43 protein-coding genes are annotated in these 41,759 nt (G+C 38.4%); 17 read left to right on the top strand and 26 right to left on the bottom strand.

The window, feature by feature from the left end; all coding sequences use genetic code 11:
• On the top strand, positions 1–488 hold a 488-nt coding region (locus ACLFMM_RS01495), incomplete at its 5' end, for a transposase (protein ID WP_410806943.1).
• 282 nt (positions 489–770) lie between these two features.
• Here ACLFMM_RS01495 and ACLFMM_RS01490 read toward each other — a convergent pair.
• The 18 genes from ACLFMM_RS01490 to ACLFMM_RS01405 all read right to left on the bottom strand — a co-directional run bounded on the left by ACLFMM_RS01490 (position 771) and on the right by ACLFMM_RS01405 (position 18,506).
• Positions 771–4,265, bottom strand: a complete 3,495-nt coding sequence (locus tag ACLFMM_RS01490; RefSeq protein ID WP_410806942.1) for a nitric oxide reductase activation protein NorD — start codon at positions 4,263–4,265, stop codon at positions 771–773.
• Between the two features lie 9 nt (positions 4,266–4,274).
• Positions 4,275–5,108 (bottom strand): CbbQ/NirQ/NorQ/GpvN family protein, encoded by an 834-nt coding sequence (locus ACLFMM_RS01485; RefSeq protein ID WP_410806941.1) that lies wholly within the window; start codon positions 5,106–5,108, stop codon positions 4,275–4,277.
• A gap of 43 nt (positions 5,109–5,151) precedes the next feature.
• The gene (locus ACLFMM_RS01480; RefSeq protein WP_410806940.1) at positions 5,152–6,447 is read right to left on the bottom strand and encodes a DEAD/DEAH box helicase; all 1,296 of its coding nucleotides are present in this window, start codon (positions 6,445–6,447) and stop codon (positions 5,152–5,154) included.
• 137 nt (positions 6,448–6,584) lie between these two features.
• Positions 6,585–6,803, bottom strand: coding sequence for a TRAM domain-containing protein (locus ACLFMM_RS01475; RefSeq protein WP_410806939.1), 219 nt, complete (start codon positions 6,801–6,803; stop codon positions 6,585–6,587).
• Between the two features lie 223 nt (positions 6,804–7,026).
• Entirely contained in the window at positions 7,027–7,194 is a 168-nt protein-coding gene (locus tag ACLFMM_RS01470; protein ID WP_410806938.1) for a hypothetical protein, read from the bottom strand.
• 10 nt (positions 7,195–7,204) lie between these two features.
• Positions 7,205–7,825: a V-type ATP synthase subunit D gene (locus ACLFMM_RS01465; protein ID WP_410806937.1), complete on the bottom strand. Its 621-nt coding sequence runs from the start codon at positions 7,823–7,825 to the stop codon at positions 7,205–7,207.
• A gap of 20 nt (positions 7,826–7,845) precedes the next feature.
• Positions 7,846–9,273 carry an ATP synthase subunit B gene (locus ACLFMM_RS01460; RefSeq protein ID WP_410806936.1) on the bottom strand — a complete coding sequence of 476 codons (1,428 nt, stop codon included), beginning with the start codon at positions 9,271–9,273 and terminating at the stop codon, positions 7,846–7,848.
• A 6-nt stretch (positions 9,274–9,279) separates the two neighbouring features.
• Positions 9,280–11,016: an ATP synthase subunit A gene (locus ACLFMM_RS01455; RefSeq protein WP_410806935.1), complete on the bottom strand. Its 1,737-nt coding sequence runs from the start codon at positions 11,014–11,016 to the stop codon at positions 9,280–9,282.
• Entirely contained in the window at positions 11,007–11,306 is a 300-nt protein-coding gene (locus ACLFMM_RS01450; RefSeq protein ID WP_410806934.1) for a V-type ATP synthase subunit F, read from the bottom strand. Before ACLFMM_RS01450 ends, ACLFMM_RS01455 begins: the two co-directional genes overlap by 10 nt.
• Positions 11,306–12,376, bottom strand: coding sequence for a V-type ATP synthase subunit C (locus ACLFMM_RS01445; protein WP_410806933.1), 1,071 nt, complete (start codon positions 12,374–12,376; stop codon positions 11,306–11,308). The genes ACLFMM_RS01450 and ACLFMM_RS01445 overlap by 1 nt, the downstream gene beginning before the upstream one ends.
• Before the next feature lie 5 nt (positions 12,377–12,381).
• A complete protein-coding gene (locus ACLFMM_RS01440) occupies positions 12,382–12,933 on the bottom strand; it encodes a V-type ATP synthase subunit E (protein WP_410806932.1) in 552 nt (183 codons plus the stop codon).
• An 84-nt stretch (positions 12,934–13,017) separates the two neighbouring features.
• A complete protein-coding gene (locus ACLFMM_RS01435; protein WP_410806931.1) occupies positions 13,018–13,254 on the bottom strand; it encodes a V-type ATP synthase subunit K in 237 nt (78 codons plus the stop codon).
• 25 nt (positions 13,255–13,279) lie between these two features.
• On the bottom strand, positions 13,280–15,310 hold the full coding sequence (locus tag ACLFMM_RS01430) for a V-type ATP synthase subunit I (RefSeq protein ID WP_410806930.1): 2,031 nt from the start codon (positions 15,308–15,310) through the stop codon (positions 13,280–13,282).
• Entirely contained in the window at positions 15,303–15,632 is a 330-nt protein-coding gene (gene ahaH, locus ACLFMM_RS01425) for an ATP synthase archaeal subunit H (protein ID WP_410806929.1), read from the bottom strand. Before ahaH ends, ACLFMM_RS01430 begins: the two co-directional genes overlap by 8 nt.
• A gap of 233 nt (positions 15,633–15,865) precedes the next feature.
• On the bottom strand, positions 15,866–17,053 hold the full coding sequence (locus ACLFMM_RS01420; protein WP_410806928.1) for a radical SAM protein: 1,188 nt from the start codon (positions 17,051–17,053) through the stop codon (positions 15,866–15,868).
• A 25-nt stretch (positions 17,054–17,078) separates the two neighbouring features.
• The gene (locus tag ACLFMM_RS01415; protein WP_410806927.1) at positions 17,079–17,945 is read right to left on the bottom strand and encodes a polyprenyl synthetase family protein; all 867 of its coding nucleotides are present in this window, start codon (positions 17,943–17,945) and stop codon (positions 17,079–17,081) included.
• A 32-nt stretch (positions 17,946–17,977) separates the two neighbouring features.
• Positions 17,978–18,370: a cytochrome c maturation protein CcmE gene (locus ACLFMM_RS01410; RefSeq protein ID WP_410806926.1), complete on the bottom strand. Its 393-nt coding sequence runs from the start codon at positions 18,368–18,370 to the stop codon at positions 17,978–17,980.
• A gap of 13 nt (positions 18,371–18,383) precedes the next feature.
• On the bottom strand, positions 18,384–18,506 hold the full coding sequence (locus tag ACLFMM_RS01405) for a CcmD family protein (protein WP_410806925.1): 123 nt from the start codon (positions 18,504–18,506) through the stop codon (positions 18,384–18,386).
• 231 nt (positions 18,507–18,737) lie between these two features.
• On the opposite strand from ACLFMM_RS01405, the gene ahbD reads away from it, so the two are divergent.
• From ahbD to ACLFMM_RS01355, 10 genes are all read left to right on the top strand, one after another.
• Positions 18,738–19,799 (top strand): heme b synthase, encoded by a 1,062-nt coding sequence (ahbD, locus tag ACLFMM_RS01400; RefSeq protein WP_410806924.1) that lies wholly within the window; start codon positions 18,738–18,740, stop codon positions 19,797–19,799.
• Complete coding sequence (gene ahbA, locus ACLFMM_RS01395; protein WP_410806923.1) at positions 19,796–20,251, top strand: siroheme decarboxylase subunit alpha; 456 nt, start codon at positions 19,796–19,798, stop codon at positions 20,249–20,251. The genes ahbD and ahbA overlap by 4 nt, the downstream gene beginning before the upstream one ends.
• Positions 20,241–20,744 (top strand): siroheme decarboxylase subunit beta, encoded by a 504-nt coding sequence (ahbB, locus tag ACLFMM_RS01390; protein ID WP_410806922.1) that lies wholly within the window; start codon positions 20,241–20,243, stop codon positions 20,742–20,744. The genes ahbA and ahbB overlap by 11 nt, the downstream gene beginning before the upstream one ends.
• 14 nt (positions 20,745–20,758) lie before the next feature.
• Positions 20,759–21,436, top strand: coding sequence for a bifunctional precorrin-2 dehydrogenase/sirohydrochlorin ferrochelatase (locus tag ACLFMM_RS01385; RefSeq protein WP_410806921.1), 678 nt, complete (start codon positions 20,759–20,761; stop codon positions 21,434–21,436).
• Positions 21,437–21,513: 77 nt separating this feature from the next.
• The gene (gene hemA / locus ACLFMM_RS01380; RefSeq protein ID WP_410806946.1) at positions 21,514–22,743 is read left to right on the top strand and encodes a glutamyl-tRNA reductase; all 1,230 of its coding nucleotides are present in this window, start codon (positions 21,514–21,516) and stop codon (positions 22,741–22,743) included.
• A gap of 33 nt (positions 22,744–22,776) precedes the next feature.
• Entirely contained in the window at positions 22,777–23,754 is a 978-nt protein-coding gene (gene hemB / locus ACLFMM_RS01375) for a porphobilinogen synthase (RefSeq protein WP_410806920.1), read from the top strand.
• A 71-nt stretch (positions 23,755–23,825) separates the two neighbouring features.
• On the top strand, positions 23,826–25,103 hold the full coding sequence (gene hemL / locus ACLFMM_RS01370; RefSeq protein WP_410806919.1) for a glutamate-1-semialdehyde 2,1-aminomutase: 1,278 nt from the start codon (positions 23,826–23,828) through the stop codon (positions 25,101–25,103).
• A gap of 28 nt (positions 25,104–25,131) precedes the next feature.
• A complete protein-coding gene (hemC, locus tag ACLFMM_RS01365) occupies positions 25,132–26,052 on the top strand; it encodes a hydroxymethylbilane synthase (protein WP_410806945.1) in 921 nt (306 codons plus the stop codon).
• Positions 26,053–26,061: 9 nt separating this feature from the next.
• Positions 26,062–26,970, top strand: coding sequence for a dihydroorotate dehydrogenase (locus tag ACLFMM_RS01360; protein WP_410806918.1), 909 nt, complete (start codon positions 26,062–26,064; stop codon positions 26,968–26,970).
• Between the two features lie 6 nt (positions 26,971–26,976).
• Positions 26,977–27,756, top strand: coding sequence for a dihydroorotate dehydrogenase electron transfer subunit (locus ACLFMM_RS01355; RefSeq protein WP_410806917.1), 780 nt, complete (start codon positions 26,977–26,979; stop codon positions 27,754–27,756).
• Between the two features lie 5 nt (positions 27,757–27,761).
• Here ACLFMM_RS01355 and ACLFMM_RS01350 read toward each other — a convergent pair whose 3' ends face one another.
• Positions 27,762–28,100 (bottom strand): ester cyclase, encoded by a 339-nt coding sequence (locus tag ACLFMM_RS01350; RefSeq protein WP_410806944.1) that lies wholly within the window; start codon positions 28,098–28,100, stop codon positions 27,762–27,764.
• A 222-nt stretch (positions 28,101–28,322) separates the two neighbouring features.
• Between ACLFMM_RS01350 and ACLFMM_RS01345 the strand changes: the two genes are divergently transcribed.
• The gene (locus tag ACLFMM_RS01345) at positions 28,323–30,302 is read left to right on the top strand and encodes a glycoside hydrolase family 15 protein (protein WP_410806916.1); all 1,980 of its coding nucleotides are present in this window, start codon (positions 28,323–28,325) and stop codon (positions 30,300–30,302) included.
• Between the two features lie 148 nt (positions 30,303–30,450).
• On the opposite strand, the gene ACLFMM_RS01340 is transcribed toward ACLFMM_RS01345, so the two are convergent.
• Complete coding sequence (locus ACLFMM_RS01340) at positions 30,451–31,092, bottom strand: NAD(P)H-dependent oxidoreductase (RefSeq protein WP_410806915.1); 642 nt, start codon at positions 31,090–31,092, stop codon at positions 30,451–30,453.
• A 117-nt stretch (positions 31,093–31,209) separates the two neighbouring features.
• Between ACLFMM_RS01340 and ACLFMM_RS01335 the strand changes: the two genes are divergently transcribed.
• The 5 genes from ACLFMM_RS01335 (at position 31,210) to ACLFMM_RS01315 (ending at position 35,295) form a co-directional block, all read left to right on the top strand.
• The gene (locus tag ACLFMM_RS01335) at positions 31,210–31,944 is read left to right on the top strand and encodes a fumarylacetoacetate hydrolase family protein (RefSeq protein ID WP_410806914.1); all 735 of its coding nucleotides are present in this window, start codon (positions 31,210–31,212) and stop codon (positions 31,942–31,944) included.
• Entirely contained in the window at positions 31,944–32,249 is a 306-nt protein-coding gene (locus tag ACLFMM_RS01330; protein WP_410806913.1) for a hypothetical protein, read from the top strand. Before ACLFMM_RS01335 ends, ACLFMM_RS01330 begins: the two co-directional genes overlap by 1 nt.
• 89 nt (positions 32,250–32,338) lie before the next feature.
• Entirely contained in the window at positions 32,339–34,048 is a 1,710-nt protein-coding gene (locus ACLFMM_RS01325; RefSeq protein WP_410806912.1) for a glutamate--tRNA ligase, read from the top strand.
• Between the two features lie 56 nt (positions 34,049–34,104).
• Positions 34,105–35,055, top strand: a complete 951-nt coding sequence (locus ACLFMM_RS01320) for a YbgA family protein (RefSeq protein ID WP_410806911.1) — start codon at positions 34,105–34,107, stop codon at positions 35,053–35,055.
• 33 nt (positions 35,056–35,088) lie between these two features.
• Entirely contained in the window at positions 35,089–35,295 is a 207-nt protein-coding gene (locus ACLFMM_RS01315) for a hypothetical protein (protein WP_410806910.1), read from the top strand.
• 3 nt (positions 35,296–35,298) lie between these two features.
• Here ACLFMM_RS01315 and ACLFMM_RS01310 read toward each other — a convergent pair whose 3' ends face one another.
• The 6 genes from ACLFMM_RS01310 to hisS all read right to left on the bottom strand — a co-directional run bounded on the left by ACLFMM_RS01310 (position 35,299) and on the right by hisS (position 41,304).
• Entirely contained in the window at positions 35,299–35,889 is a 591-nt protein-coding gene (locus ACLFMM_RS01310) for a 30S ribosomal protein S3ae (protein WP_410806909.1), read from the bottom strand.
• Between the two features lie 258 nt (positions 35,890–36,147).
• Positions 36,148–37,659: a serine--tRNA ligase gene (locus tag ACLFMM_RS01305; protein WP_410806908.1), complete on the bottom strand. Its 1,512-nt coding sequence runs from the start codon at positions 37,657–37,659 to the stop codon at positions 36,148–36,150.
• A gap of 82 nt (positions 37,660–37,741) precedes the next feature.
• Positions 37,742–37,975, bottom strand: coding sequence for a KEOPS complex subunit Pcc1 (locus ACLFMM_RS01300; RefSeq protein ID WP_410806907.1), 234 nt, complete (start codon positions 37,973–37,975; stop codon positions 37,742–37,744).
• Positions 37,965–39,317, bottom strand: coding sequence for a DHH family phosphoesterase (locus tag ACLFMM_RS01295; protein WP_410806906.1), 1,353 nt, complete (start codon positions 39,315–39,317; stop codon positions 37,965–37,967). Before ACLFMM_RS01295 ends, ACLFMM_RS01300 begins: the two co-directional genes overlap by 11 nt.
• An 87-nt stretch (positions 39,318–39,404) precedes the next feature.
• Positions 39,405–39,863 carry a 30S ribosomal protein S15 gene (locus ACLFMM_RS01290; RefSeq protein ID WP_410806905.1) on the bottom strand — a complete coding sequence of 153 codons (459 nt, stop codon included), beginning with the start codon at positions 39,861–39,863 and terminating at the stop codon, positions 39,405–39,407.
• A gap of 214 nt (positions 39,864–40,077) precedes the next feature.
• Positions 40,078–41,304 (bottom strand): histidine--tRNA ligase, encoded by a 1,227-nt coding sequence (gene hisS, locus ACLFMM_RS01285; RefSeq protein WP_410806904.1) that lies wholly within the window; start codon positions 41,302–41,304, stop codon positions 40,078–40,080.
• Positions 41,305–41,759 lie beyond the last annotated feature (455 nt).

Genomic DNA, 41,759 nt, shown 5'->3' with positions numbered 1-41,759 from the left:
AACTGATGGATAAAAACTGGAAATCTTTCTTCCAATCAATTAAAGACTGGAAAAAGAACCCGGAAAATTACTATTCAAAACCCAACACACCAAAATATAAAAAGAAAAATGGCGAAAATATTCTCACTTTCACGAACCAACAGTGTAAGATAAAAAACGGAGTTATCAAGTTCCCGAAGAAAGTGAACCTGCAAGTAGAAACTCGTCTTCAAGATGACACTAAACTAAATCAAGTTCGAATTCTTCCTATGGGAGTTGGTTATAAGTGTGAAATTGTTTACGAAAAAGGTTTAGAAACACCAAATCTAAACGAAGAAAACATCGCCAGTATCGACCTGGGAATTAATAATATCGTCACTATGGTCAATAACATCGGTGAAAAACCGATTGTTATTAAGGGCGGTGTCGCAAAATCAATAAACCAGTTCTACAACAAAAAAACTGGAAAACTAAAATCCATTTATGATAAATTAGGCATCAAATGGTGAACCAGTTGAAAGAAGGACTTCTTATCTTGGTAAAAGAATTAAAAGAGGGCTTTTCCAATCATCTAACGGTACAATAATCAATGCTGATGTAAATGGTGCCTATAATATTATGAAAAAAGCAATCCCTGATTTAGATGGGATAGAGGGTGTAGCGTTACACCCGGTGAGTATATCTCATGAATGTAATTGATAATAAAAATTGATAGAAAATGAATTTGATTTTAGCAATTACAATAACGTACATGTTAATATGTTATTATAAACATTGATGGCATTACATCTTCATGTAGTTATCTTCTTATAAATAAGAGGGAGACGTTCCGGGATTTTTTGGGCATCATCAATTATAATGTATCCCGGATCAGAAAAAATATTATCAAGATAGTCTTCAGCCTCTTTATCTACAGTTATACAGAAAAAATTAATCCCCTTGGAATTCCCTTCCTGGATAGCCATCCTGGTATCTTCTTCTGCAAGATGTCCTTTGTAAATTTCTTCACTCAAACCGAAATCATAGGGCTCTCCATCAGATAACAGGACTACAACCTTTGTATTTGCTTCAACCTGTTCCAGTTTGCTTATAGTGTGTCGGATTGCAGGACCCAACCGGGTGTTGGACATGGGTTTTAGTGCACTGATTCTACACTCTGCATCATTGGACAGATGACCACCAAATCCTTTTACAGAATAATACTCCACATCTTTCCTGGTATTGCCGGAAAAAGCGTATACTGCGTATTTATCACCTATACTCTCAAGCGCCTGGGTCATGATTATAAGTGCATCTTTTTCAACATCCAGTATACTTTTACCATCATACAGCAGTTTCTGGGTAGATGCACTCACATCCACCAGAAAAAGTGTGGCAACATCCCTCTCCCGTTTATCTCTTTTTATGTACAGATAATCATCAGGATTGATCCCGCATTTTCTTTCAATTAATGCATCTGTAAAGGCACCGAGGTCAATTTCATCCCCATCAGATTGCCGTTTTAATTTACGAAACGTCTCAGGTTTCATTTTCCTGAAAATGCGTTTTACATATGATATTTCATTCTTGTAATAATTCACAGAATTTTTATAAAATTCGTTTGACTCTACAGGTGGATCTATTTCTTTCACAATACACCAGTCAGATTTATAATCATCGATCCGAGTATCCCATTCATCATATATGTAACTTCCAAGTACAGTCCAGTTATTTTCTACCAATGGCTTCTCTAGTTTTTCCTTTTCTGTAAATTTTTCTTCAGTATCTTTTCCAGTTTTATTTTCATAAGTTTCAGAAATCGGTGTATCTGGTACACCTTCAATATTTTCTGGATAATCTATACTCTTTGATTTTTTACTGATTGGTTTTCTTACCAATGTTCCCCTGTATTCAAGGTTGTAAAATGCATTCCATTCAGGTTCTATTAAATCCTCTTTATTCATATAGTGGTAGAGCTCAAGGGTTGTCACAAAGGAATCCAGAGTGGACGAACCTGGTTGGAAAATATTTTTCTCCAGCAAAACCCATGATTTATCTATAAAATCTCTAAGACCTTTATCGACGCTAAATACTGGCTCATGTCCAGTAGACAGCCAGAGAAGGGTTTCCAGATACTGCTCGATTTTGTTTTCCGGTGGAGACCTTTTTTGAAGCAATAGTTGCCTTAATCTCTTAAAATCATGGTGCAAACCCCTGTAGATTTCCGTTATCCTATATTCAACTCTTGCATCTTCTACAATTTCCATGATATTTTCTATAAGAAATGAGTCAGGAATCAGGACAATTACATCAGAAAGTTCTACCCCTTCATTTTGTTCTTTAAACTCATTAGATTCAAAACCCAGATTTTTAAGACCATAAACAAAGGCTTCATTTTTAAAAGAATTAGGCATGTATTTTTCAATTAAAGGTAATATTTCCTCAAATTGATATTTTGAAATAAACTGTTGATGAGCTACTTCATGCACAATACATAACTTGTAAAATTTGAAATTGTCCTCGAAATTGCTGGACAACTTAACACTTGGTGCAAGGTATATAGTATTGCCAGAAATTAAAGGATTTATGGACTTTAAAGTGCTGTTTGTTTGTAAAATATCCTTTGAACGGATCCTGAAATTGGAACCAGAAATCCCGATTGCATAGTAATTCAAAACCTTTGACACGCTTTTCAGAGTTACTCCCTGTGAAAGTTGATTTATATATTCTGTAGATTTCCTGGATTTTAAATTGAAGTAAAGCTTTCCATACTGTGGGTTTTCTGCAAAAATATCAATACCTTTTAGTGCCCATTCCTTCAATTCAGATACATCAAGATCCTTCAGAAGAACAGGTGAGTTTTCAAAATAATCAACTGCCACTTTATTGCATTTGTCATATACCTCTATACCTGTATTTGCCCATAAACCTAACTCTTCAGGTGACATGGTTTTAATTGCTTCCGAAAGTACTTCAAAAAACATTCCTACAAGTAAGCAGTTTTTCTCAAGCAATACATTTGCTATTCTAAAGATTTCATCATAATGAACAGGATTTATATTTTCAAGTGCTTTTACCGAATCCCTGTAATATCCTGAACCAATTATTGTATTCTGTTTTGATATTTGTCCACCGATATCAGCCCATTCTTTGAATCTGTCTCCTGTAACCAATTTAATCATAGATGGTGCATTTTCAAAGTAATCATCGAGGTTTTTCCAGTTTAAGATTGCAATTCGGACTCCGGTATCAAGTAAATACTCCCTTTTCTTCTTATCAGGAATAACTATCAATTTTTCTGAGTTTGAAAAACTGGTTTCAAAAAAAACTTTTGCTGCTTCAGGGTTTTCTGGAATCAAATCGATACCTTTATTCGACCAACCATAAAACTCGTCCATTTCAATAGAACCGAGCAGTTTTGAACTCGCAATTAAAAATGGTACTGCAACCGTGCGGTTTTCCTTTGCAATGTTAATTGCTATAGAAACCCATGATCTAAATTCTGAATCTGTTAAGTTTGCCATTGCAAGCGGTGCATTATTAAAAAGTGCAAGTGCAGAAAAAACATCAAATTCTGCAATTTTCTTTAATGAAAGAAGGATTAATTGTCTTCTCTTTGAAGGAATAGCTGAAAGCACTGCCTTTGTATTGGTTATTAATTCCATTGAAGATTCAGTATCAATCTTAAGTATAAGTTTAACTATCGTGTCAAAACAATCAAAATTTTTTGATGTGAGTAAAGGTTCAAAATCCGGAAGATGCTCAAAATAGGATTCTGCAACTTTTACATCAAAAGCTGCAAATCCGTTTCCAATTCCTATTGTTTTTTTGAACTTTTCAAAGTCAGCTGACAGAACCACTTTTGCTGTACATGTAAAATATGATATTGCAACCCGACCACTTTTTACAACAAAAGTAAGCCCTAAATTAGTCCATTTTTCAAGAAGGGAAATATCACCCTGTTCAATTAATATGGTGGATGATTTAAAAAATCCCTCTAAACAGAATGAGTTTATGGTTGAAACTTTACAAACAAGGGAAAACCATCTGTTAAATCCTTCTTCCCCTGTGAGCTCATAAACTTTTGCTGCTGTTTCAAGGTAGGTGGAATGAAGCCGTTTTCCTTTGTAAGGAATTCTGCTGCCCTCATGAAGTATAACTTTTAATCCCTTTTCAGGTATTCGGTCAAGTTGTGCTAACAACCTGGATATATCCAGATTATTAAATTTTGGATAATAAAATTTTATTAACTCCCAGATTTCATCATCCGGATGATATTGTGCAGATTTATCCATACCTGATGACAATGCTGTCTGTCACTCCATAATTGTAGATATTATTTCATCAATACTTCTTTGCAAATCCAAATCGTCAGTGATCGGGTTTATCATTCCCATTGTACACGCATCTTTAAAACTAATACCTGAATTAATCAATTTACCTGTATATATAAGGAGACGGGTGCTTACTCCTTCCTCAAGACCATGGTGTTTGAAATTTCTTACACGCCGGCCGATATCTACCAGCAGACCTGCTGTATCTTCGTCTACACCACTCTCATGAGCCACTATCTGCGTTTCGGCATCTACAGATGGGTAATCAAAATCAATAGATACAAACCTCTGCCGTGTACTTTGCTTAAGGTCTTTTACAACGCTTTGGTAACCCGGGTTATATGATATGGTAAGCATAAATTCTGGTGATGCTTTCAATATAACACCAAGTTTATCTATAGGAAGGATTCGTCTGTCATCTGTAAGGGGATGAATAACAACAATTGTATCCTTCCTTGCTTCCACGATTTCATCAAGATAACAGATTGCACCGTTTTTCACAGCTTTTGTTAGGGGACCGTCATTCCATTCGATGTCATCCCCTTTTATAAGGAATCTTCCTATGAGGTCGGTTGCAGTAAGGTCTTCATGACAGGCAATAGTTATCAAAGGACGGTTCAATCGATAAGCCATGTACTCCATAAAACGTGTTTTTCCACAACCTGTAGGTCCTTTTAAATTGACTGGAATGTTGTTTTTATAAGCTGCTGTAAATATTTCAACTTCATCATCTACAGGTACATAATAGGGTTCTTTTTGGAAAAAATATTCCTCAACCGCCAGCTCCTCATATAAAGAACATTTATCACCTGACATTTAATTCTACCCTAATTAAATTCTGTTGAGCTACCAAATAAACTTATTTGATATCATCTGACAGCATCACTTTTACGAGACCTGCTGCCACATCAATAGATGCATAATCTTCTTCAAGCAAATTTTCCACCCAGTGGACGTATTTACCAAGATGTCCTGAATCAATGGTTTCTTTCACTTTCTGGGACAGCATATTTGCTCTAATATCTTCCACATCACTTTGTGAGGGGATCCTTCCACAATGTATCTTAGTTTGTGTGAATTTTTGAATATCTTTTATCTTGTAAATTTCCTTACCAAACACAAAGGTAAAAGCACGTCCCTGTTTCCCAGCTCTTCCTGTCCTACCTATCCGGTGCACATAAGATTCTTCATCCTGTGGTACATCATAATTAAAAACAACTTCAATATCATCAACATCTATTCCCCTTGCTGCCACATCAGTTGCTACAAGGGTTTCAATATCACCGTTTTTGAAGCTGGTCATCACCTTCTCCCTCTGTTTTTGCTTCATGTCTCCATGGAGACCATCCGCCAGATATCCCCTTGTTTTAAGGGTTTCTACAAGATTATCAACACCCTTTTTTGTATTACAGAAAACAAGAGACGATTTTATATCATAGACATCTGTTAAGCGGCACAACGCTTCAGGTTTAGACTGTTCCTTAACTTCAAAATATGTCTGTTCAACCTGGGGAACTGTTAATTTTTTATGAACTGTCTTTATCAATTCCGGATTTTCCTGGTATTTTCGAGTGAGTTTCATAATAGGTTTTGGCATAGTAGCTGAAAACAAAGTGGTCTGTCTTTTCTCAGGCAGTTTACTAAGGATTAATTCTATATCCTCCCTGAATCCCATATCAAGCATTTCATCTGCCTCATCAAGTACTACCATTTTTACATTATCAAGTTTTAAAGTACGGCGTTCTATATGATCCAGTACACGACCAGGTGTGCCAATAACAATGTGAACTCCCCTGTTTAATGCCTTAATCTGTCGATCAATGGGTTGTCCACCGTATATTGGAAGTACCTTTATATTTTTGTATCTTGAGAGTTTGTTCAGCTCATCTGCAACCTGGTTTGCGAGTTCCCTTGTGGGACAAAGTACTATAGATTGAACTTTTTTGTTGTTCGGATTCACCATTTCCAGTGCAGGTATACCAAATGCAGCAGTTTTTCCGGTACCTGTCTGTGCCTGTCCAATTACATCTCTTCCTTCCATTATATAGGGAATTGATTGTGCCTGTATTGGTGTTGGTTCTTCATAACCAAGGTCTTCGATTGCTTTTTTAATATCTTCTGATAAATTTAAATTTTCAAATGTAGAAGTCTTCATGATAAATTTCCTTACTAAAGTTAATAAAAATAAATTGCTTAATTTTTAAAATTCCAAGTCATCAACGTTAAATTGTATTAAAACAAGAATGGAATGACCAAATAAATTGACATCCCATGTTAACATCAAAATTGTGTTTATGCAGCTACTTCACCAAATGCAAATTTTTGCATTACTTTGGTAACTGTTATTGTGACTTCATCACCTACTGAGGTCTCTGGTACAAAAATAACAAAGCCGTTAATTCTAGCAATTCCGTCACCTTTACTTGCAATATTTTCTATTTTTACATCATACCTTTCTCCAGATCGAACTGGAGCAGTTTCATTTCTGTCAAACAAATTTTTCACATCCATGTATTAAGCTTAAAGATTCAAATATGCTGGAAAACATAACGGAAAAATAGTATGTACAATTAACGTGACACCATTTAATACCAATACGTTTAATCAAACTGTTATTATCTTGAAGCTAATTCATGTATACCCTTAATCTATATAAGGGTTTTGTAAAGCCAAATTTTGAAACTGCTAGCCATTGCAGTTAAGGAATGGCTCTTTAAAAATTAGGGTTTGTAATTTAACTCAGGATAAGATACACAATAATCATAAACCCAAGTACCATCATTGCCATTGATGTCAACCATGCCCATTTAAAAATCCTTGCACGGTTTGCGGGTTCGAGCAAATAAGAAATGAATCTGTCGGCCAGTGTTGGCCGAGTTGAAGATTCGATATTGGATTTCATAGATTCTAACTCAGGATTTTTTAATTTTCTTGAGCCTGAATGTGCCTTCTCTTTCCATTTCATCAAGACGTAGTTTGATGAAATCTCTGGCTTCTTTGAGTTCAGGTATAACCTTGAATTCGAGGGCATTGACACGGCGCTTGGTTTTCTCGATTTCTGCAAGAAGCCTTTTCATGGTGGTTTCCATCTCAGCTGCCTGGATAATCTTTTCCACCAGGATTTCATAGGCATCAGTTGCCTCATCAATATAGGAACTGGTCCCAAGTATTCCATATCCGCGCTGGTTAATGGGTTTGCGTACACTGGATGATTCAATCTTTGGTACAACAACTCCCATTATATTATGGCTCTGGAGCTGGATTTTTGGATGCTCTTTTAAAGAGAAAGCAGTAGAGTTTACAGTAACTGTTCCTTCCACAGATTTGGCTATACCTATTTTATTTCTGGCATCTTTATAGGCGTCATCCAGCTCGGAACGCACATCTTTAGCCTGATTCAGAATCTCAAAAAATTCCAGAATCAAACCATCTCTTTTCTTTTTTAAAAGTTTATGACCTCCTTCAGAAAGTTTGATTTTCTTTTTAATCTCAAGGAGTTCCGACCGAGTTGGTTTTACATCTTCTACTGCCATAATTAACCACCCGTTATATATTATTGCTCACCGGATACTTCCTGTTCCTGCGCCTGGGATTGTGACCCAGATTTTGCCTGTTTTGCAGGATGGTATTTCTCAATGATTTTATCATCGATTCTTGTAAGCTGCCCTATTGGAAGTTCAGCCAAGATATCCCATGAGATATTAAGAGTATCCTCGATAGTCCTGTTTTCATCTCTACCCTGCCGGACGAAACGGTCTTCGAAATGGTCAGCAAACTCAAGGAATTTTTTATCCCTTTCAGATAGCGCTTCTTTACCTACGATAGATACAAGACCTCTAAGGTCACGACCTTCTGCATATCCTGCATAGAGCTGGTCAGATACTTTCTTATGATCTTCTCTTGTATTACCTTCTCCAATACCACTATTCATAAGACGGGAGAGGGATGGCAAAACATTAACAGGTGGATAGATACCTTTTCTGTGAAGTTCCCTTGAAACCACAATCTGACCTTCGGTAATATATCCAGAAAGGTCAGGAATCGGATGAGTAATATCGTCACCAGGCATGGTAAGAATCGGAATCTGGGTTACAGACCCCTTTCTCCCTTTTATAACACCTGCTCTTTCATAAAGTGATGCAAGGTCTGTATACATATAACCCGGATATCCCTGTCTACCAGGTACTTCTTCACGGGCAGCACCCATCTGACGGAGTGCTTCTGCATAGTTTGTCATATCTGTAAGGATAACAAGTACATGCATATCATGTTCGTATGCAAGATACTCGGCTGCAGTAAGAGCCATTCTTGGTGTGATCATACGCTCAACCGCCGGGTCATCCGCATGGTTAAGGAATACCACTGCTCTTTCAAGAGCACCGGTTTTCTCGAAATCTTCCATGAAAGTCTGGGATTCTTCATGGGTAATACCCATTGCTGCAAAAACAACAGCAAACTCTTCTTCCGATCCCAGTACTGTGGACTGCCTTGCAATCTGGAGTGCAATTTCATTATGAGGAAGTCCTGAACCAGAGAAAATTGGAAGTTTTTGCCCTCTAACAAGGGTGTTGGTTCCGTCTATTGTAGAAATCCCTGTCTGAATGAATTCTTCAGGTGGACGTCTTGAATATGGATTCATTGCAGCTCCGTTAATATCTAACCGTTTATCAGGCACAATATGCGGTCCTTCATCCAGTGGCTGACCTGAACCAGTAAGGATTCTACCAAGCATGTCCTTTGACACTGGAAGTTTGATGGTTTCACCGGTAAACACTACACCTGCAGCATCATTAATACCGCCTGTACCTTCAAAAACCTGTACAACTACAGTATCTTCAGAGGTATCAAGAACCTGACCTCTTTTTGTGGAACCATCTTCCATATTGATTTGAACCAGTTCATCATATCCGACTGGTTCGGTTTTTTCAAGGAAAATCAAAGGACCTGATATTTGAGTGATTGTTTTGTATTCTTTAGTCATTGTTTATTATCCTCCAATCTGTGAAAATTCTTCATCCATCTTGGATAATACTTTGTTGAGCTCTCCATCGAAATCTTCTTCATACTTCACCTTTGCAAGTTCATCCTTTGATTCCATGGACATGACATCATTTATAGAGTATCCGACTTCAATTTTTGAATTTGCCGTTTCGGAGAACTTTTGAATTGCCTGCAACAATTTATACTGCTTATAGAAAGGACAATACATATCGATTTCATGGAATGCATTCTGCTGAAGGAAATACTCCCTAATCATACGTGCAACTTCAAGTTTCAACTGCTGGCTTTCAGGAAGTGCATCAGATCCCACGAGCTGCACAATTTCCTGCAGCTCGGATTCCTCTTCCAGTATATCCATTGCATAATTCCTGAGGTCTACCCAGTCAGAGGCCACATTTTCTGCCAACCAATCGGACAATCCTTCAGTATAAAGACTGTAACTGGTAAGCCAGTTGATAGCTGGGAAATGACGTTTTTGGGATAATTTGGCATCCAGCGCCCAGAATACCTTCACAATACGTAGTGTGTTCTGGGTCACAGGTTCTGAGAAATCTCCTCCCGGTGGTGATACTGCACCTATTACAGTAATCGAACCATCATATCCCGAATTGGCTCTTACAAATCCTGCTCTTTCATAGAATTCGGATAACCTTGCCGCCAAGTAGGCAGGATAACCTTCCTCACCAGGCATTTCTTCAAGACGGGACGAAATTTCTCTCATAGCTTCCGCCCATCTTGAAGTAGAATCAGCCATCAATGCTACATCATATCCCATGTCTCTATAATATTCAGATATGGTAATTCCGGTATAAACAGATGCTTCACGTGCAGCGACTGGCATATTGGAAGTGTTTGCTATAAGGACAGTACGTTCCATTAAAGGACGTCCGGCTTTTGGATCCTCGAGTTCTGGGAACTCATTAAGCACATCTGCCATTTCGTTTCCACGTTCTCCACAACCGATATATACCACAATATCGGTGTCACTCCATTTTGCAAGTTGCTGCTGGGTTACGGTTTTTCCGGAACCGAATGGTCCTGGGATTGCAGCGGTCCCTCCTTTTGCGACAGGGAACATACCATCAAGAATCCTCTGTCCAGTCAACAATGGCCTGCCCGGTCTGAGTTTCTTTTTTGTAGGACGGGGTGTCCTTACTGGCCATTTCTGCAACATTGAAAGTTCTTTTCCATTTGAAAGTACACAGACTGTTTCTTCTACCGTGAACTTTCCACTTTTTATATCATTGACAGTACCACCCTGAACATTTGGCGGCACCATAACCTGATGCTCAATGTTAGGTGTTTCCTGTACGACACCTATAATATCCCCGGGTTCTACCTTGTCACCCTTATCTACTATGGGCTTGAAATCCCACTGTTTTTCACGATCAACACCGTTAGCTGTGGCACCTCTTGCAATGAAATCTCCCATTTTGTCCTGGAGTACTTGAAGAGGTCTCTGAATACCATCGTAGATGCTTTCCAGCAACCCTGGTCCGAGTTCAACTGATAAAGGTAATCCGGTATTTTCAACAGGCTCTCCTGGTTTGATACCTGATGTATTTTCATATACCTGAATAGTTGATTTGTCACCTTCGATTTTGATAACTTCGCCCATTAATCCTTCGTGGCCGACTTTTACCACGTCATACATTTTTGGTCTAATACCTGTGGCTATTACTACAGGTCCAGAGACACGATAAATTTTACCTTTTACTTCCACAAGTCGACACCTACCGATTGTTTTATTTTTTCACGTAAATTGGAACTTTGACCTGTACCACCAAGAGTTACAACTGTTGGTTCTACAGATTCATTGAGTTTATCTCTCAAATTATGCGGTAATTTATTAAAATCATCATCATGCATTACTAAAATACCAACTTCAGGGTCTTGAATTACTTGTTTTACTGTAGACTCAAGGTTTTCATCCCTGACTTCATGTACCTTTCTTACTCCAGCCAGTCTAAAACCTGTAACAAACTCACCATTACCTACAACAGATAATTCCATCAAATCACCAACTGTTTTCTAATTACTTCTTTTTCAAGACCTGCTGCTTTACCCCGGATGATTATCCTCAGATTATCAACTTCAACCTTTTTGTTTAAAATGTAATCCATGATTGGAACTATTGAAAGCGGATAAACATGCGATATACTAGATGCAAATTTAACATTTTGTTTTAGAAGTTGGGTTTCAAGGTCTATCAAAGATTCCATATCAGAACTTACTACATCCGAAAAATTGTACCAATACGAATACTTATCAATTGCACTTAAGAAATCTTCGAATGAAAGGGGCAATAAACCTTCAATATCTTTCATTTTAAGTCTGTGTCCACCTTCAATCATCAATTCCCGGATTTCATCCGGATTAACACCTGACATTTTCAATCTGAACAATGTCCTCAGATTTTTAATATCGATTTCAGTTCCCACGAAATCGGCAAATATTTTGCTGCTTTTAGATTTTAATTCATGTACTGATATGAAAAGGTCTTTATAATACTCCTTTTCCAGTTTATTTTCAATATCTGTCAAATTAGTACCGTCATATTGTTTCAATATTGGATAATAATCTGTATTTTCCAGTGCTGATATAACATCAGTATATGAATCTTTACGAGCAAGTTCTGATAAAAATTCATAACTAAATTTACCGGCTGAAATTAAATTTTCCTTAATTTCTTCAGGTGATGCGTTGTAGTATTTCCCACGCAAAATTGTTTTAATACCCCATATATCATACTTTTTGAGGTACTTGCCTAAAAGATAGTTAGGTTCACCTTCGGATATATCCAAAATTTTAGTGAAAGTCACTGCAAGGTTGCGGTTTAGTGCATGTTCTATCAAATCTACTCCACTGTATTCCCTTGCTAAGATATCAATATCCTGTTTGTATTCAGATTCTTCGATGGTTTTGGTTATTTGGTCTATACCCATGTTTAGAATTTTGGAATAGGTATCCTTTGGTAACAATTTGCTTTTCATTGCACGAACGCGTGCACAAGCATACGAATAATTTGAATTTCGAAGGTTTTCCCCTCTACCTTTACGCCTTAATTTAGGAAAAAGTTGCATGGAGATCACCCGAATAGGATATCAGATATTTGTTTTAAAGATTGGTCATAAACGCCTTTTAATATCGTATCGTACGTATAATCCAGGCTGACTGTTCCGTCACTGTTCTCAATAACTATACCACCGATACAAGCAATGTTTCCAGCGTATTCCAGAGACGATAATTTTTTTACAATCTCTTCAGATTCTTTATTTGAATAAATTTTAGCACCATATTCTTCGTATTTATCTAAAAGTGTTTTAAGCAGCTCTTCATTTTTTTGTGGAGATAAATTTGATACTGATTCAAACGCCTTGTTGTATACTTCCTCAAGTATTTCCTTGCGTGCATTAAGTTTGATTCGTTTAACTTCCAGGTTCGCGCTGGAAATTTCCTGTTTATTTAACCTTTCAATTTTAACTTCAGTTTCTGCCAGACGGTCACCCTTAATTTTTTTTGCCCTTTCTTTGGCATCTTCGATGATTTGAGATGCTTCAGTATCAGCTTCTTCTTTTTTTTGGGCCGCTTCGGCTTGTGCAACATCCATGATATCATTTACTACTGTTTCCAGACCCATACTCTCACACCCTAATAAATTAAAGAGCAGAAAAGTTGAATGCTCTTTAATTTTTTAATTTAATTTACGGTTTATATCAGTCGATTAAGCACCAACAATTAAAGCAACTACTAAACCGAAAATGACAATGGTTTCTGGAATAACAGTCAGAATCAGACCTTTACCAAAAAGTGCTTCGTTTTCAGCCATTGCTCCCACTGCTGCACTACCTATATCTTTTTCTGCAATCCCAGTGGCAATACCTGCCAGTCCGACTGCTATTCCTGCTCCTATTGCTTTATATCCTGCTGGGTCCATCATTACGAATTCTTCTGCTGCCATTATATTATTCCTCCTTTTTGTATACTTATTCTGTATATTTTCTTATATGTCCAAACGGACTGTATTTTTTGCCCCCGCCTTCATAGAATTTTGTAAAAAATTCGACATACTGCAACCTGAGTGCCTGTAAACCGGGGGCAATGACACCCAGTAATGTATTAAGAGCATGTCCGAATATAAACACGATTATTGAGAAGATTGCCAACAATATAGATGTATCAGGTTTTAACATCACAAATGCTATTTCGTTGACAATATAAGCTATATAGATTGAAGATAGTCCTACTGCGGCAATACGTGCGTATGATAGTACATTGCTAAGGAGCGATGGAAGCTCTACTGCTCCTTTTACACCCTCTCCTTTGAAAAGCATTGCAAATCCAATTACAAATACTGCAAGCCCTAATATTGTTGTAGGTGTGTATTCCAGAAATCCAAGTGCCGCCAGTACAACACCCAATTCTATTATTATCCAGCTTCCTTTTTCGAGTATTGCGTCCACTATTCCATGGTTGCGGTATACATTAACCATTCCCAGTACATATCCAAGGTTGATTTGAATGACTCCCAGTATAGCAGTCAAAACGATTAATGTCAGTACTGCATCGGGCCTGTGGAATGGGAATGATACCATTTCGTTGGTAAATGGGAATTCAAACAGATAGATGGTTTCAAAACCGGGTATTAATCCTGATAATGTCCCGTGTCCGTCACCTGCAAAAGTCACACCAAACATCTCATAAAGAGGTTCTGGTGACCAAGGGGGCACACCTGCATGTGTAGTTCCCAGTGAAATACCGAAGACTTCTCCGTAGAGAATACCGAATATAAAACTGAATATTTGACAATATATCAATACATTCATCACAGGATTTAGAGACTCCATGTTGACAAATTTCTTGATTCCAAAGGCAACACCAAGAAGCACAAGGGCATAACCTACGTCTCCAAGCATCATCCCATAAAACAGAGGTAATGCGACAAATATCAGACTAGTTGGGTCCAGCTCCTTGTATCGTGGACGCGAATACAGATCCATAACTGTTTCAAAAGGCTTTGATAGTTTAGAATTATTGTATTCTGTAGGAGGTGTTACTTCTTCGGAATGTTCTTCATGTTCATTGGAATCTACTGTTTCCAGTTTGGAAACGTAAGCATGGCCATTGGTAGATTTATCAAGGCTCTGCACCATTGTCTCATACTCATCATCTGGAATCCATCCGTCAACCACGAATGTATTATCAGATGTGGCCATTCGTAATGGTGCTTCTGCCTTTTCAGCTTCTATCGAGAGTAATTCATCACTTGCAAGTATAAAGCTGGAATACTGTTTTTTGATAGATTCGATTTCCTGGTCTATGGATTCAATCTGATTCTCGAATGATTGTATATCCTCTTCAGCCTTTGAAAGTATATCCTTTGGAACACCACTCATTTCAGGTATTCTGAACTCTTTGAACGAATAACCAGATAACGTTTCTGATACCTGACCTGCGTAATCGTTGGAAACAAATAACGCTATAGAATTCCATTCCGGATCCTTCCAGATTTCATAAATATTGGTTATGCTAGAAACATCGGTTTCAAGGTTTTCTAAACTTCCCTTTATAGTTCCTGCAAAAACCGATATGTTCTCATAACCTCTGTAAAGGTCAAGGTCAAGAGGTATATTGGAAAGTGGAAGTAAATCCTTTTTAAGGTTTTCAATATCCTTTAATTTACCATCCAGTTCACTTTTTTCTTTTGTTTTTTCAGAAACTTTGTTATCGAGCTCATTTAACCTGTCATCGAGGTTGTTCCAGACCTTGTCTGAATCTTCTCTTACGTTACCATTACCTTTGACACCAAGGTAATTGGAAAGCGATCTAATTTTTACAAGTTTTTTGGATACATCTTCTGCACTCTCGAAAGGATTACCAATTTCCAGGCCAGGCTCTTCTTCATTATAATCTTCAATGTGGTACACATTGAGACTATGTAGTGCTTCTATAGTGTCCTGCATTATATTTTTATGGCCTGCAACAATTACCCGGCTCATTGGTTTGGGTTCAAGCATTTGTGATTGCCCTCTCGAACTCTTTAATTAAGTAATTAACAGCTTCATCTTCATTCTCTCGAGCCTTCTGTTTGATTGATTCGGCCTCTTTTTTTCCGTCTTCGACTATCTTTGAACTCTCAGCCCGTATTTTATCTTCTGCAGATCTGTACGAATTCTCAGCAGATTCTTCAGCATCTTTTTTGGCCTGCTTGATTATTTCATCAGCTTCGGCCTTTGCATTGGATATGCGTTCATTTTTTTCTTTAACGCTCTCCTCCACAGTTTTCTTCGCACTTTGTTCTGCCTCTTTGATCTTCAATAAGACGTCATCTTTGGCCATGCAAATCCTCTTTTGCTATTTTGTATTCTAAATAGTTATCTATCCTAAATAGTAAACCTGAATATAAGTTATTCGGTTTAAATTCTCCTGTTATTGATATTTTTAATGATTTATCATTTATTACCGATGTTGTATAAAAATGGCTCAATACACCTGTATCATTGAAGAGCGGTTTTTGGATTAGTACCATGTGTTTATTTATAAAATATAAATTTTATGTCATTTGAAAATCCTCACCAATTTTTATCGGCTCTATAGGGCATCTGTATATTTTCCGGTATTGTATGAATGTATTTTTTCCTGAATTCTGGATTCCTCATCATACAATAATCAGCCTGACCTTTATAAGCAGAATGTTTGCCCATTCGTTTCCATATTTCTTTAAGCCTATCTTCACGTATATTTCCAAATGAAAGAGGTGTATAGGCACAAGGCAGCACATCACCTGCTGACGTTACATGAACCCACCGACGCCCTGCAAAGCAGCCAAACTGCTTCGGACCCATAAAATAAGGAAACGCAGTAACTCTTGGACCATCTGATTTTTCGTTCATATTCTTCTGGAAGGTTTCAAGGCGTGATACATCTCTATCATTTAAAACCTGGTCTTCCTGATGGAGCCATCTTCCAACAGCCACTATTTCATAGAACGATATTTCATCCACACCCAATTCCACAGCAAGATTATAAAAATCACAGAGGTTTTCAATGTTATCCGGTGAAACCACCACAAACATATCAGTAAGTATATCCGCTGATTTTGCGTTTTTTACAGCATTTATAGCGTCCTGATATGCTCCAGTTCTGCCGCGCACTTTATCATGCACTTCTTCAAACGGGCTGTCAAAACTCACCCTTACTGCATATAATCCGGCACTTTTAAGGCTCAATGCTCGTTGTTCGGTCAAGCCGTATCCTGATGTGAAAACAGTTGCTATCGCACGGTTTTTATCAACATTTTCCACCATGTCTTCAAGATCATTTCGAAGCATGGTTTCTCCTCCGTCAAACGAAATGAGATACGATCCAAGGTCAATGGACTGGGATACTACATCATTTATTTCATCCAATGAAAGTTCAGGATTTGCCACTACGTCAGCCGCTCCACAGTGTATACAATTATTAGGACAACGCATTGTTATTCCAATTGAAAACTGATCAGGTATGCGCCTTTTGAAAACGGAACCTATCTGAGAATTGACAACCCTGCCAAAAATATCACTGGGTATTGGAGGGAGCCACGTTGAAAATATTATCCTGTCCTCATCAAAGGATACGGGTTTTTCTTCCCGGAAAACGTCATTAATATGTGTCAGAATCGGCCTGACAATCGGTGAGAAAGTACCTTCTGAATCAAGTGCAACTCTGTTATTTTTAACAGTTGCATTTACTTTAATTGTTGGTTTATCGTATACTCGCATATTACACCTGATATTAACAACTGGTTTAAAAATGATTTTCAGGAAGCATATCTATTGTTATATGGTTGGTTATCTGTATCAATTTATTATTACCGTTTTCTGACTCAAAAGCCTCGATGATACCTTTCGCCTGACCCACGTATTCTTCAACTTTATCTATTGTTTTTTTTACCGCTTCATCATGAGACATTTGTTTTGTATATATCTGCGGAAGTGTTATTGATTTGCGGGTTGAACTTTTGTCATCCAGTTCATGTAAATATTCCAGCAGGTCATCGACAATCTGATATGCTGTTCCCATGTATTCTCCATACAACCTGCATTTATGAGCTGTTTCATCATCTGCCCCTCCAATATATGCCCCAATGGATGCACTCGCAGCAAAGAGCGAAGCAGTTTTTTTGTAAATACAATCAAAATAATTAACTTCTTCAAACCCTGAATCTTCACTACCTATATCAATGGTTTCTCCTTGTGCCATTGACATTCCAGCCTGACCGAATTCAGTAATCGGCTTCTGACCATAAGCAGACATAAGTTCGATGGATTTGGATATTAAAAAGTCACCGCAGAGCATGGCTGCTGAATGGCCAAATTTTTTATGTGCTGATGACACGCCTCTGCGGATGATACCACCATCTATCAAATCATCATGAATAAGCGATGCGGAATGCATCAGTTCAACCGAAAGTGCCGCATTGATACTGTCCTTCGAATCGCCTCCGCATATTTCAGATGAAAGCATCAATATGATAGGTCTAATCCTTTTGCCGCCGTAATTACAAACATGGCTTACGACATTTTTCATTTGGGATGAATCATCAAGATTCTCGATTAGTTCATTCATGGCGTCTGTAATGCATACATATTCATCCCATTGTTCAATATTCATCAAGCGCCCTCATTTATTTTGAAAGTCAATATTCAATTACTGGTTTTTTCTTTATATTTAGACGGACATCCCATGACAATTTCATTTGCTTTGATTTTCTTATCATTTATCATTGTTCCGCTTAAACTGACATTTTTCCCTTCCGCCAGATTTGCAGGTAAATCCCCGGTATACTCGATATAGATTTGATATGAATTGTTTTCTGCATCTTTTAGAACAAAATTTGTGGATTCAGGTGTATTATTAAGCGTTCCGTTTTTAATGGTACCCATTGTATCAACCTTATCACCTATATAATTTTCAGAATTTGATTTGAGTTCCGACACCATAAGGTACCCATTTGAAAAATCCACATTCCATAGTCCAACAATCGCCACAATTGTGATAAAGATGATTGCTGTCAGTATCTTTTTGCTTTTGTACATATATATATACCATTTATTGATGTTTTTTTAATCGTTTAAGTTCGCGTCTTAGATTCACACGTGTTCGTATCAGGTATAGTACATATATTAAAATTGTTACCCATGTAATTGTGAACGCTACATACAATGCATTCATTATAATAATACCATTTGCATTTGTGTTATATAAATTGGATTTAATAATTTGCAGTACTAATATTATAGACAGTAAATTTCAATTTTCAAAGTTGCAACATAACTATTAATATAGGTTATATTTTATCTAACACATCTTATTTAAACAAATTGAATGTGAATTAAGGACTAATATAAGAATCCTGCGGGATTAATTTTAAATTATTACGAAAAATACTCAATAAATGGTAATATGGCACAACCACCAAAGCTTATTGCATGGGAATTTACGAAAAGTTGCAATCTATCATGCGCCCATTGTAGAGGCGCATCAACCTCAGAAGTTGACAGTGATGAATTGACAACAAATGAATCAAAACATTTTATCGATGAAATCGCAGATATTGGTAGTCCCATTCTTATATTAAGTGGTGGAGAACCACTTATCCGTGATGATATCTTCGAAATTGCCAGTTATGGAACAGAAAAAGGACTAAGGGTCGTCATGGCCACCAACGGAACACTGGTTACTTCTGATATTGCTGAAAAATTGAAACAATCCGGTGTACAGAGGGTGAGCATTAGTATCGATGGTGCAACCTCTGACACACATGACGGTTTTCGGGGATTGCCTGGTGCTTTTAAAGGCGCATTAAACGGAATTGAAATTTTCAAAAAAATAGGCATAGGTGTACAGATTAACACTACCATTACAAAACGCAATATCCAGGAGATTCCAGATATTTTTGAGTTCACAAAAAATATAGGGGCTGAAGCCCTACACATCTTCATGCTGGTACCCACCGGCAGAGGTAAAGAGATTGAAGAGGATGAAATACCTCCTGAGGAATATGAAAAGGTCCTTAACTGGTTTTATGAACAACAGAAATACTCACCTATACAATTAAAAGCTACATGTGCCCCCCAATATTTCAGAGTCGTAATTCAACGCGAACAGAAAAATGGCAGAAAACTTTCCTTTGAAAATGACGGATATAATGCTATGACAAAAGGTTGTCTTGGTGGTACTGGATTTTGTTTCGTATCCAGCAGAGGTGAAGTATATCCATGTGGATATTTACCGGCACTTGCTGGTGACCTGAGACAACAGAGTTTTAAAGATATATGGAACAATTCAAAGGTGTTCAACGACCTTCGTGATTCCAGTAAATTGAAAGGTAAATGTGGTGTGTGTGAATACAAAAAAATTTGTGGTGGCTGCAGGGCACGTGCATATGCTGAAACCGGGGATTATCTGGATGAAGAACCGTATTGTATTTACAACCCAAAACAAAAATCAAAGGTATCCAAATGATTCAACTGGATGAAACCGATAAAAAAATCCTGAATGAAATACAGCTGGATTTTCCTCTTGATATACATCCCTATAAAAAACTGGCAGAAAAACTAAACATAAGTGAAGATGAGGTCTTAAAGAGACTGGATAACCTCCGCAATAAAGGAGCAGTCAGACGTATCGGTCCGATAATCAACACCAGAAAAACAGGCGGAATAAGTACACTTGTTGCAGTAAAAGCACCTGAATCCCGTATTTCAGAGATAGCTGAATTCATCAACCAGTACCCTGAAGTATCACACAACTATCTTCGCCCTGCAAAATACAACCTCTGGTTCACAGTTTCAGCATCAAATCAGAATCGACTGGATGATATCCTTGATGAAATCAGACATGAGACCGGTTGCCCACTTATAAATTTACCCACAAAACGCCTTTTCAAGATTGGGGTGAAATTTGATGTCAGATGAAGATTCTGAAATAATACCTTCTAACACTGGTTACAAATGTGACATTTATACAAAAATAATCAGACTTACACAGGACGGCATACCTTTTACCCATTCACCGTTTGCCTATATAGCCAGTTATCTTGATATAACCGAGGAAGAAGTTGTCAACATTATAAAGGAAATGGAAAATAAAGGTATAATAAGAAGATTCGGCGCATCTATAGGTCATAGAGCAATAGGTATTACCGCCAATGCCATGTGTATCTGGAATGTGCCTGATGAAAGGGTCGAAGAAGTGGGTGCCGTGATGGCGGGTTTTTCAGAAGTGACCCATTGTTATGAGCGTCCGCGGTATCCGGACTGGCCCTATAATTTGTTCGCAATGGTACACTCTTACACCAGAAAAGACTGTGAAAATGTAGCTGAAGAAATTTCCAGAGCCACAGGGATAACTGATTACAAACTCCTGTTCAGTGAGCACGAATTCAAAAAAACCGGTGTACGGTTATAATAAACAACGATAAAATGACCACTGACAAAAACTTCATCCCACTGATGATTGACCTGAGTAACAGGAAAATAGTGATTTTTGGAGCCGGTTCTGTGGGTGAACGTAAAGCCCTACTTTTTTCAACATATACCGATACAGCTGTTGTAAGCACCTCATTTACACCCAGAATGAGAGAACTTGAAGATAAAGGATACATCAAATTAATATCATCAAATATCAATTCACTCAGTGATTCCGAAATAACAGGCTTAATTTTGGGCTCGTTTATGGTAATCCCCGCAACCAACAATAAACAGTTGAATGATAGGATTACAGAAATTGCAAATAAAAAGAATATTTTTGTCAATCAGGTGGATGACATCGGTGATGTGATTGTACCATCCGTTATTAAAAGAGGGGACCTGACAATAGGGATATCTACCCTTGGTTCGAGTCCCGCTCTTTCAAAGTTTACCCGTGAAAATATTGAACAGGTAATAACTCCACAGTACAGCGAAATGTCAAAAATACAAAACGATATACGCGCCTACCTGAAAGAAGTAGTACCAGACCAAGAAAAACGAAAAGAAATCCTCTGGAAAATCATGGAAGATGATTCAGTATGGATAGCACTTTCTGATTCCTATGAAAAAGCGTATAATATCGCATTTAATATAGTAGAAGAACAGTCCGGCAGAAGTAAAAAAGATTAATTAAATGGTTTTAAATCCCATGTTAACTGCATTTATTTTTTATCTGGAGGATCTCAGTGACGCAGCAGATATCAAGTATGGTGATTACCCATACAAAAGCAAGTATCGAGGAAATGGAAAAAGCATGGCACGGAGATATAGAATATGTGTTGAAATCCCTCTACTCCCATGAGCACGTCCATGAATGTGCAGTGCTGAAAACATGTAATAGGGTGGAAGTTTATGTTGTATCCCCGAAAGCAAGCAGTGTGTTGTTTCATTTCGCCAAGGAGATGGGTGCTTCATCCCATATAGTAGAGTTTTATGACCATGAAGATTCACTCAAACATCTTTTGAGACTAGCTTCAGGTCTTGAATCCATGATTGTTGGAGAAGATCAGATACTTGGACAGGTAAAGGACCTGTATGTTACTGCCAAAAACGTGGGCACCATTGGTCCTGCGCTTGATACTGCGTTTTCTAAAGCCATACAGGTTGGAAAAAGGGTTCGTACTGAAACCCGAATAAATAAAGGCTCTGTATCTATCGGTTCTGCTGCTGTCGATCTTGCTGAAGAAATTCTCGGAGGGTTAACCGGTAAAAAAATCCTTGTTATAGGTACCGGAGAAATGGGAACACTTGTCACAAGGGCTCTTGCTCATAAAGATATGGAAGTCGTATATCTTGCCAACAGAACCTTTGAAACCGCCAAACAGCTTGCTGAAGAGATTGGAGGAGATGCGGTATTATTTGACAATATCGATGAATGTGTCAAAAACGCTGACGTGGTTATAAGTGCAACTGCTGCGCCCCATTACGTGCTGAGAAAATCCACTATAGGAAAAGCGATGGAAAACAGGGACAAAGAACTACTTCTGATAGACATTGCTACCCCCAGGGATATTGAGCCAGAGGTTTCGGATATATCTCATGTGAAACTGCACAATATTGACAGTCTTCGCAGGATAAATGAGAAAAATATGGAAATGAGAAGGGGTGAGGCAAAGAAGGCAGAAGTTATGATCGATGAAGAATTCACATTACTCACTACCCAGTACAAACGCCAGAAAGCTGATGGGTTGATTTCACAGTTATATGGACAGGTTCATAATGTACGCAAAAGAGAAAAACAGCGTGCAATTAACCGCTTAAGTTCCTACCATACAATAGGTGATATCGAATCCGAAGTACTGGATGACCTTACACATTCAATAGTTAACAAAATTCTTGCAGAACCCACAAAAAAGCTTAGAAGAGCAGCCGAAAATGATGAAGATGAACTGATGGATGTTGCGTCCCAATTGTTCAATCTTGATTCGAAAAAATAATTACAGAAATTCAAACAATATGAGATGGTTAATATGTTTCCATATGTCCGGATGAGAAGATTAAGACATGGCAAAATACAAAATCTTGTACGTGAAACAGCAATTACTGCAGATGACCTGATATGTCCTGTTTTTGTTGATGAAAATATTGATACACCACTGGAAGTACCATCAATGCCAGGAGTGTATAAATTACCGGTTGAATACACTGCAGATGAAGTAAAGGAGATATCAGACCTTGGAATACCATCGATAATGGTATTTGGTGTCCCATCCAACAAGGATGAATCCGGGAGTTCTGCATGGGGTGATAATGAGGTTGTACAGCGTGCTGTCAGAGAAATTCGCAACGAACTCTCAAGCAGTGATATTGCAATAATCACTGACGTCTGCCTGTGTGAGTACACGGCCCATGGACATTGTGGTGTTGTGGATTATGGGAGTGAAGAGATTTTGAATGACCCGACTCTGCCGTTGCTTGGGAAAACCGCTGTAAGCCACGCTAAAGCTGGAGCAGATATGGTTGCTCCATCAGGGATGATGGATGGTATGGTTGAAGCCATCAGAACAGAACTTGATAACAACAATTTTGTAAACATACCAATCATGTCCTATGCAGCCAAATACTTTTCAGCATTCTATGGTCCGTTCAGAGATGCGGCAGAATCCGGTTATTCCTTTGGTGACCGTTCGAGTTATCAGATGGACCCTGCCAATTCCAATGAAGCTATTCGTGAAGTAGAACTGGATATTGAAGAAGGAGCTGACATAGTAATGGTCAAACCCGCACTTCCTTACCTTGATATAGTCTACCGTGTCAAGGATGAACTTGAAATGCCAACCGCCGCTTATAATGTAAGCGGGGAGTACGCCATGGTTAAAGCTGCCGCACAGAATGGATGGCTGGATGAGAATAAAATAATATCTGAATCAATCACGTCCATCAAGCGTGCCGGTGCGGATATGGTTCTCACCTATTTTGCCAAGGATATGGCAAGACTTCTAAAATGAAACATTGGCAATTTTATATATAATCACATCATGATTGGTACCAGTTACAATATAAATTACAGGTGATTCCAATGACAGGAGAAAATACAAAATCAGAGCAATTATATGAAAAAGCTAAAACACTTATACCGGGTGGTGTAAGCAGTCCTGTTCGTGCTATAAATCCCTATCCGTTTTATACCGAGTCTGTGAAAGGTTCCAGAATAAAAGATGTGGATGGGAATGAATACATTGATTTCTGTATGGCCTATGGACCCAACTTGCTTGGACATGCTCATCCAAAAATTAAACAGGCACTGGCTGAACAGCTGGAAAACGGATGGCTGTACGGAACTCCTCTTGAGAACGAAGTCAAACTTGCTGAGAAGATAACAGATGTGTATCCAAGCATGGACATGTTAAGATTTGTATCATCAGGTTCTGAAGCCACCATGAGTGCTATACGTGCTGCACGCGGATATACTGAGAAGAACAAGATTTTAAAAATCGAAGGCGGATTCCATGGAACACATGATGCTGTACTTGTAAAAGCAGGTTCCGGTGCTACAACTCTTGGCAAACCCAATTCAAAAGGAGTGCCTGAAGAAGTTACAAAACACACTCTACAGGCTCCATTTAATGATATCGAAACTATGACAGAACTTATCGAAAAAAATAAAGATGACATGGCTGCTGTTATAATGGAGCCTGTCATGGGGAACATCGGACCCATTCTACCGAAAGAAAATTACCTGAAAGAAGTTCGTAAGGTAACCCAGGAGAACGATATGGTGCTGATTTTTGATGAGGTCATAACCGGATTCAGACTTGCCATGGGCGGTGCACAGGAGTATTACAATATCACTCCTGATATGACTACCCTTGGAAAGATTGTAGGTGGTGGTATGCCTGTCGGTGTTTTCGGTGGGAAACGCGAAATTATGGATATGATTGCACCAAACGGAAATGTATATCAGGCAGGCACCTTTAGCGGAAACCCGGCTACACTTGCAGCTGGAATATCTACTATTGATTTTCTTGAAAATGAAAACGTCCATGAAACCCTGAATAAAAAGGGTGATGAACTACGCTCCTGTATGACAGATATTATATCTGATGCAGGGCTGGATTATGAAGTTTCAGGTATTTCTTCCATGTTCAAGGTATTCTTTGGAAATGCCCCCAACAACTATCAGGAAACTCAGAAATGTGATAAATCAGGATATTTTGAATTCTTCAAACGAATGCTTAATGATGGAATCTTCCTGCCACCGTCTCAGTTTGAAACGAATTTCCTATCATATGCTCATGATGATTCAGATATCCAGAAACTGCTTAATGCCTATGAAAACAACCTGAAACATTCCTAATTATAGAGGAGAATATTATCAGATGGACATTATAATTGGTACCCGTGGAAGTTCCCTTGCACTTGCACAGACAAAAAGAGTTTCACAGATGTTGAAAAGTTTGGGTGTTAATACAACTCTTAAAATAATAAAAACATCTGGAGACTCTTTTACGGACCGCCCCCTCCATGAGTTGGGTGGTGTAGGTGCATTTGTCCGGGAAATTGATGAAAGGATGTTTTCCGGAGAAATCGATATAGCAGTGCATTCCATGAAAGACCTTCCAACGGAACGTCCTGATGAATTGCCCACTGCAGCGGCACTTGAGCGTGATTCCCCTTTTGATGCACTGCTTACAAGAGATGGGTCGACACTGGATGAGTTGCCCGATGGTGCTGTTATCGGTACAACCTCCCTTCGCAGGAAATCCCAGGTCTTGCGGTACCGACCTGAGTTTGATGTGCAGAGCCTCAGAGGTAATATCGACACCCGTATTACAAAACTGGAATCAGGAAAATTTGATGGAATTATACTTGCTGAGGCAGGATTGAAACGAATGGGCTGGGATCTTCCGGTGCATCAGCTTGACACAGATAATTTCTGTCCTTCCGCCAATCAGGGTGTTATCGCAGTGGTTGCAAAATACGGTGATGAGTCCGAGGATATCGTCTCACATATCAACCATCCGCAAACAAAAATCGAAACAGAAATTGAACGCATAGTGATTGGTAATGTTGGCGGAGGGTGCATAGTCCCAATAGGTGCGTATGCTGAATTTGTCGATAATGACAAAATACATGTACGCTCCGAAGTACTGGCTCTGGATGGTTCCCATTATGTTGCAGTTGATGATTTAATATCAGCTGACAATTATAGAGAAGAAGCGAATCAACTTGGACAGGAACTAGTTCGCAAAGGCGGTAAAGAACTGGTCCAGGAAGCACTTGATAAAATGGCAAATGTGGAATAACTGGTTAGCATGGTCACAGAAAAGATTCTCACCCCTGAACCGGAAAATCCTGTAATACTGGCATCTGGCATCATGGGTACTACTGGTTCATCGCTGACACGGATGGTAGACAATGGTGCCGGTGCGGTGGTAACAAAATCCATAGGACCTGTCCCGAAAAAAGGGCACCCGAATCCCACTATGGTAGAGCTGGAAAATGGATTCCTGAATGCTATGGGACTTCCCAACCCTTCCTATTCGGATTTTCTTCAGGAACTTGAAACTGTAAAAGTCAACACTTCGGTTCCTGTTATTGCAAGTATTTTCGCAGGTGATTTAGAAGGATTTGTGGAAGTTGCAGAAGGATTAAGTTCTGCAAATCCAGATGGTTTTGAATTGAATGTTAGCTGTCCTCATGCTGAAGGTTATGGTGCTACGATTGGCTGTGATTCGTGTCTGGTAGAAGGTATAACCTCAAGTGTATGTGATGCGGTAGATGTTCCGGTATGGGTCAAACTTACACCCAATGTAACAGATATTGTAGAAATAGGCAAAGCTGCACAAAGAGGGGGAGCCGATGCCGTTGTTGCAATAAATACCGTAAGAGGCATGTCAATTGATATTAATACCGGTTACCCGATTCTTGGTAATAGATACGGCGGACTTTCGGGTCAGGCTATAAGACCGATTGCTGTTAAATGTGTCTACGACCTGTATGCCTCACTTGAAATTCCTGTTATTGGTGTAGGTGGTATTTCCTCCTGGCAGGACGCGGTTGAAATGGTTATGGCGGGTGCAAGTGCTGTACAGGTAGGTTCTGCAGTATCACAGAGTCTGGAGGTATTTAATTCAATATCATCAGGGATTGAAAACTACCTATATTCAAATGAATACTCAGATATAGACGAGATTATAGGACTTGCCCATAAAATGGATTGATGTTTTATGTATCCAATAAACACAGGATTAATCGATATAGTTCAGGAATCGCCTTCAACAAGGACTTTTTTCTTCAATAGATATTTTGATGTGAATGCAGGTCAATTTGTAATGGTCTGGATACATGGTGTGGATGAAATACCAATGGCACTGTCATACTCCAACGGAATCACCGTGCAGAAGGTAGGAGATGCAACATCCAGGCTTTTTGAACTGGAAAAAGGGTATACATTAGGCATCCGAGGTCCATTTGGAAAGGGTTTTACCCTGCCTGGTAAAGACGAGAACATATTAATCGTGGCTGGAGGATTAGGTGCTGCTCCACTGGCACCACTGGCAGAATATGCAATGGAACTGGGGACAGATGTTACCACCATACTTGGTGCCCGCAGTTCCAGTGAATTGATATTTAAAAAACGATTTTCCAATACAGGTAAATTATACATCACCACAGACGATGGTTCATCCGGTACACAGGGTTTCGTGACTGATGTAATGGTAAATGTTGACCTTTCTGAATACGATAGAATATATATCTGTGGGCCTGAAGTTATGATGGATTGTATCTTTGATATATTGCAAAATACAGAGGATGTCCTTGAGAAAACCGAATTTAACCTTCACAGGTACTTTAAATGCGGTATTGGTATCTGTGGAGCATGCTGTATGGATTCGAGGGGATTAAGAGTCTGTAAGGATGGACCTGTTTTAAAAGGAACCCAACTCGTGGACTCAGAATTTGGAGTATATAAAAGAGATGCCAGTGGTAAGAGAACCAGTATTTAATGATATTAAATATCAGGGAATACTCCGAATTGCTGGGTAAAATTTAGCTGGTCTACTTCTTCCCAATCCTCAACAATAATTCCGTTTTTAATCCGACTGATAGTTATTCCTGTGAAAACTACCTGATTTCCTGTTGGCTGTATTCCCTGAAACACTCCCTGATGTGTTCCGATTGCTGTCCATCGGGTGACTACTTTATCACCTTCAGCAATAATATCATCAGCTGTAAACCGCAGATCCATTAAGGCTGAATGCAACATTTCCATGAATTCGATTAAATCGTCACGGTTAATGCTATCCCGTCCAAAATAAATTAAATAATCAGGAGCAAAATATTCTCTTATTACAGTTGGATGCCAGCCTTTTTTAACTATATGAAGGAGTAACGCTTTGTTTTTTTCAGTCGACAGGTTATCAAAATCCTCTATTTCTATGTGTATTCAATTCAAGTATAGATTTGTGTCACCACATATATATCTTATTTCAAAGCGTTAACAATTGTTAAAACGATACCTTAAGAAAACAAATTATAAATAACAATTAGCCCAAAAGTCTGTCAGGGGAAAATGACACGACATATTGTTCTGGGTAATCAGTCTTTGCTGGTTAATATTGATAAATGGTTTCAGGTAAGAGATATATACTACCCGTATGTGGGACTGGAAAACCATGTGCTGGGTCATGCACACAGAATCGGTTTATTTGTTGATGGTGAAATCACCTGGATAAATGAAGATAGATGGCACAGGAATACTGCCTATAAAAACGATACCCTTGTTACAGAAAATAAAGCGGTAAATAGAGACCTTGATATAGAGCTAATCCTTGAAGAAAACGTATACTGTGAAGATAACATATTCCTGAGAAAAATAACTGTTAAAAACAATCGCAATTATAAAAGGAATATCCGCCTCTTTTTTAATCAGGATTTCCATCTCTACGGAACAGGTATAGGTGATACCGCAGTGTATCAGATGGACCACAATGTAATAGTGCATTACAAGAGGTCAAGATATTTTTTAATCGGTGCCCTGAAATCAAACAAAAAAGAAGGGTTTACCAGTGATATAGAAGATTATGCTATTGGTGAATCTGAAACCGGTTCTCTTGAAGGGACATTCAAGGACGCTGAAGATGGTGTATTGTCAAAAAACCCGGTGTCTCAGGGTTCAGTGGATTCAACCATTGGATTATCTCTTAATATCCCAAGTCTTTCTTCCAAGGTTGTATACTATTATTTTACTGTAGGGAATAATTTTGATGATGTGTATCGATTACATGATTACCTTATGGATGAGGGACCCGAGGAACTGTTTAATCATGCCGAAGGATGTCAGCGGTCATGGGTTAACCATACAACTACAGACCTTTCAAATCTTGATTCCAGGCTTGCTACCCTTTACAAAAGGTCCCTCTTAATTATAAAAACCCAGTTTGATATCAATGGTGCTATTATTGCAGCAAATGATTCCGACAATCTGCAGTTCAATAGAGATTCCTACAGTTACATGTGGTCCAGAGACGGAGCGCTTGTTGCCATTGCCCTAATAAATGCAGGATTTGCTGAATTTACAAAACCATTTTTCAGATTCTGCAGGGATGTCCTCTGGTGGAAGGGATGTATGCTCCATAAATACAACCCAGATAAAACACTTGGCAGTAGCTGGCATCCATGGGTTGAAGACGGGAAACCAGCATTACCCATCCAAGAGGATGAAACCGGTCTGGTTATATATGCACTCTGGAAATATTATGAAGTCACAAAAGACCTGGACTTCATAAAAGAACTATATGAACCACTGGTTAAAAAAGCCGTATTCTTCATGGATGATTACAGATACCCCAACTCCCTCCCGCGAGAAAGTTTTGACCTCTGGGAAGAAAGGAGAGGCATCTTTACATTCACTTCAGCTGCCGTATATGTGGGATTGACAGCTGCTGAAAATATAAGCGGATTATTTGATGACACATATACCTGCAATATCTGTCGCAGCAGGTATTTAACACTCAGAAACGCCATATTAAAAGAACTGTTTAGCAGGGAGAAAGGTATCTTTTTAAGGGGAATAAAATATAGAAATCAGAATATAAACCAGAAAAAAGTAGACCTTACTATAGATAGTAGTGTTTATGGGATTTTTGAATTTGGAATGCTTCCGGCTGATGATGAAAGAGTAATCAGAACAATGAAAAATATTGAAAACAATCTTTGGGTTGGAAAAAGCGGTGGTGTTGCCAGATATGAAAATGACTACTATTATAGAAAATCGGACAAATACCCAGGAAATCCCTGGATTACATGCACTCTATGGCTTGCCAAATGGTATATAGCAAAGTCCAATGTGCTCGATGAGATGGAAAAAGCCCTGGAATTAATTAACTGGGTTGCCGATTGTTCACTGGAAACAGGTATTATGCCTGAACAAGTACATCCATTAACAGGTGAATCAATATCTGTTGCTCCGCTCACCTGGAGTCATGCAGAATTTGTTGATACTGTTACAAAATATGTTGAAAAAAGAAAAAAATTAGAGATAAATAAATGAATTGAAAACCTGTATTATATAAGTGGAGATACAACATGGAAGACAAATCAAAAAAAGAAGACAATAGATTTGAATGCAAAGTATGTCAAATGGCGTTCCCTACAAGAGAGGATTACGAAAGGCACAAGCAAAAACACCATGAAAATGATTAAAGTGAAAGTATACGTTCTTTATACTTTTCAAGTTCTTTCTTTCCATCATCTTCGGACAGACTGCTTGCCCCATAAACCACATGTTTGGGTAAAACCTCGAGTCCTACAAATTCCAGTGTGCAATGGGTTATGTTTTTCAATAACTCATCGATATCTCCGTGCATTCCGCCACTGGTATACCAATCTTTATCAGCGCCAGTTGTTGTTACAAGCATTGCTTTTTTGCCTTTTAAAAGACCTGTGTCATAGGCACTGTTTGTAAGCGGATTGAAAGCAAATCCCGGTGTGAAAACCCGATCAATCCAGCCTTTCATGATAGCAGGGAATCCTGTGAAGTACAGGGGGAACTGGAAAATTAACATGTCTGCCCAGTTTACCTTGTACATCTCTTCCTTGATATCTGGTGCAAAACTGTCTGTTTTATTAGCATGGAGCTGTTCAACAAATGGATTAAATTTTTCCGGGTTCTTCCTTTTCTGAAAATCATTTTCATCCAGTACAGGTTTAAAAACCAGTGCATATAGGTCTGATACCTTTATACTATCTCCTTTTTCCTCGAATGCTGCTACTGCTGTATCTTTCATGGCGGAGTTGAGTGATTTCGGTTCTTGATGCGCATATATATACAATATATTCATGGTAACCCCTCTCCAAAAGGTCCATACGGAGATTGTAAGAATGTAATAAAAAGTTATTTGAAATTTGATACTGATATTCAGGTAGGATTAAATAATAATTAACAATATGTGTATACCATGTTCGGCCGGTTCAAATATGAAAATGACATATTTTATGGTGAAGTAAAGAAAGGTTATGTTACTGGAAAAGGTGATTTTGAGGGGTTGACCTGTGAAATATCTGAAACCGAAATACTTCCACCAGTAAACCCTTCAAAAATTGTCTGTATAGGGTTAAATTATCAGGACCATGCAAACGAACTTGGATTAAAAATTCCCGATGAACCCCTTATATTCTTGAAACCTTCAACATCTGTTATCGGTCACTGCGACAAAATCATCTACCCGGACACAAGTAAACATATTGAATATGAGGCTGAACTGGGTATTGTCATCGGTAAAAAATGTAAACATATATACAGACATGATGCAAGTGATGTAATTGCAGGATATACCTGCCTTAACGATGTTACCGCCCGTGACCTTCAGAAACAAGATGGACAATGGACCCGTGCAAAAAGTTTTGATACTTTCGCACCAATAGGCCCTTTCATAACAACCACTGAGGAAATCAAACCCCATAATGCAAACATCAAATGCCGTGTAAATGGAAATCTGTGTCAGGACTCAAACACATCGAATTTAATATTTGGTATCCCACAGCTTATTGAATTTATATCAAATATTATGACACTTCTACCCGGTGATATTATAGCCACAGGTACTCCACCCGGTGTAGGTGAAATTCACAAAGGAGATGTATTAGAAATAGAAGTTGAAGGTATAGGGGTTTTAAAGAATGAGGTAGTATAATGTTGCTTGATCAGGTAAACAAAGAACTGGAACTCACAGAACGCCATCTTATGGTCCTGAAAAAAGTAATAGAAAAAGGACCTATAGGAATACTGAGACTAGCTGAAGAGACTGAAATGCCCACTCATAAGGTCAGGTATTCACTTCGTATACTTGAACAGGAACACCTTATAAAACCTTCTGTCCACGGAGCGATGGCAGGTGACATGGTCGAAGATTTTTTATCTGAATTTGAACAAAAAACCAATGGCATCCTTGAAAAAACCACCCGCATCCGAGAGATAAGAGAATCCATTGAACTCTGAATCCTAAATTTTTATGTTATCCCACCGCAACTGTTTTTGATATAACAAAACATTCAATCATAAGTCAATCCACTTCAAGGAGATTGTTGATGACATTAAGTGAAGATGATAAACTGGCAATCAGAAAATATGCATTACAGAATGCAGTTAAATATTCGCAACCCCCTCAGACAGGAGCAGTTATGGGTCGAGTGATGAGTGAATCCCCGCATCTTCGACCTATGGCAAAGGAAGTCAAACCCCTGGTTGAAGAAGTATTAAATGAGGTTTCAGAAGGGGATCCTGAAATCTGGAGAGAAGAACTTGAAAAGATTGCTCCGGAACTTTTGGAAGAACTGTACACCAAAAAAGAACCCACCAAAGGATTAAAACCGCTGGATGTTGAAGAAGGCGAAGAAGTGGTTATGCGTTTTGCACCAAACCCTAACGGTCCTCCCACATTGGGAAGTACGCGGGGAATTGTAGTAAACTCTGAATATGTTAAAAAATACAATGGTACATTCATCATACGATTTGACGATACCGACCCCCAGACAAAACGCCCCATGATGGAAGCCTATGACTGGTATATTGAAGATTGCAAATGGCTCGGTGCTGAGCCTGATAAAGTGGTTTATGCTTCCGATAAGATACCTGTGTATTATGAGTATGCAAAAAGGCTTATAGAAATGGGATATGCATATGTCTGCTTCTGTAAAGGTGACGATTTCAAAAAATACAAGGATAACAAACAACCCTGTCCACACAGAAACCAGAGCCCAGAAAACACTATTCAATACTGGAACAATATGTTAAATGGTGAATACGGTGAAAAGGAAGCAGTGCTTCGCATAAAAACTGATATCAAGCATAAAGACCCGGCTCTTAGAGATTTTGGAGCTTTCAGAATAATTAAAACCAGTCATCCCCGTCCTGAAGTTGATGGTAAATATGTGGTATGGCCACTTCTTGATTTTGAGGGTGCTATTGAAGACCATGAATGTGGTGTAAATCACATTATCCGTGGTAAAGACCTAAGAGACAGTGAAAAACGTCAGCGTTATATATACGAATACTTCGGCTGGGAATACCCGAAAACTACACATTGGGGACGTGTGAAAATACACGAATTCGGAAAATTCAGTACCAGTTCAATAAGAAAATCAATAGAAAATGGCGAATATCTGGGCTGGGATGACCCTGCACTTCCTACGATCAAAGCTCTTCGAAGACGTGGCATCCATCCGGAAGCCATCCGTAAATTCATGATTGATATGGGTGTTGGAGAAACAGATATAAGCATAAGTCTTGAATCACTGTATGCAGAAAACAGGAAATTTGTTGATTCGAGTGCAAACCGATATTTCTTTGTGTGGAATCCTGTAGAACTGGTGATTACAGATGGTGAACCCCGTACTGCAAAGCTGCCGCTCCATCCCAGAGAGAAAAAAGGCTACAGGGAACTGCAGATAGGGTCAAAACTTTACGTCTGCCAGGAAGATATCAATAAACTCGGTGTAGGAGACAAATTGAGACTAAAAGACCTCTACAACATTGAGATTACTTCCTTGTATCCACTTCAAGCTTGCTACCTCGATGATTCAGTAGAAAGGATTAAAAAAGAAAACCTACCTATAATCCACTGGGCCCCTCTAGATGGTGTACCTGTAAAAGTAATGGCACCTATGGGTCAATACGAAGGAATCGGAGAGTACGGAATTGCAAATGAAGTGGATTCTGTGGTACAGTTTGAAAGATTTGGATTCTGCAAAATAGATTCTGCAAACGATGAAATTATAGCGTTCTTTGCCCATAAATGAAAAATATGCCTTTTAATTTTATTTTTCTATTTATTTAAATTTCAAAAGGGGTTAATTTGAAAGATTTTACCAAACCCTGTATAATTATCAGTAAATGCATCGAATTTAGTCCTTGCAGATACAATGGAGAGATAATTAGAAGTGCATTCATTAAAAAGCTCAAACCTTACATCAATTTTATACCGGTCTGCCCTGAATGTGCAATCGGATTGGGAGTACCCCGCAAACCCATATATATAATCATGGATACCAACCGGAAAAGGTTAATCCAAACCTCCACAGGTAATGACCTCACTGATGAGATGATAAATGTTACAGACTCATACCTTAACTCATTGGGTGATGTTGAAGGGTTTATACTCAAATCTAATTCACCATCATGTGGTGTGAAAAATGTTAAAGCGTATTCCAATTGTAAAAAGATTGAACCAGTAACAACAACAGCAAGTGGTTTTTTCGGGGCTGAAGTGATGAATCGTTACCCTTCGCTTGGAATAGAAGATGAAAAAAGTTTAATGGATATGCGGATACGTGAACATTTTTTGACAAAGGTTTTTACCCTGTCCAGATTTAAAAGAATTGATAATATAGAAGATTTAATACAATTTAATAAAGACAACAAACTTCTATTCACAGCATACAACCCAGGTGAAAAACATATACTGGATGAAATCGTTTCAGAAAGCAAAAACAAAAGCTTAACAGATATTTTAAATAAGTACCTTAATCACTTGTACAAAATATTCATCCATCCACAAGAACCTGATTCTAATGTAGATATCATCATGGATGTAATGAATAAGTTTTCCAGTTTCATAAGCAACCAGGAAAAATTACTATTTATGGAAAATATTCAAAGATACAGGGAAGGACGAATTACCTTGTCAGCCAGCAGAACCCTCCTGAAATCATGGATGATAAGAAGTGGTAATACGACATATGTGAGTCAAAGTTTTTTCAATCCCTACCCAGTGGATTTGATGGGTATCGACCATATCATGGATTAAACTTATTACATATCTGACTGACCGGTGGATCAAATGACTGTAGAAAAGTTTATAGAAGTATGCCCTGTATGTGGCAGTTCGGACTGGTATTATGAGGCCGGCGGGTATACCGGCAAATTATACCATTGCAAACACTGCGGATACATAGGGTCGTTTATTGTGGAAGGAAATCAGGAAATGATTGATGCGATAAAAGAGGATTATAAACACAAAAAGGAGTCAGAAAAAAGTAGTGAATAGAAATCAAGCAGCTATTGGTTCTGCCTGAACTTCGGTTTTCCTGATTTCTGCTCTTCTTATTGGATAGATTTTCTTTGTATTTTTATATATATTTGCAGCAAGTTTACCAGATATGGCTTCATCAATAAATTGTTCATAATCTACTTCAGAAGCTCTGGCCTTTACTACATCTGCCATAACTTTTCTGATGGCTTTTATCTGACTTGTATGAGCCCTTTTAACAGTAAAACAGATGGGTTTAATCCTTATTTTCTTACCATCATTGGTTTTTACAACAACATTGTTATCAATTCTTGATGTCTGTCTTTTTACAATAGAGCGAAGATAATCTGTTGTAATTTCATGCCCTATAAACCTTGTTTTAGCAGAATCACCAACAACATTATCAATCTGAAGTCTTAGTTTGGTCTTTTGTTTGGTGATGTCATTTGTTAGTTGACCAACTGTTGTCTCTACCACACGTCCCAGCAGTTTTTTGGTATCTTCTGCTGGTGTGACTCCTATATAACTGCTACTGAGGAACTCTGGTGGTTCTATGTTGTACCAGTTTTTGGATTTCCATTTATCTAATTTCTTTTGTACTTTTCTTGCCAAGTGATTCCTCCAAAATAATTATTTGTTAATATGAATACTTCGGTTTTATTATAGTATAATTTTGTCATTTATAAGGATATACCTAGATTGCATATCAATATATAAACAAATCGGTCAGTTTTAAGTACTGTTCATTTAATGGAACATATTAATTTATTTTCAATTTTTAGTGTTTCTAAGCACGATAATTTAGAGTTATAAATTAGGTGGAATAGTCTTAACTGAACAGTGCCAGTTTTAATTATTCACAGATTAATGTCATAAGAAATGAATACCTTCTGGTAATTCACCAAATCTTTTCACAAACTCTTCGGGCCAGTTTTCAGGGTCAAGTCCTTTCTGTGCCAGAAATACTGATGCCCACCTCTCAAGTCCAACACCTGAACATCCGGACCAGAGTTCTTCACCTGATTGGCTTTTCACATTAAAACCTTTTGGGTATTTATTACCATTGATACTGACATTCTGGAATTCAAGCCATTCTCCATCTTCACCTCTATACGGCAGAGGTGCTTCATAATCAATGGTTCCAACATCGGTTTGTTGTGATGTACCTGTAAGCCCTTCCTGCGCCATGAACCATGGTGTTACTCCAGCTTTCCTCCACTCAAGGTCAAGTATATCTTCAAAGATGTGCCTGTACATCTCCTGAAGTGCTTTCGATTCCCTGACAACCTGTTCATGGGTGCCGAGCCAGACAACCTCTATCCTGTGGAACTCATCAACACGCTCAATACCATGGATACCACCGCTTTCATATCTATGGGATGTTCCTGAGTGATCGAATACTTTCAAAGGGAACTCATTTGTGGGTATGGTCTCACCCTGAAGATATATCCAGAACGGTGGGCACTGGGCATAGCACAGTCCTCCTATAGGCTCACCGATCTTTTCTTTTATCATTTCTGTAGGAACTTCATGTGTCACATTATAATAATCTGTAACTTCTTCCCAATATTCAGGGTCTCTTGATTTAGGAGGACAAACATAGTAGATTTCAGGATACACACCTTTAGCATGACCTGATTTTTTCCATACATCCCATGGAATCAGTTTTGGAAACATCATCTCTTTATAACCCAGAGGTTCAAGCATCTCTTCAATTACTATTTTTTCAAAGGTTCTGAATAATTTGGTAAGCTGTGGTCCATATATCCACTGTCCTCTGCTGGCACCCCTTTTAATCCAGCCTCTGTTCATCATTTCCTTGGTTGGATCATCAGAAAACATTGGTTCTTTTTCCTCACTCTGCCACAGGATCTCCCAATGTTCTGCCTTGCCACCATATCGCAAGGCTGCAATTTTATCTTCCATCAGTGTAAGAATCCTGTCAGGCACCCTGTTTTCAAGCTCGGATTCACCAACATCCAGAGAAAGTTCAAGCACCCCATCCTTATAATCTACACTGGTTACATAGGGAATCTTCAGGTCACCAAGGTCCTGGTTTTCTGATGGTATTTGAATGTTGAAGGATTCGATGTCAATACCACGTATTCCAATACGATAATATTTACCCAGTTTTTTAGCAAGCGGTTTCCTTATGCGAAGCAGTGCATCATGTGCTCTAACATATCGCCCTGATTCAATGAAGAAATTGATTTTGTTGCCGTCAATGTTCCAGTCCACTACACTTGCACCTTCACCTTCAGGAGCCCCTTTTTTGAGTATGGTCGCATTTGCCTCATTGATGAATTCACCAATAACCTCTGTGGCATGTGAGGCATCATCACTTGCTTTGAATGAGCCTTTTAAATTGAATTGCAGTTCCATGATATTCCTCATTTGGATGCTTTTGATAATTATGATACAGATTTGAATTTATCGGACAGTAAAACCAGGTAATATATTATTTTTAAATTTTGAGTCCATAGACATCTTCTGCTATCTTTGCATTTATTAAAAAATCGTCCAGGGTCGAAATAAGAGTTGTTATTTTTTCAGTATGCAGATATGTGGTTGCTGCATCTTCATCGATTTTGGTACACATATTTGGCAGATTATCTGGTTGAAGAGAATATGCTACATTATGTGCAGATTCTGAGGACATATATTCTCTTTCAAATCTGATTTTACAGTTAATTTTCATCACTGGACTCCCTGTCTGATTTTAATTGCTTTCCTATTATATCATCCACGATATTTATAAAATTCTCAACCTGTCCTTTTTCAATAGCTGCACCTGATGCAATATTGTGCCCTCCTCCACTGCCACCGCATGATTTTGCTGCTTCACGAATGGCATGGTTCAGGTCGACTCCTTTTTTAACCAGATAATGGGTTGCACGCGCGGAAACCTTTACCACATCCTCTACTTCATTTGTAGCAACAAATGGCATATCAGGATATATATACCTTACAACAACACCTGCAACAATTCCTATCGAATCCATACCTTCAGTATTTAAATACCTAATATTTTTACCGCGTTGAATCAAACCTTCTGCATCTTTAATCTGGTCCAAGATGTTTCTATTGTATTCCAGTGACATCTGGTGTGCTTCTTCAAGTACTGATGAATCTCTGAGACTCAATGTTAATGCAAGCCCGCCTTTTTTTAATTTGCCACACGCATTAAGGATTCTGACATATTCATAAATATCCTGAACACATTCTTTGTTTAATGTATATACATCACCGATGACAGAATCAACAGCCTCTATACTAGCATTTTTTATGACTTTTAATGTTATTGCAGAAGCCAGTCTCTTAAAATCCTCATGTTTCAGATTGTTAATATTACCATGAATATTTAAGGAGTTCAGAAACTCATCGATTTTTTCGCGGTCACCGGATATATCAAGATACGGTTCTGGGGTGTTTTCCAGCAAATCCGCAATGTCTCCTTCACCTATTTTCAATCCCTTTTTTGTTGATATGATACCTTTCTGGACAGCCTCATCCAGTATAAACCTGTTAGCGGATTTGAACAGCTGTTTATCACCAATAGCTCCTGCAACTGCAAGACCTGCAAGGTCTACATTAGATGGTTCCATCTCTCTTGCAACCATATATGCGGTACCTGATGCCGACAAATAAACTGAACCGTCAATATTTAACAGATGGGGGTTTATTACTGCTTTTGCGGCTGATTCACCTTCAGGGCTGTGATGGTCTATAACTACAGTACTTTCTGATACATCTGATATAAGACCTGGCTGACCGCTACCCATATCACAGAAAATTACAAGGTCACCTTTAGAAGTTGTATTGTTCACATTCTCGACTACCTTTTCATCCAGCCGACTGACGATAGTGGCGTGATAGTAAATATTTTTTCTTAAAAGTGCCTGACAGATTATAGCGGCAGATGTTATACCATCAGCGTCATTGTGAGATATGACCCTTGCATTGTTGTATTCAAGAATTGCCTCAGAAACCTGTTTTGCAAGGGAAATTAGTCCATTGATTGATTCACTGTTCCCGGTCAATTATACCACTCAAAAATAATGTTAACCACCTATAAAGCCCACCGGCAAGGATACATCATCTTTTTAAAAACAGAAAAAAACCAGAAATCATCTGGTAATCAGCATTTCTGCTGTTTCTGGTTTGTATTTCCAGTCAGATGGTAATACATTGTTTGAACGGTAATATTTGGCTAGCCTTCTTATTTTAGCTTCTATGTTCTGAAGAGAACGTTTATTATGTATGTCATGGTTGTTGACATCAAGATGTTTCCTGATGCGGATAGCTTTTACAACCAGATTGTACAGGTCTTCAGGCACGTGGAACTCTTCATTATTTTCTACCAGGATACTAGTTACTTTTTTACCGGTTGCAAGCTTTATGTCCGGAACCCCGTAGATATCCCTTAGAATCATTCCGATTTCGCTTGTAGAATTACCATCTTTCCAGAGTTCTACAACTTTTTGTTCGATTTCATTTCCATCTAGTGGTGACCATTCAGGTACTTCATTTCTCATCGGTCTGGTGGACCCAGACTGTCCTTTTCTGCGGGTGTGCATTTTTGCCATAAAATTCCTCCAAATACTGCTGTGAGAGATGTTTGTGATATTTATTAATTCATTAAGCAATCCTAACTGCATCCGATCAAGTTAATAGGAACGAACCGGGAGAAATAACTTGATGTTATGATTATTTTATGTTGCGAAGTGGTCTAAATAAACCCGACCTACAATATATAATTTATGATTGAAAGCGTGATGCTACCAAAACAACCATCTGGGTTTAGTCAAGGTTCAGTAACTCTTCAACAGTCATTGTACCCTGTTCTCCTGTATGCATGTTCTTAAGAGCTACCTTTCCGGATTCTATTTCCCGTTCTCCCACTATGACAGCATAATCTGCTTCAATCATATTTGCATAGGATAACTGGGTTTTAAAGTTGCGTTTCATCAGATCAATATGTGTTGGGTAGACTTCTCTCAACCGTTTTGCTATTTTTATAGCTTCAAAACGGGTGGATTCTGTAGATATAACAACCATTTTCTTAGGCTCTTCTGGTTCTACTTTGGCTATTTCCATTATACGATCAAAACCTACACCAAAACCAGTGGAAGGAACTTCACCACCTCCAAACAACTGTATCAACTGATACGATCCTCCTCCACAAACCTGATTCTGTGCACCGAGACCTTCTGCATATATTTCAAAAACCATACCGGTATAATAATCAAGCCCTCTGGCAATACCAAAATCTATGGTATAATTAACTCCGTAAACATCCAACAGCTTCAGCAGTTCCTCAAAATTGTCGAGTTCAGGTATATTACCTGTGACTTCACGGGCTTTTTCCAGTGCATCATCACCCTGCAGAGAAATGAGTTCAAAAAGGTTCCTTCTAACCTCAGCCGGAACTTCTATTTCTTCGAGATAATCATCAAGTCCCACATCATCGTTTTTATCCACATATCTCATCACTTTGGTTTGCTGTTTATTATCCAGACCATTTAATATGTGGCGAATGATCCTCAGGTCTCCTACATGAAGACTACCCCTGACTCCTACTGAATTAAGGATTTGTGCTGCCAATGCTATAACTTCTGCATCTGATTCAGGTTTATCACTGCCGATTACTTCTGTACCAAACTGCCAGAATTCCCTGAATCTTCCCTTTTGCGGACGTTCATATCTGAAACAGTTTTCAAAATAGAACAGTTTCAGTGGATGAGGTTCTGATTGAAGTTTATTTACATACATTCTCATGACAGGGGCAGTAAGTTCAGGACGCAGAGCTATTTCCCTCCCACCTTTATCCGTGAAGTTATACAGTTCCCCTATTATATCATCACCGGATTTTAATGTGAACAGTTCCAGTGTTTCAAAGGTGGGAGTCATGACTTCACTATATCCCCATTTTTTGACCACATCTCGCATTATGTTCTCTATATATCTCCTGCGTGCAGTTTCACCTGGCAGAAAATCCCGTGTTCCTCTTTGTTTGCTGAGCTTCATCTAGATCGTACCTTAACTGATTTTGGATTGGATATAGTTGATAAAAGATATTTGAAATCGTTGAATGCTACTGAAATATGATAAATTTTATGTTAAATTCAGACCTTTTCAACCGTTCCTACAACTTAATCCATAATAATATATTATTGTAGTGATGATAATTGTAACCTCTGGAAAATATAAATACCCCTCCCCCCTATTTCAGATGCAAACAGGGAATAGTTACATCCGATTTTACCCTGCAATATCAAGTTTATTTTAGTGTCAACCTTTTATCAGTGGACAGAGACAACAAACTCCATAAAGACAATTACAATTAAAGTAAACCTTATCGCAAACCATAAATAAATTAATATAATTGCACTTGGCTAAGAGGGTTTGATAAATGTGACATCCAGAGAGACCAGTTTACCTGTCAGGACTGAAATTTCAAAATTACAACCCTGTGTACATGG

The organism is Methanohalobium sp. (genome assembly GCF_046546175.1).
GTDB lineage: Archaea > Halobacteriota > Methanosarcinia > Methanosarcinales > Methanosarcinaceae > Methanohalobium.
This window is presented reverse-complemented; position numbering and strand designations above follow the sequence as displayed.

What these genes read in the sequence shown, in the direction of transcription:
- ACLFMM_RS01440 (WP_410806932.1), bottom strand. Translation starts at nt 12,933, where the DNA reads ATGGGTCTGGAAACAGTAGTAAATGATATCATGGATGTTGCACAAGCC.
- ACLFMM_RS01415 (WP_410806927.1), bottom strand. Translation starts at nt 17,945, where the DNA reads ATGAATATTGAACAATGGGATGAATATGTATGCATTACAGACGCCATG.
- ahbB (WP_410806922.1), top strand. Translation starts at nt 20,241, where the DNA reads ATGTCAGATGAAGATTCTGAAATAATACCTTCTAACACTGGTTACAAA.
- ACLFMM_RS01445 (WP_410806933.1), bottom strand. Translation starts at nt 12,376, where the DNA reads ATGCAACTTTTTCCTAAATTAAGGCGTAAAGGTAGAGGGGAAAACCTT.
- ACLFMM_RS01325 (WP_410806912.1), top strand. Translation starts at nt 32,339, where the DNA reads ATGACATTAAGTGAAGATGATAAACTGGCAATCAGAAAATATGCATTA.
- ACLFMM_RS01480 (WP_410806940.1), bottom strand. Translation starts at nt 6,447, where the DNA reads ATGAAGACTTCTACATTTGAAAATTTAAATTTATCAGAAGATATTAAA.
- ahaH (WP_410806929.1), bottom strand. Translation starts at nt 15,632, where the DNA reads ATGGCCAAAGATGACGTCTTATTGAAGATCAAAGAGGCAGAACAAAGT.
- ACLFMM_RS01335 (WP_410806914.1), top strand. Translation starts at nt 31,210, where the DNA reads ATGTTCGGCCGGTTCAAATATGAAAATGACATATTTTATGGTGAAGTA.
- ACLFMM_RS01385 (WP_410806921.1), top strand. Translation starts at nt 20,759, where the DNA reads ATGACCACTGACAAAAACTTCATCCCACTGATGATTGACCTGAGTAAC.
- ACLFMM_RS01410 (WP_410806926.1), bottom strand. Translation starts at nt 18,370, where the DNA reads ATGTACAAAAGCAAAAAGATACTGACAGCAATCATCTTTATCACAATT.
- ACLFMM_RS01405 (WP_410806925.1), bottom strand. Translation starts at nt 18,506, where the DNA reads ATGAATGCATTGTATGTAGCGTTCACAATTACATGGGTAACAATTTTA.
- ACLFMM_RS01290 (WP_410806905.1), bottom strand. Translation starts at nt 39,863, where the DNA reads ATGGCAAAAATGCACACCCGCAGAAAAGGACAGTCTGGGTCCACCAGA.
- ACLFMM_RS01420 (WP_410806928.1), bottom strand. Translation starts at nt 17,053, where the DNA reads ATGCGAGTATACGATAAACCAACAATTAAAGTAAATGCAACTGTTAAA.
- hemL (WP_410806919.1), top strand. Translation starts at nt 23,826, where the DNA reads ATGACAGGAGAAAATACAAAATCAGAGCAATTATATGAAAAAGCTAAA.
- ACLFMM_RS01430 (WP_410806930.1), bottom strand. Translation starts at nt 15,310, where the DNA reads ATGCTTGAACCCAAACCAATGAGCCGGGTAATTGTTGCAGGCCATAAA.
- ACLFMM_RS01315 (WP_410806910.1), top strand. Translation starts at nt 35,089, where the DNA reads ATGACTGTAGAAAAGTTTATAGAAGTATGCCCTGTATGTGGCAGTTCG.
- ACLFMM_RS01360 (WP_410806918.1), top strand. Translation starts at nt 26,062, where the DNA reads ATGGTCACAGAAAAGATTCTCACCCCTGAACCGGAAAATCCTGTAATA.
- ACLFMM_RS01305 (WP_410806908.1), bottom strand. Translation starts at nt 37,659, where the DNA reads ATGGAACTGCAATTCAATTTAAAAGGCTCATTCAAAGCAAGTGATGAT.
- ACLFMM_RS01345 (WP_410806916.1), top strand. Translation starts at nt 28,323, where the DNA reads ATGACACGACATATTGTTCTGGGTAATCAGTCTTTGCTGGTTAATATT.
- ACLFMM_RS01450 (WP_410806934.1), bottom strand. Translation starts at nt 11,306, where the DNA reads ATGGAATTATCTGTTGTAGGTAATGGTGAGTTTGTTACAGGTTTTAGA.
- ACLFMM_RS01300 (WP_410806907.1), bottom strand. Translation starts at nt 37,975, where the DNA reads ATGAAAATTAACTGTAAAATCAGATTTGAAAGAGAATATATGTCCTCA.
- ACLFMM_RS01460 (WP_410806936.1), bottom strand. Translation starts at nt 9,273, where the DNA reads ATGACTAAAGAATACAAAACAATCACTCAAATATCAGGTCCTTTGATT.
- ahbD (WP_410806924.1), top strand. Translation starts at nt 18,738, where the DNA reads ATGGCACAACCACCAAAGCTTATTGCATGGGAATTTACGAAAAGTTGC.
- ahbA (WP_410806923.1), top strand. Translation starts at nt 19,796, where the DNA reads ATGATTCAACTGGATGAAACCGATAAAAAAATCCTGAATGAAATACAG.
- hisS (WP_410806904.1), bottom strand. Translation starts at nt 41,304, where the DNA reads ATGAAGCTCAGCAAACAAAGAGGAACACGGGATTTTCTGCCAGGTGAA.
- ACLFMM_RS01340 (WP_410806915.1), bottom strand. Translation starts at nt 31,092, where the DNA reads ATGAATATATTGTATATATATGCGCATCAAGAACCGAAATCACTCAAC.
- ACLFMM_RS01330 (WP_410806913.1), top strand. Translation starts at nt 31,944, where the DNA reads ATGTTGCTTGATCAGGTAAACAAAGAACTGGAACTCACAGAACGCCAT.
- ACLFMM_RS01465 (WP_410806937.1), bottom strand. Translation starts at nt 7,825, where the DNA reads ATGGCAGTAGAAGATGTAAAACCAACTCGGTCGGAACTCCTTGAGATT.
- ACLFMM_RS01475 (WP_410806939.1), bottom strand. Translation starts at nt 6,803, where the DNA reads ATGGATGTGAAAAATTTGTTTGACAGAAATGAAACTGCTCCAGTTCGA.
- ACLFMM_RS01355 (WP_410806917.1), top strand. Translation starts at nt 26,977, where the DNA reads ATGTATCCAATAAACACAGGATTAATCGATATAGTTCAGGAATCGCCT.
- hemB (WP_410806920.1), top strand. Translation starts at nt 22,777, where the DNA reads ATGTTTCCATATGTCCGGATGAGAAGATTAAGACATGGCAAAATACAA.
- ACLFMM_RS01470 (WP_410806938.1), bottom strand. Translation starts at nt 7,194, where the DNA reads ATGAAATCCAATATCGAATCTTCAACTCGGCCAACACTGGCCGACAGA.
- ACLFMM_RS01485 (WP_410806941.1), bottom strand. Translation starts at nt 5,108, where the DNA reads ATGTCAGGTGATAAATGTTCTTTATATGAGGAGCTGGCGGTTGAGGAA.
- ACLFMM_RS01435 (WP_410806931.1), bottom strand. Translation starts at nt 13,254, where the DNA reads ATGGCAGCAGAAGAATTCGTAATGATGGACCCAGCAGGATATAAAGCA.
- hemA (WP_410806946.1), top strand. Translation starts at nt 21,514, where the DNA reads ATGGTGATTACCCATACAAAAGCAAGTATCGAGGAAATGGAAAAAGCA.